Here is a 57,671-nt window from a genome sequence, read left to right on the forward strand (position 1 = left end):
TGCGGAAATCAAATGATGTGCCCGTAATGCTTTCGGTTTCACCGGTTGGCAGCAGATCGTCGCCAAGGGGCGTGTAGTGATCAGCATTCACTTGCAATTGGTGATCCCAAATTGGTCCGTTGCCCATCAAATTGTAATAATTGTGCTGCGCAAAATTGATCGGCGTAGGTCGATCAACCTTTGCGGTAATCTCATATGTCAGCCGTGCACCGTCGAGCGTGATCAGCATCGAAAACTCGACGTTTCCGGGAAAACCTTCCTCAAGATGTGGAGAGTGGTATGTCAGCTGAACGAAAGTTTCGCCCGAAGTTTCAACGGTCCAGTTGCGTTTGCTCAGCCCCTTGGTTCCGCCATGCAACATCATACCGGGGCCATTTTCGCTCAACGGATAGTGGGTACCGTCAAGTGTAAATCCAGGGCCTGAAATCCGGTTCGCCACGCGCCCGACAATGGTGCCCAAATAGTCAGGATTATCAAGATAATCATGTGGGTCGTCATAACCCAACACGACGTCCAATGGACCATTTTCGGTAGGGATCAACCAACTTTGAGTGGTGCCACCAAGCGATAGAATTGCAATTTCAGCTTGCTCGCTTTTCAAAACAATCCGCTCAAACGGTTTGCCGTCAATTTCGCCAATAGTTTCAATCACGACACTCATGCCTATATTCCCAAATCCTGAAATCCACCACGGCTCCAAAGCCACAATGGTGTGTGGACATCAATGGGCGCAAGTCCGGTTCCTGCAAGAACGTCTTGCCAAGCTTGAGCGGTGAGCATACCAACATCACTTCGTTTGATCTCCGCTGAGGTAAGCAACCCAAGCTTAGCGCTGGCTTGAATGACGTGGGTATCTGGCGCAACCGACAGGGCTTGCTTGTTGATCAACGGGATATCCGTGTATTGCAACAACACATAGAGCCAATAATTACAAATCTTGTTGCCTGCAAGATAAGGAAAATCTCGCTTGTTGGTTTGGATGTAGTCTCGGATATGCGCAATATCGTGGCCATGTTTCGTCAGGATTGTGCGCATATCTCCGTCGCCGTGTTTGCAAATCCCGCCGGAAACACGCTGCCAATTCTCTACGTGTTTGTTTGGTTGCAGCGCGACTTTGTACTTCAACAATGCAGCTCGTAAGTCTTCGGTCGAGGCCGCAAGCACATCGCTTGGGTCAAACACCCATCTGGTCGTTTGATCAGAAAAGGTCGCTGTACATGCTTCCCACAACCCATAAGAATTGCGTTGGTAATTCAGGCACATGCCGAGCGTAAAATAATGGATCAGTTCTTTGCCATCGAGCGGCAGGTTAGGATGCACGTCCTCAGGCATTTTTTCGCCACCCAAATCGCCAGCTTTGTGGCGTGCCAAAAGCCTTTCAACTTTGGCGAGTATTTGTTGGCGCTCAAGCCTATTCATCAAATTGCTCTAAATCTCAAAAACATTGCTGTGAATACAGATTCGCATTTGCTAGCATGCACGCTACGATTATGGCACTAAATTGATTGAAAAGAAGGTGCTTGAGCCAATAAAAATTCGCGATAGAAGCGCTTGATTCTCGCCCCTGCCATCGCAGATTATCCTAAGGAACGTGCATTGATGCAAAACCTGTTTGAGCAATTTGTCACGCTTTGGGTCGTCGTGGACCCGATCGGCACGATTCCAGTATTTGTGGCAGTTACTGCTGCATCAACGGGAGCAGACCGCAAGGTAATCGCCATAAAAGCGGCAATTGTTGCTTCTTGCGTGCTGCTCTTTTTCTTACTAATGGGGCAATTTTTGCTAGAAGCGCTCGGTATTAGTTTGGAAGCATTCCAAATTGCAGGCGGGTTAGTGCTTTTCTTGTTTGCGCTTTCGATGATATTCACAGACGCAAATCTCGTCCCCGTTAAGACAGGCGACATTGACGATAGTGATATGAATAGGCATTCGCCGGCAATCTTCCCTCTAGCGGTGCCGTCTCTTGCTTCTCCGGGTGCGATGTTGGCTATTGTGATGTTGACTGACAATCATCGGTTCAGTGTGGTTGATCAGGCCATGACTGCTGGAATCATGTTGGTGGTGATGCTTTCTGCTCTGGTTTGCATGCTTTTGGCATCGCAAATTCTAAAATTGATTGGCACGGGTGGAGCCGCGATTGTGAGCCGTGTGATGGGCATGATCTTGGCGGCCGTCGCTGTTGAAGCAATCATCAATGCCGTTACTATTCTGGTTTCTGCTTAAATTTATTGCATCGCTTACTAAGGGGAATGACATGGAACTGATTGTTGAATCGAGAAGCATTGCGCAAGAAATCCAATTGTCGGTGGCGCCAGTGTTTTTATTAACGGCGATTGCTGCCTTTCTAACTGTCCTTTCAAACCGCATGGCCCGCGCAACTGATCAAGCTCGTGAAATCATACTCAGCCCATCTAAAGGAGAGTTGGGTGAGTTGGAACTTGATATTGCAGCCCGCTTAAAACGAAAGTTGAAGCTCCTTCAATGGGGTGTAGCCTGTGTGGTGACTGCAGGGTTTTTGGTTTGCCTTGTTGTGATAAGCATCTTCATTGGTGATTATTTGGCGCCAGATCTTTCGATGTTGATTGCTGTGATGTTTATTGCCGCTATGCTTCTCATATCGGCAGGCTTCGCGTTTTTTCTGACTGAGATCGGTATCTCGAGTGCCAGCGGCGACTATGATTTCTGGGCCTAATACTGGCCCGAATATTTATTGTATTGGGAGACGGATATGAAAACCAGAGCAGCAGTGGCCTTTGAAGCGGGTAAGCCGCTTGAAGTGATTGAAGTCGATTTGGAAGGCCCGAAAGAGGGCGAAGTTCTCGTCGAAATCAAAGCCACGGGCATTTGCCACACGGACGAATTCACGCTTTCCGGCGCTGACCCCGAAGGCATCTTTCCCGCCATTTTGGGTCATGAGGGTGCGGGCATTGTTGTTGATGTGGGACCGGGCGTCACAACGCTTAAAAAGGGCGATCACGTCATACCGCTCTATACACCTGAGTGCCGCGAGTGCGATTATTGCACGTCGGGTAAAACCAACTTGTGTCAAAAAATTCGCACAACCCAGGGCCAAGGTTTAATGCCGGATGGCACGTCGCGTTTTTCGATTAAAGGCGAGCCAGCGTTTCACTATATGGGCACTTCGACATTTGCGAACTTTACTGTGGTGCCAGAAATTGCCTTAGCCAAAGTGCGCGAAGACGCACCGTTTGAAAGCATTTGCTACATCGGTTGTGGGGTGACGACCGGCATCGGCGCGGTGATAAATACCGCCAAAGTGCAACCCGGCGACAATGTGGTCGTGTTCGGCCTTGGCGGTATCGGCTTGAATGTTATTCAGGGCGCGCGGTTGGCTGGCGCTAATATGATTGTGGGTGTTGATCTCAACCCGGCCCGTAAAGCTTGGGGTGAGCGGTTTGGCATGACCCATTTCGTCAATCCAAACGAAGTTGAAGGCGATCTGGTGGCTTACATCGTCGATTTGACCAAAGGCGGCGCAGACTATTCATTTGAATGCATTGGCAACGTCAATGTGATGCGTCAAGCACTGGAATGCTGCCACAAGGGTTGGGGCACGTCGATTATTATCGGTGTGGCCGGTGCGGGCCAAGAAATCTCTACCCGGCCATTCCAATTGGTCACCGGGCGCAATTGGCGTGGCACGGCGTTTGGTGGCGCGAAAGGGCGTACGGACGTTCCGAAAATTGTTGATTGGTACATGGACGGCAAAATTGAAATTGATCCACTAATTACCCACACGATGGGTCTGGATAAAATCAATGACGGTTTTGATTTGATGCGCAAAGGCGAAAGCATTCGCGGCGTCGTGAAATTCTAAGGAGCCGATATGCAAACCGTTTCTGAAACCCGGTCGCATGGCGGCACACAAGGTGTTTATAAACACGCCTCAAGCACATGCAATTGTGAGATGACATTTGCCGTTTTTGTGCCCCCACAAGCCACCACAAAACCTTGCCCGGTTCTTTGGTACTTATCTGGCCTGACATGCGATCATTCAAACGTGATGGACAAGGGAGAATATCGCCAAATGGCGGCGCAAAAGGGCATCATTATCGTGTGCCCAGACACATCACCACGTGGTGAAGATGTGCCAGACGAGCCTGACAATTGGATGTTCGGCAGCGCAGCCGGTTTCTATTTGGATGCGACACAAGCGCCATTCGATAAAAACTACAATATGTACGCATATTTGGTAGATGAGTTGCCAGAATTGATTGGTAAGCATTTCAACGCCGACATGTCCCGTCAGTCGATCACGGGCCATTCAATGGGTGGTCATGGGGCACTAACAATTGCGTTGAAGAACCCAGAACGGTTCAAGAGCTGCTCGGCGTTCGCGCCTATTTGTCGGCCATCAGAAGCAAGTTGGTCCAAGCCTTCATTTGAGAAATATTTGGGAAGCGATCAAGCTACATGGCGCCAATATGATGCATGTGATCTGATTTCGAATGGAAAGCGTTTTTCGCCAATTTTGGTCGATCAAGGCGATGTTGATCAGTGGATGGAAGAAGGGTGCCGCCCTCAAGCGCTGGTGGATGCCGCAAAAGACACAGACATCAATCTCATCATGCGTATCCAAGCGGGGTACGACCATTATTATCCGTTTGTCTCAACCTTCATGCACGAACATATCGCGTGGCATGCTAGACATCTTGCATAGCAATAATGCCGTTGGAGGCTCAAGTGATCTATTCCAAGATATTCGTTACAGGGGCGACCGGACGAGTGGGCGGTGCGCTAGTTGCACATCTAACGGGTAAATGCAAAATCGTGGCTGCGAGCCAGCGGCAAAAAAAATCTACAAATAAAGTTGAATGGATACAGTTTTCGTTTGAGGATGAGGCAAGTTTTGCCCCGGCGTTGGCTGGGGTGGAAGCCATTTTCTTGATGCGACCGCCGCAGGTTACGAAACCAGAAGTCTTTCGTCCGTTTTTAGATGCTGCAAAAGCTCAAGACATAAAGCGCGTAATTGTGCTGTCGGTGTTGGGCGCAGCCAGCAACAGTTTTCTGCCGCATCACAAACTGGAAAAACTTACGCAGGAAATGGGTTTTGCCTGGACGATGATACGACCAAGCGACTTCATGCAAAATCTTGAGACGGTCCACTTTGAGAATATTCGCGAGCACGATGAAATATCTGTGCCGGCGGGTGCTGGGCGTTCATCATTCATTGATGTTGGGGACATTGCACGCTGCATTGAGGTGGCGCTAAACGATGACAAATACATTGGCGAAGGGATTGAACTTACAGGAGCAGAAGCACTCAGCTTTGATGATGTTGCAGTCAAGTTGAGCGCTGTGGCAGGTCGAAAAATTGCTTATCGCCCTGCAACTATTATCGGCTTTATTTGGCAAAAGATCGCGAGCGGATACCCAATCGGACTTGCCTTGGTAATGACCGCACTCTATACCGTGCAACGTTTTGGCAAGGCCGAGACGATCACCAGCGACGTGATAGAGCTGACGGGCCGTAGCCCGGCAACTTTGGATAGTTATTTAAGTCGCACAAGGCAACTTTGGACTAAATAATCTCGTCTTCGTCGAACATCGCTTCGGCTTCTGTTTCGACCTGGGTTTGCAAATGGCCGAGTGCAACTTCAGCCAATTCGTCGGAGCCTTTAATTTTAGCAATGTGGAACAAGCCGTCGCCTTCATTGACAACGGGCAGATTGGTACGCCCAATGATCAAGCCGGAATAGGTGGCTTTCACTTCCACTTCTTTCTCGCCAAACGGGTCCGAGATGATGCTCAAGACGGTGCCTTCTTGGACAATTTCGCCATTGCCTTTGAACGTGCGCATAACGCCACCCGCAGGTGCGCGTTCCCAATAGCTGGAAAATGACAAGAGTGGCTTCACTTTGGGCAGTTTTACAGCTTTTGCGCTGAGCATGCCAAGATGGCTCATCACCCGCAAAATGCCGGTCACACCCATTTTGGCGGCATGCTCGTCAAACCGCAAACCCTCACCAGCTTCGTAAAGCACCATCGGTGTTTCAAGGGCGTCTGCCACTTGTCGTAATGAACCATCACGAAGCGGGGACAGCAATGTAATCGGCGCACCAAATGCTTGTGCCAACTCCCTTGCCTTGTCCGATTTATGCGAAACGCGCGCTTGTGGCAAATTCGATCGATTCACAGCGGCGGAGTGCAAATCAATGCCGTAGTCGGATTTTTTGACGATCTCTTCAAGAAAGATATGCGCCAGCCGTGCGGCCAACGAGCCCTGCGCACTGCCGGGAAACGAACGGTTCAAGTCGCGCCTGTCCGGCAAGTATCGCGAATGGTTCATGAAACCGAACGAGTTCACGATTGGGATGGCGAGCAGAGTACCACGCAACCCAGACAGCTTTTTGCTGTTCAGCAAACGCCGCACAATTTCCACGCCAATAACTTCGTCGCCATGCACAGCTGCGGACACAAAAATTGTAGGGCCGGGTAGGCGGCCATGTACCACATGCGCGCTCATCGTGACGGGAGTGTGGTCTGACATTACACTGACCGGCAGGTCCACGGTTTTCCGTGTACCTGCCGCAATTTCGTGAGTCCCAAGGGTGAATGCGGGTCGGTTTGGCACTGGCCTTTGCCTTTCGTGCGAGCTTTTGCTGGCTTCGCGTTGAGTTCCAAAAATTAGATCATTTTGCCGGACAAACGAATGCCGGTTGCGTCTTTGATGTCGTCCACAGATTTGGTTGCATTGACTGTGTCGGTTAGCATTACGCCAACGCCCTGTGAACCTTCAAGCAATTTGATGACAAGCCGCGCGGCGCCTGCCATTTTAGTAAGCTCTTGGGGGAGGCCTGCCCGCACACGCTAATCATAGGTCCCGCACCCGATTGAAATCCATGATTTCAATGGGATGCTGTTTAAGTTGATTATGCAATAGTGCAAGTAAAATATGCGGAGATTTGCCCCAGGTTTTGGATCATGAGATATGCCAAAAGTGCAAGGCGTATGGTGGTCGCCGTTTCCAGCGACCACTATTGCTTATTTTACGCAGATACTTCTTCAAACATGCCCCGGAAAAAGCGCAAATATTCAGGCTCATAGCTAAATTTGAGCCCTTTGATTTTGTCGGCGCGTTCCATCACCCGGGATACGCTTTCAACCACCACATCCATATGCGCCTGTGTGTATACGCGGCGGGGGATGGTTAAGCGCACAAGTTCGAGTTTGGGCATAAATTCTTTGCCCGTTTCTTTGTCGCGCCCAGCGGAGACAGCGCCCCGTTCCATGACCCTAACACCCGCATCCACATAAAGTGCAGCGGCCAAAGCCTGCGCTGGGTACTGGTCTTGTGGAATATGCGGCAAGATTGCCCGCGCATCCAGGAACACCGCATGGCCACCAATTGGCCGCACAATCGGCACCCCGCGCTCGATCAATCGATTGCCCAGATATTCAACCTGACCAACCCGCGCCCGCATGTGCGCATCCTGCACGCTTTCAGTAATGCCGATGGCCAGCGCTTCCATGTCGCGGCCTGCCATGCCGCCATAGGTGTGCAGACCCTCATAAACCACCACAAGGTTGCAGGCTTCTTCATAAAGCTTTTCACTGTTCATTGCCAAAAAGCCACCGATATTGACCATCGCATCCTTTTTTGAGGACATGGTGGCCGCGTCGGTCAACGAACAGATTTCATAGACGATTTCGGCGACAGATTTCTCACGATACCCATCTTCGCGTTGTTGGATGAAATAGGCGTTTTCCGCCACGCGGGTCATGTCGTGCACGATCATAATGTCATGCTTGTCACACCATGCGCGCAGCTCTTTTAAGTTGGCGATGGAGATCGGTTGCCCACCCGCCATGTTCACCGCTGTGGCGATACACACATAGGGGATTTTGTCCGCGCCGACTTCGGCCACCAGCTTGTCGAGCTTACCCATATCCACATTGCCTTTGAATGGGTGGGTGGACGCTGGATCGTGCGCCTCATCAATAATCACATCAACAAATTTGCCGCCCGCCAGTTCTTGGTGCAAACGTGTAGTGGTAAAATACATATTACCCGGCAAATAATCGCCCGGCTTGATCATGATCTGCGACAGGATATTTTCCGCACCGCGCCCCTGGTGGGTGGGTACCGTATATTTGTACGAATAGTATTTCTTTACTGTGGCTTCCAGGTGATAAAAATTGGCGCTGCCCGCATAGGCCTCGTCGCCCATCATCATGCCCGCCCACTGGCGATCTGACATGGCACCGACGCCACTGTCGGTCAGCAAATCGATGTAAACATCTTCAGATTTCAGCAAAAACGTATTGTAACCCGCCTCAACGATGGCCTTTTCGCGGTCTTCCTTGGTTGTGACTTTCAAAAGCTCAACCATTTTGATTTTAAACGGCTCGGCCCAAACTTCGTTGGTAGATGTGTGATGTGTCATTATATGCTCCACGTATCAATTGTTAAATTGAACCCGTGGTGGTGGCTTTTGAGGGGATTTATGGATTCCACTTCACCTCAAGAGACAACCACGAGCTAACCCGTGGCATTTCATCCCTTGATCGCCTCTATCTTTATGGGCGAGAGCAAGTGGCCATTTGGTGATGATGAGTCAATAATTGATATTTGTCAATTCACATGGATTGGATGAGGCCGTTTGTCACGGGGGATAGTCGAGAAGCCCCATTTGATCCACCGCAAAGCGGCCATCGCCAAATGCGTTCATTCTTTAGTTCGCAGCGATAAAACCAAAGGGGCGCTATATGAAACGCAATATGGACCTTGTGCGCACGATTTTGATTGCGGTTGAGAACTCTGTGGATGACGAGCCGGGCAATATCCACTTGCCGCACAACGCGTACGATGATGTAACAATTTACCAGCATGTGCGGTTGATGCATGAGGGAAATCTGATTCATGCGATTGAAGGTCATGGGTTTGATAATTCGGCACCGTGGTATCCTCATTCGCTGACTTGGCACGGCCATGATTTTTTGGACGCCGTACGCGACGATGCGATTTGGGCGCGTGTGCGGTTACGCGAAAAGGAAAGTGGCCACACGCTGCCGCTTGAAGCGCTTTTCCGGTTGGCGCTGCACGAACTCGACACCAAATTGAAACTGCTGCCCGCAGTCTAGCTCGCGCTAGGGTTGGCTATTCTTTATGGATGAGCGCTAAATCCATCACGTTCGTACCCGTTGGCCCGGTTCGAAAAATTACCTTGCATGCCTGAAGATAAGCGCCAGAATTTGCAGCTTCCAATGCTGCCTGCGCGCCGGGCTGGGCAGTAAACGTTTTGCCATTAACAAGTGCTCCAGCGTTAATCGTTGGCCCGTCGGTGCCATCAGTTCCAGCGAAAAGCCCGGTGATGCCCGAATGTCCGGCTATTTCTTTAGCAAACATCAAACCAAGGCACTGGTTGCGTCCCCCCAATCCCGGATTTGGCGGCAGTTTTACGGTGCTCTCACCACCCCAAATATATAGGCCGTTTTGGCCTTCCAGCACCCGTTGTGCCAAGCGCGGGGCCAGTATTTCCACGTCGTCAAACAGGAGGTCAGCGTTTTCAATCACCTCAAGACCCATGTTTTTCGCAGCTTTGGCAATTTCATTGCGTGCGATTTCATTTGACGCGACCAGCTGGCATTCATATTCAAAATTGGGGGGTAAAGGACAAGCACCAATGCCGGAGCCGACAATTCCGATGTGATCGCCTTCAACATCTGAAATATACAGCACAGTCGCCCGTTTGCCGGGAAAATTCGCCAGCAACTTCCCGCCCTTAATCGCTGACATTTCCATACGGCGCTGGTTGATATCACCAATGGCAAGACCGCTGGTGAGCGCATTTTTGGTCATTGTCGATAGCTGGTCCAACGTGATGCCGTCGATTAGGACTTCTGCCAAAGCCGAAGCGCCACCGGACACCAAAAACAGCAATGTCGAGCTTTGAGGCCTAGATTTTACCCAATCAAGCGCCTTCTGCCCGGCGATCAATGATGATTGGTCTGGCTCAGGGTGTGCGGATTCGATGATTTCGACGTGAGGGTTAAACGTGACCCTGTCGGCATGGCCATGCTTTGTGATCAAAAGCGCTGTTTCAATTTCGGTATCTGTTTTGCGCAGGCCGTCAAACATAGAAACGGCGGCCTTGCCGATGGCCAGCACATGCACGGGCTTTAAAATGGGCCGCGCATTTATCGCTGCCGCAACGCAGTTCGCGCCAAGGACGGCCTGAATACCGACATTAAACAGCTGTTTGAGCATACAAATTTCCTTGCCTGTAGACCAGCCCGCTTAACTTGACTGTGCCAAAACTATACCCAAGATAGAGGCGTCGCAGTAGAGCGTTTTGGCGAGCAATGGCACCCAGTTTTCAAAAAATAGCTGCATTTTTGCTCCATCCATTCTATAACGCGCTCGAAATCGACCTTTTATGACAAGCAAGGCAGCAGTTTTGGACCCCAAAGCACGCACATTTTCCGTGGCACCTATGATGGATTGGACAGATAAGCATTGTCGGTTTTTCCACCGCCAATTGTCGCGCCATGCATTGTTGTTCACCGAAATGGTCACCAGTGCCGCGTTAATCCGGGGCGGTGCGGATTGGCTGTTGAACTACAATGATGATGTTGAGCATCCGATTGCGGCGCAGCTTGGGGGCTCTGACCCAACGGAATTGGCCGCCGCAACCGCGCTTTGCACGACGTTCAATTATGATGAAATTAACCTCAACATTGGTTGCCCGTCTGACCGTGTGCAGTCTGGCAAATTCGGCGCTTGCCTCATGGCAGAACCGGAATTGGTGGCCGATTGCGTGCGGGCCATGCGCGACGCGACGGACAAGCCAGTCACAGTAAAATGCCGCATTGGTATTGACGATCAAGACAGTGAAACAGACTTGCGGATATTTGTGGATCACATGCTCGGCGCCAAAGTTGATGCGCTTTATGTGCATGCGCGCAAAGCTTGGTTGAAGGGACTATCGCCGAAAGAAAATCGCGAAGTGCCGCCGCTGGATTATGATCGCGTTTATCGACTGAAAAATCACGTGGGTGATCTGCCCTTGATGATCAATGGGGGCATTGAAACGCTTGAAGCATGTCATCAGCATTTACAACATGTGGATGGCGTGATGCTTGGGCGCGCCGCCTACTACAATCCAGGGCTATTGCGCGGCGTTGATGCGCTGTTTTACGGCGATGACGTGCCGGGGATTTCACTTGAATCACTTTGTGAAGTGATGATGAATTATGCTGAAATTCAAATGACTAACGGGGCAAGATTGAATCAGATTGTGCGCCACATGTTGGGCCTCGGGTTTGGCAAGCCGGGTGCGCGCCGATACCGTCAGTTGTTGACGGTTGAAGCGGTCAAACCCGGCGCGAGTCCGGCTTTGATTTCTCAAGCGTTTGATATTCTGATCGAAGGTCTGGCGCTTGCAAAAGCCAGCTAGTCGCGCAATTCAAGTGCGTCTTTGGTGACAGTGTAGGACGTTAACGTCTGCAAAAAACTCATGCCTAAAAGGCTGGTATCCAACCGACCAGCTTGAGCAACAAACGCATCTATGTTGCGCCGTTCAATATTGCCAACTTGAATTCGCTCAATTTTGACAAAAGCGGCTTTTGCTTCGCCATTTGCAGTGCTCACGGGTACGTTGTAGCGCAGCTTTTCAAGATCGATACCTGCACGCTTGGCGTCGTCAACGGTCAACACAACGGATGTTGCACCTGTGTCAAAGACAAACTTCACCGTGCCACCATTCACATCACCCGCCACCAAAAATGATCCGCCCATAGATCGACGAAACCGCACTGTGTCACCGTCTGCACTTACATATGCTGAGCCGGGGTTAAACTCGGACAAAAAGCGCGTGCCATATTGTTCCAGCTCAGTGCGAAAACTATATCCAACAAATGCGAGGCCAAAAATGCCGACCCATAAGATCGCACCTGAGAACATTTCTTTGAACCGCATACGTCGACCAAAACTGCCGCCAGCAACCAGCACCAAAACCGCGACCAGCATCACCAATTGACCGAATTGGTGCTGCTCAAGTCCAATCAGCGCACCAACATCGGCGGATACCAAAAATGCAAGTGCCACTGACACAATCAGGGCCATTCCGATAAAGAGCATCATAATCTCCTTGGTGGCGCGCACCGCGCAGTTATTGCCCCATACCAAACATAAACGAAGACAATATGGCGATTTCAAGTAGCAATTGCGCCGCCCCTATTGTGTCGCCCGTCTGGCCACCAATTAGTTTGACCAATAATTGCCGCCACAAAACCAGTGCGATTGTAGCAACTGCTATTGCAACTAGCCAGCGACCGAGCCCACCCAGTGGCACCATCAACATGAATGATGCAATAACGGCAAACCCAATGCCAATGTAGCATGAATTTGTTGATAGTTTACCCGCATTTGCGGATATTCCATCCGCGCGAGCGGGCGGCAATTGGTGCGCAATCCACGTCGCACCTGATCGCGAAAGTACCGTCGCACCAAGCCAAATTGCTGCGGCTGCAACGGGTGCAGCTGCAACAAGCGCGCCAAGACTAAAGGCGCGAAGCGCGAAAGGAATAACAATGCCAAGCGTGCCATAAGTCCCGTGGCGGCTGTCATGCATGATCTCAAGCCGGCGTTCGATTGTTTGCCCACCAAATAGGCCATCCATGGCATCGGCAAACGCATCTTCAGCCATGGCACCCGTAACGATTGCGGACAGTCCCAGTGCGGTCGCGGCTGCAAAAAATGGCGGCGCACCCAAAACAACAAGTAGTACCAGTGCGAATGCCGGGCCTGCGCCAATGATCAAACTTGGAATTGCCAGCGGGCGTACCATGGCAGCAAAATCAAATCTCTCATGGCCATTTTCGCCGGTCGGAAGCCGCGAATAAAACCGCAGGCCCATCAAAATAGCGCCAACCAAATAGGTCTTGGCCTGGTCTTGTGGCGCATCGCCGCGATTGTCATTTCGGGGGGCAGGCGCTGACACTTTACCGCTTTTGGTCAATTGCAATTCCTCAACAGTGGGGTAAGAAGAGCTACCCCAGAAACTATTATAAGAGTCGATAGCATGTCCGAACCAACAGTAAAAAGTCCTTTTGCCGATTTTGAAGAATTGTTGGCATTGTTGCCAATGGGCAGCGAGCAAGCAGTTGATGAAGTACGCGCCCGCGATGCACAGCTGACAAAACCAGCAGGATCACTCGGCGAATTGGAAAAAATGGTTGAGCATCTTGCCCGTTGGCAGGAAAACGGCCAGCCGACACTCAAAAACCCAATGGTTGCTATATTTGCCGGTAATCACGGCGTAACCAAGCAAGGTGTATCAGCATTTCCGCCCGAAGTGACCGTTCAAATGGTCGCAAATTTTACCAATGGCGGCGCGGCAATTTCGCAAATGTGCGCATTGCACGAATTGAATTTACGCGTGTTCGAATTGGCGCTTGAATTGCCAACAGGTGATTTTACCCAAGAAGCGGCAATGGACGACAAAACCTGTGCCGCGACTTTGGCCTACGGGATGGAGGCAATTGCGGGCAAACCCGATCTGCTGTGCATCGGCGAAATGGGGATCGGAAACACAACATCGGCAGCGGCGATCTATGCAACGCTGTTTGGCGGCACAGGTGAAGACTGGGTGGGGCGTGGCACAGGCGTTGATGACGAAGGGATGGCGCGCAAAGCATCTGCTGTTGATCGCGGATTGGAATTGCACAAAGACCACCTCAAAACCCCATTTGATGCGCTTGCGCGATTAGGTGGACGGGAAATTGCAGCCATGGTTGGTGCAATCATCGCGGCACGGCACAACAAGGTTCCGGTGATTGTTGATGGATTTGTGGCCACTGCGGCAGCGGCTGTGGTGTACGCGGCTAACCCGATGGCGCTTGATCATTGCATTTTTGCGCACCAATCAGCTGAAGCTGCGCACACAGAAGTGCTCGCCAAAATGGGCAAGAAACCATTGTTCGATTTGGGCATGCGGTTGGGCGAGGGTTCCGGCGCAGCAATTGCCGCTTCAATTGTTAAAACCGCCCTGCATGTGCACCAAAATATGGCGACATTTGAAGAAGCCGCTGTTGCCGGAAAATCGGCAAGCTAGGGATTAGCTGTGTTTTTTGTAGATCTCTAACTTGGGCCTTTTAACCACGGGAGCCATTGCGTTCAGAACCCGCGATTTCGGGAAACTGGCGATGGCTTCCGTGCCGAATCGTAATTTTGAGAACAGGTCAAATCGCCCCTGATGCAGTTCCATGATTTTTTGCACAATTGGCAAGCCAAGTCCTGCACCTTGCTCAGCGGTTTTTGCAGCCAATGAGCCTTGACCAAACGAGGACAGAACGGTTGCGATTTCACTTTCGGGAATGCCCGGGCCATTGTCACGCACAGACATAATTTGTGTGCCGTCTTCACCTTCACCGATCTTGAAAATGATCCGGCCACTCTCAGGCGTGAACTTTATTGCGTTTGACAATAAGTTGAGGCAGACCTGCCTGATCGCCCGTTCGTCGCCCCAAAGCCGCGATAAATTATCGTCGAATTCCGCCACCAGTTCAACGCTCTTGGCGCGGGCACGGATTTCAAGCATCCGACGGCAATCTTCGCCAATATCTACAAGTGATATTGCTTCTTCGTTCAAATCATATTTGCCAGCTTCAATGCGCGAAAGGTCAAGCAATTCGTTGATCAAGTTGAGCAGGTGTTCGCCAGACGCGTGAATGTCGACAGCATAGTCTTTGTATTGCGGGTTTTCCATTGGCCCCAATAATTCGGACTTCATGACCTCAGAAAACCCAATAATGGCATTGAGCGGTGTGCGCAATTCATGGCTCATAGTGGCCAAAAACCGCGATTTTGCGATATTTGCCTGTTCGGCCTCTCTGCGTGCTTCGTCTGACATTAATTTTGCTTCTTCAAGCTCGTAAATCAGCGAATCTTTTTCAGCGCGATGCTCAATGCTCTTTAACGCAGAGCTGTGCAGTGTGCGCGATAAGTAATTGAAAAACACGCCGCCGCCTATGGCCAAAACAGCCAGCGCATAACTTAGTATGCCACCGGAAAAAACCAGTGTCGCACTCACGGCAAAGACCGCAGGTAGTGAGTTTGCTAATGTCGCAGAAGGAATAGCCCGACTTGAAATTGCATTTGCCGCGATGCCCACCATCAATATCGCCCATTGAATAACCAAAACGTCTTGGCCCAGTTTCATCGACGGAAATATAGCCAGGCTTGCCCATGCCAAGCCATATATCGCTTCAACAATGATGAACGTTGTCGCGTGCCGGCGCGCTTCAAATTCGCTTCTTTCTGCCCCAAGGAATTGGCGGCAGGTCAGCACAACAGCAAAGTGGGTCAGAACAACAGAACTTGCCCAAATACCAATTGCAATAGGTTGGACCCACACGAGTGCCAGCACAGACAGTACAATTATCAGAATAGGCATGCCCCATGCGCCAGATTTGCGCGTGTTTGCATATTCATTTAGCAATTCGAAATCGTATGACGCTTTTGTGCCAGAGCTGGAGGTCAGTTTTTGCCGCGCATCACTAACGGTTCGCTGACGCGAACGCGTCGCGCCCGAACGGGCTAATACCGCCTGATCCTGCAGTGGTGATGTGGACATGATACGCAATACTCACAATTGTCCGGCGCTGCGCGCAATTCTCTGTTATCTAAAAAAGACTAACTAATGATGGTTAATCTCAAGTTACGGACACTTTGAGTTGCAAAGATTTTATAGAATTATTCGCCTTTTTGCACAGCTTTTGCTGGCGCTGGCGTTTGGTGCTGCCCTGATCTGGATGGTCATATATGCAAACCAAGCACCTATGACCGAGCTGAAAGGCCTCGTGCGGGTTGTTGATGGCGATAGTCTTGAGATGAAAAGTGAAAAAATCAGGATTGTTGGCATCGACGCGCCAGAATTTGATCAATCTTGCGGCAATGTGAAAAATCAATGGCCTTGCGGACAGCAATCCAAAAGCGCACTTGCCAAACTCATTGACAATAAAACGGTTCGGTGTGCGGTCCAGGGCTTCGACAAATACCGCAGGTCGTTGGCGATTTGTTATGTCGAGGGCAAAGATATCGGCAAATGGATGGTGACAAATGGCTGGGCCGTTAGTTTTGGTGATTATGGGTTTGACGAGGCAATTGCGCGGCGTAATCGGCTTGGTGTCTGGCAAGGCGAATTTGAATTGCCCAAGGATTGGCGACGCAATTCAGGTGCAAATACTGATATCGAAAATCCGATCTCTTGGTTATGGCGAAACCTTGGGTTTTAAAATGACATTCTATCGAGTTTCGAAATCGTTGCGATGATTTTCGAATTGAGTTATGTTTTTTGCCGATAATAGCAATTTTTCCTACATGAGGTGCCGTCGTGCTCGATAAAATTGATCGCAAAATTTTGACTTTGCTGCAACAAAACTCGACAACACCGGTGGCCGAGATCGGTAAAAAGGTTGGGCTATCGACCACACCTTGCTGGCGGCGCATTCAAAAAATGGAGGAAGACGGCGTCATCAAGCGACGGGTCGCCATCTTGGACCCGGCCAAAGTGAATGCGGGGGTCACCGTGTTCGTTTCTGTTCGCACCAACCAACATCACGAAAAATGGCTGAAAGATTTCGCGGCTGTGGTGGAAGCACATGACGAGGTTGTTGAGTTCTATCGCATGAGCGGTGATGTGGATTATGTTCTGCGCGTGGTTGTACCCGACATTGCACACTATGATAGATTCTATCAAAAGTTGATCGCTGAAATGTCCATGAGCGACGTGAGTTCGTCATTTGCCATGGAGCAAATCAAATATACCACGGCGTTGCCCTTGCAATTCATCGTTGACAAGGACGACTAGGCCATTAGCCGCCGGTAACCGACATGTGCCGGCGGACATTGCGCTGCGGTTTTTTGCGGTCAATTTCAAAGTCATGACCCTTCGGCTTGATGTCTATTGCGTGGTCCAAAAGCCCATCTATTGCTTCGATACCGCCTTCACGCAGCGGATCACGTAAACTGACCTTATCGTCTTGACCCAGGCACAAATACAAATCGCCAGTTGCGGTCAGTCGAACGCGGTTACAGCCTTCACAAAAATTGTGGGTGAGGGGGGTAATTAGGCCCAGCCTGCCGCCGGTCTCCCCAACTCGTAAATAACGCGCGGGCCCGCCAGTTTTAAGTGGATCCTCAGTTAAAGTGAATTGTTTTGCAAGACGTTCTTGAACTTGGTTAAGCGGCAAATATTGGTCTGCACGTTCAATGTCTACCGCACCCATCGGCATGGTTTCAATAAGGGTTAAGTCCATGCCTTTTTGATGTGCCCATTCCATCATAGGCACAATTTCGTGGTCATTCTCACCGCGTATGGCCACCATGTTGATTTTAACACGCAGGCCCGCCTCCAGCGCTGCATCAATGCCATCCAAGACTTGGCTTAACTTGCCCCAACGTGTGATGGCAGCGAATTTTGCGGGGTCGCGGGTGTCCAATGAAACATTGATCCGCTTTACCCCATGCTGAAACAGCGCCGGTGCATGGCGGCGCAGTTGACTGCCATTGGTTGTGAGCGTCAACTCTTCTAAACCACTTTGTAAACGGTCACCTAGTCGTTCCACAAGCGTCATAATATCGCGCCGCACCAATGGCTCACCGCCTGTCAGTCTGAGTTTTTTGACACCTCGGTCGATGAATACGGACGCAATCTGCTCAATCTCTTCCAAACTGAGAACCTGGCTTTTTGGCAGGAAGCTCATATTTTCGGACATGCAATAGGTGCAGCGGAAGTCGCAGCGATCTGTCACTGAGATGCGCAGATACTCAACATGTCGACCAAAGCGGTCAATCAGCGGGCGTATGGGTGAATTGGTTTTGCTCATGCTTATCAATTTAGGTAGCACATCGCCAAATGGCAATCAGCGCAACAAAAAAGGCCGCCCACTTTTTGCCAGGCAGCCTTCAATTCTTAGTGAACTGCGATCATTCTATCGGCGAACGATCACCTTTGCACCAACTTTTGCCCGTTCGTAGAGATCGATAATATCACTATTTACCAAACGGATGCAGCCTGATGACACGGCCTGGCCAATGGTCCAAGGTTCCGAGGTGCCGTGCAATCGATAAAGTGTGCTGCCAATATAAAGTGCGCGTGCGCCCAATGGGTTTTTCGGACCACCTGGCATATATGCCGGAAGACCTGGAACACGCTTGCGCATTGCAGGAGGCGGGGTCCAACCCGGCCACTCAGCCTTGCGGCTAATGCGGTTTGTGCCGGACCATTGGAAGCCCTCGCGACCAACGCCAACGCCATATCGGATGGCGCGGCCGTTGCCCAAAACAAAATAGAGGCGTCGCTCGGACGTCTCAACAACGATTGTGCCTTTGCCCAGTTTCGTTTCGTATGCGACTTCTTGACGTTTGACTTTTGAGCCACCACGAGAGTTTGTCTTTACGTCGTCGGTGTCGTACCATTCTTTTTTAATGGGGTCATATACACGTTTTGCCTGCGCCGTCGTCGTCACAAGGGTCAACAAAACTGCCGACAACAAAAACGCCACCCCAATCCTAAATGCTTTCATGTCTTAATCCTCAACCTTCAGTGCCCAACGCACGAACCTCACCAATATTATCCATGCCACAATTGATATATTATGGTTAATACATCGTTTGCGCAAATTTTGTTGGTGCACTTTATTGCCCGAATCCGATTAAAATCGTTGTTTTGCGGCACTTGTGGCTGCTAAGTGGCTGAAAAAATCCGCAGGTTAGACAAATAAGGGTTGGGCAAATGAGTGATGAACTAAAAAAGTTGGCCGCAAAGGCCGCCATGCAGGAAGTGCGCTCGGGTATGCGCATCGGCTTGGGTACGGGTTCAACCGCAAAACATTTTGTGGATTTTTTGGGTGCCGAAGTGGCCAATGGTTTTGAGTGCATTTGTGTGCCGACCTCCGAAGTAACGGCCGCTCAAGCCCGCTCACTGAATATTCCGCTTACGACTTTGGATGAAATCGACACGCTAGACGTCACCGTTGACGGCGCCGACGAGATCGACGGCAATAGATATTTGATTAAAGGGGGCGGTGGCGCGCTTCTGCGCGAGAAAATAGTTGCCGCGGCTTCAAAAAAAATGATCGTGATCGCGGATACCAGCAAAATGGTTGACAGCTTGGGTGCATTTCCGTTGCCGATTGAAGTAAATAAGTTTGGCCTCGGGGCAACGACCAACCTAGTCAAAAAAATAATGGCCACGTTCGGCGCACAAGGTGGCTTGGTCCTGCGCAAAAGAATGGGCGGTGAAACATTTGTGACCGACGGTGGACATTTTATTATGGATGCATCTTTTGGCCGCATTTCGGATGCAAAAGCACTATCAAACGCATTGCTGGACGTTCCGGGCGTGGTCCAACATGGCCTATTCTTGGATATTTGTTCAGCGGCCTATTTGGCAAGCCCCGATGGGGTCGTTGCTATAGGCGATACGGTTTAAGAGGGAATAAACCAATGGCAATTTTGAAATACATTTCGACATGGACGATTGCGGCAAGCGCGGCGGTTCTGCTTTCTTTTGGCGCACAGGCGCAAGAAATTGGGCCTGAACATCTGGCGCTCGCCAAAAAGTATGTTGCCATGACAGACACTGGCTACCTCTATGAGCGGGTGATTGTGGACACGTCCAAAACAGCAATGCAGTTTTTGGTTCAGCAAAATCCGGAAATCGCAGCATCGATAGCCACAGCGGCAAAAGACGTAGCGATCAGCTATTTTGACGGCGACAACGAACTGCACGACAGTTTTGCCCGCATCTACGCTGTACGGTTCTCTGTTGAAGAACTCAGTGAAATTGTTGCTTTCTATGAAACACCGGTGGGTCAAAAAGTGCTGGCAAATAACCAAGCCATCGGCAAAAACATCGAATCTGCAGCAAGCATTTGGAAGTCCAATTTGGAAACCGAAATTGCGATTAAATTGCGCACCCTCTTGAAAGAGCGTGGTTTCGATTTCTAACAGCAACGGCACATTCCCGAATTCGTGAAGCCCCGCATCTTGTGTGCGGGGTTTTTTTATGTTCAACCGAACGCGAATATTTGTTGAACTGGAGAAACCCCATGTCCTCTCATTACGATCTTGTTGTCATTGGCGCTGGTTCTGGCGGCGTTCGTGCGGCGCGTATGGCGTCGACTTACGGTGCTAAAGTCGCGATCATAGAAGAGTATAGATTGGGCGGAACATGTGTAATTCGAGGTTGTGTGCCGAAAAAACTGTTCGTGCTGGCAAGTCGATTCCCAGAACAGTTTGACGTGGCACAAAGCTTTGGCTGGTCGTTTGGCGAGCCAAAATTCGATTGGGCAACATTGTTGGCCAACAAGAATAAAGAGATCGACCGGCTTGAAAACATATATGGCAACATACTAGACGGCGCGAAGGTCGAGACCATCCGCGACCGCGGCGTTGTCACGGGTCCAAACAGCGTAAGACTTGCCAAAGCCCAACAGGAATTGACCGCAGACCGAATTCTTGTCGCAACCGGTGGACGCCCGTTTGTGCCAAATATTCCAGGCGCTGAAATGGGCATCACATCTAACGAAGCTTTCCACCTTGAAAAATTACCTAAGCGGATTTTGGTCAATGGCGGCGGCTATATTGCGGTGGAGTTTGCCGGAATTTTTGCGGGCTTGGGTGTTGAAACAACTTTGCTTTATCGTGGCGATCAAATTTTGCGCGGCTTTGACGCTGACGTGCGCGAAATTGTTGCTGAGCAGATGAAAGCGCGCGGCGTAGAGATTAAGTTGAATAGCGAGATCACCCGCATGGACCGTTGCGCATCGGGCAACATTGATGTGAGTTTTTCGACCGATGAGGTTGTGGATTTCGGCGAGGTCATGTTTGCAACGGGCCGCGTGCCAAATATTGAAGGGCTCGGGTTGGAAAAAGCTGACGTTAATCTCAATGCAGGTCGGGCAATTCATGTGGATGCCTATTCACAAACCAGTTGCCCTTCAGTTTACGCTGTCGGTGATATCACAAATAGGGTCGCGCTAACACCGGTTGCTATTCGCGAAGGCGCGGCGTTTGCAGAAACGGTTTATAACAATAACCCAACCGCTGTTGATCATTCGATTATCCCAACAGCTGTGTTCTCTGAACCTGAAATTGGCACAGTCGGATTGACCGAGCATGATGCAGGATCATCACATGCAAAAATTAACGTCTACATCTCCACATTCCGCCCCATGCAAAATACGCTAACCGCGCGACCAGAAAAAATGATGTTCAAATTGATCACCGATGGTGAGACAGACAAAGTTCTTGGCGTGCATATTGTTGGTCCAACATCGGGCGAGATGATCCAGATGGTTGGCATTGCGGTGTCAATGGGCGCAACAAAGGCCGACTTTGACCGGACCATTGCCGTGCATCCAACTGCTGCTGAAGAACTTGTGACCCTGAAATCACCAACATATCAACTGGAAAACGGCATACGGTTGGCTTAGGGTCTGAACTCAATTGAGTTCAGACCATAGCTGCGCGCTTTCTTGAGTGGCACAGATCGCCAATGTTGCAGCTTTCGACTAGGCGATACCAACGATTGTTTTGAGGATGAACCCGACTGCATAGGCAAGGCCCGCAGCTGATATGCCAATTGCAAAAGTCTCAAGTGCGCTCACGTACCAACTTGCTGTTGACCAAAGTGATTTTGCCGCGCCAATGGCCAAGAATACCGCCCCGGTCATAATTGCTGCAAGGGCTGCACTGGCAGGTAATCCAAACAGATAGGGGATCAGTGGCACCGCACCACACACAACAAAGGCCCAAAACGTTGCGATGGAGGCTTTGGCTGGCGACCGTTGTACAGCGGAGATGCCATATTCCTCGGCGAGCATCACCTCTAGCCACATGTCTTGGTTGCTCGTGACTAAATGTACGATCTCATCTAGTTCAGCTCCTTCGTAGCCTTTGGCCAAGAATATCTGGCGCACTTCTTCTCGTTCACCGTCCGGATGTTCAGTGATATGTCGGATTTCAGCAGCTCGAACGCGCTTATAATCGTCGATTTCTGCTTTCGTGCCAGAATAGTTGGACGCCGCCATGGAAAACCCGTCGGCCAGCAAGTTCGCAACGCCTAAGATCAGAACAATGCCCGCAGACAATTCTGCACCAACAACGCCCGCAACAATGGCAAAAGTTGTTACCGCCCCATCAATGCCACCATAAATCCAATCTCTTAGGTATGAGATACTGGGTCCATTTCTCAACCGCGCCTTGATGGCCTCGTGAGAGTGTTTGTGATCAAGGTTACGCATCAAAACTCCAATGCTACAAAAAACTGCTCTTTGTCCGACAATAGCATGATGATTCTTCATCAGAATGAGGTGGATGGTCGCTTTTAGTATAATACTGGACCAGTTTCCACATTCATTGCTGGTTTGCGGGGCAAAAGTTTGCTAAATCCTCTGAGTTCATTCATCGAAAAAATGTGAAAGCGAGTAGAACAATGAGTAACTGGACACCTGATAGCTGGAGATCGAAAGACGTCCGCCAGGTTCCGGCTTATCCAGATAAGGCGGAACTGGCAGCTGTTGAAGAGCGCCTTTCATCATTTCCGCCTCTCGTATTTGCAGGCGAAACCCGCGGACTAAAAGAGCAATTGGCAGACGTGGCGCACGGCAAAGCGTTTTTGCTGCAGGGCGGCGATTGCGCTGAAAGCTTTGCCGAACATCACGCAGACCACATCCGAGATTTCTTCCGTGTATTTTTGCAAATGGCCGTGGTGCTGACCTCTGGCGGCTCTAAGCCTGTCGTCAAAGTCGGGCGTGTTGCGGGGCAGTTCGCTAAGCCGCGTTCATCCGACAATGAAACTATTGATGGTGTGACATTGCCCAGCTATCGCGGTGACATCATTAATGGGATCGACTTTGACGAAGCTTCTCGCGTGCCGGATCCAAATCGCATGACGATGGCCTATCGCCAATCCGCAGCGACATTGAACCTCATTCGTGCTTTTGCCTCTGGTGGTTATGCCAATCTTGAGCGCACCCATGAGTGGACGATGGAGTTCATCAAAGACACCGCCTCCTATAATCAATATGAAGCGGTGGCGAAAAAGATTGACGACGCGATCGACTTTATGCGCGCGCTCGGCATCAATGCGGATAACACGCAGCAATTGCGGGAAACAAAGTTCTACACCAGCCACGAGGCATTGCTACTTGGCTACGAGCAGGCGTTCACACGTCGCGATTCGATCACGAATGATTGGTACGCCACATCCGGCCATATGCTTTGGATTGGTGACCGTACGCGCGACATTGATGAGGCCCATGTTGAGTACTTTTCCGGCATCAAAAACCCAATTGGAATGAAATGTGGTCCGACGCTAAAAAGCGATGATCTTAAACGTTTGATGGACAAGTTGAATCCGGAAAACGAAGCCGGACGTCTGACATTGATCACCCGTTTTGGGGCCGAAAAAATCAATGATGAGCTGCCGCGTTTGGTTGAACTGGTCAAGAGCGAAGGCCGCACAGTAGTTTGGTCGTGTGATCCAATGCACGGCAATACCGTTAAAGCCTCTACTGGCTTTAAAACACGTCCATTTGACTATGTGTTGTCAGAATTGAAGAGCTTCTTTGAAGTTCACCGTCAGCTTGGCACATACGCTGGTGGCGTACATGTCGAGATGACCGGAGCAGACGTGACAGAGTGCGTTGGTGGGTCTTCAGCAGTAACTGAAGCTGACCTTGAAAGCCGCTACCACACGCATTGTGACCCGCGCCTAAACGCTTCTCAGGCGCTTGAATTGGCGTTCTTAGTGGCAGAAGAGATGCGTGACCAGCGCCCTGTGCGCCCACGCAATTTAGCTGCGATTTAAACGCTTCAAAATAAAGCACAATCGATACGAACACCGCTCCAGAAATGGGGCGGTGTTTTTTGTTGTGTTATCAGTTTGTTAAGGGAGTTTTAGCGCCCCCTTAACCTTAATCAATCATAAATAGCCAAGAGTGATTTGAATTACGCAATTGGAGTTGGCCATGCGGCATCTGGGTTTGGGATTATTGGTGAGTGTGGCAGCAATGGGCAGCGCAAGCGTTGCATTGGCCGCGGAATATATTCCTCCACCTGAAATGCGCGGAACTTATAATAGCTGGGATGAGCCAACTGAGCCGCTGATGGATTTTGAGGCTGGTGTTCGTTACTGGTACTCTGTGGGCGCACAGGATGTTGGATTATTCGGTTATGATTTCACTGCGAATGATACTGCACATGTTGCTGAAGCGTTCTTGCGATTGAACGACCGGGCGACAAATTCCTACCTGAAAGCATATGGCGGTTATTCAGGACTAATTTCTGGGACGTACAGCAATACAGCAACACCCAGTAGCGGAACCATAATCGATGGCCGCGTTGCCTATGCCGTTGCAGACTTTGGTTATCAACCACTGACTTGGGAAGATGGGGATAACCGCGCAGCCTTTGGCGGTATTGTTGGTTACCAATATTGGAACGACGCACCCGATATGGGACGAGGGAACTATGCAGCAATCAATTCTGCAAGTGACGTCTCGTGGAATCCAGCGAATGGAGAAGCGACTTATGGTGGTGATAGCAGCATCAATAGTTTAAACATCAATGCCCTTCGGTTAGGTGTTTCCGGCGATGTCGACTTTGGTGCTCTGAATTTGTCGGCTGAGGTGGCTGCAATTCCATATGCAATGATCAGCGGAACTAGCGCTGCAGCGCTCTACCCCACGACTGACTTTGGTACGTATGTCCGCACACAATCCGGACCAACCAGTTTCGAAGGTAGCGGTTTTGGTGCAACGGGAGAGTTGATGCTTGGCACCAAGCTGGACAACTGGAATTTCCGTATTGGTGGACGCGCATGGTATTTGAATGGCAGAGGCGAGGCTCGATACGAAGTCGCGACGATAACAGACGGCATCGACACGGATGCTGATACTATATTTGACCAAGATGGTACGGTTTCGTTGCAGGATTATGTTAGCGATATTGATGCATTCTCCATGTGGCGGTACGGTATTCTCGCCGAGATCTCAGTGGATTTCTAAGCCGAAATATTTCAAATGATTCTAAAACGCGCCTCATTTTTGGGTGCGTTTTTTTGTGTCGTTGCGAACGCCTTGCGCATCAGCACTTGAATCGCTACACCTAGCCCAGTTTTTGACCAGTTCTGGACGTTCTTCGTGACCGATAAATTGCGCATTGCGCTCGCTCAGCTTAATCCAACCGTTGGCGCGCTTTCAAAAAACCTTGAAAAAGGCAAAAAGGCGTTGGCCGACGCCATCGTCGCGAACGCTGATATAATTCTTTATCCGGAATTGTTTGTCACCGGATACTTCCCCGAAGATTTGCTGTTTAAACCGAAATTTGTCGCCGATGCGATGGAAACGGCTTGTGAACTGGCGGAGATGACCAAAGACGAACATATTGCCGCGCTTATCCCGTGTGTTTGGCGCGACAGCGATAAACTTTATAATGCGGTGCTGCTGGCACAGGACGGTAAAATTGTTGATTGGCGCGCCAAACATGTGTTGCCGAACGACGATGTTTTCTACGAAAAACGGTACTTTGAGGCAGGCCCTTTGCCCGGCCCATTCAATATTCACAATGTGCGCATCGGCGTCCCTATTTGTGAAGACATTTGGTGGCCCGACGTTTGCGAATGTTTGGTGGAAACCGGCGCTGAAATGCTGCTTTGCCCCAACGGTTCTCCCTATTGGCGCAACAAGCAAGATGTGCGCGTGAATGAAGTCGTGCAACGGGTTGTGGAAACCGAATTGCCGCTCCTTTATCTCAATCAAGTCGGCGGCCAGGACGAGTTGGTTTTTGATGGCGCGTCATTTGGGCTGAATGCAGATAGATCACTCGCATTCCAAGCCAAAAGTTTCGAAGAGCAAATAGTTTTCAGCGATTGGGTGCGGCGCGGCGAGCAATGGGTTTGCGATGAGCCTCACATCACTAATTTGGTGTCGGCAGATGAAGCGCCGTGGCGCGCCTGTGTTTTGAGCTTGCGCGATTATATTCACAAAAACCACTTCAAATCTGTCGTGCTGGGCCTTTCGGGCGGCATCGATAGTGCAATCGTTGCCGCAATGGCGGTCGATGCGCTGGGACCAGAAAATGTGCACTGCATCATGTTGCCCTACAGATATACGTCAAAGGACAGTCTTAACGACGCAAAAGATTGCGCCCAACGATTGGGCGTGCGCTATGATATTGTATCGATTGGCGATGCCGTGGAAGCGGCGAACGAGGCGCTAGCGCCCGTGTTTACAGGACTTAAGCCGGGTTTGGCAGAAGAAAACCTGCAATCGCGGATGCGTGGCACTTACTTGATGGGCGTTTCAAACAAGCTTGGATCAATGCTGATTACGACAGGCAACAAATCCGAAATGGCTGTTGGCTATGCAACGATTTATGGCGACATGAATGGTGGCTTCAACCCGATCAAAGATCTCTATAAAATGCAGGTCTATCATTTGGCAGAATGGCGCAACAACAATGTGCCCCAGGATTGCCTTGGGCCAAAAGGCGAAGTCATCCCACCCTCGATCATTTCCAAAGCACCGAGCGCTGAGTTGCGCGAAGATCAAAAAGATCAAGACAGCTTGCCGCCATACCCAATGCTCGATGGCATATTGCAGCGCTTGGTTGAAGGCGAGGAATCGATTGAAGAAATAATTGCTGAAGGATTTGACGCAGAAATTGTCGCCAAAATCCAAAAATTGCTTTATATCGCAGAGTACAAACGACGCCAATCAGCGCCAGGACCAAAACTAACTGCAAAGGCATTTGGGTTTGGCCGTAAATATCCAATCACCAACGGTTATCGAGACCAAGGGAACTAAATCCAAAGGGATTACATCAATGACCACAGTCGTGCGCTTTGCGCCTTCACCCACTGGCTATATTCACCTGGGCAATGCCCGACCTGCTTTGATGAATTGGATGTTTGCGCTCAAAACTGGTGGTCAATTCATCTTACGTTTTGATGACACTGATTTGGAACGTTCCAAACAGGAATATGCCGACGCAATTGAGTTGGATTTGGCATGGCTTGGCATTAAACCGCACCGGCTTGAGCGCCAATCTGAACGCAAAGCCTCGCATGATGCTGCGCGCGACAAGCTGATCGCTGCGGGTCGCCTATATGCTTGTTACGAAACAGCCGACGAACTTAATCGCCGCCGCGCGCGGGCGCGCGCAATGGGCAAACCACCGATCTACGATCGTGCGGCCTTGGACCTCACCGATGAAGACAAAGCCAAGTTGGAAACCGAGGGTCGCAGACCCCATTGGCGTTTCAAACTTGAAGGTAAAGAAGTTGTTTTTGAAGACGTGGTACGTGGCGCGCAAAAAGTGAACACCGACACGATGTCGGACCCGGTTTTGATCCGTGAAGATGGCAGCTATCTTTATACTCTGCCTTCAGTTGTGGATGACATCGAAATGGGTGTAACCCACATCATTCGTGGCGAAGATCACGTCACTAATACTGGCGCACAAATCGAACTGTTTGAAACGTTGGGGGCCGTAGCGCCAACGTTTGGCCACCACAACTTGTTGACCGATGCAACAGGCGAGGGGTTTTCAAAACGCAAAGGCTCATTGTCGCTCACCAACCTGCGTGAAGAAGGTTATGAAGCGCTTGCGGTTGCGTTGATCGCCATTCTTACGGGCACCAGCCAACCCGTCGCACCACATGCATCGCTTGAAGTGCTTGCACAAACGTTTGATGTTTCAATGGTTTCGCGCAGTTCAGCGCGGTTTGACCCAGCAGAACTGGATGCGTTCAATGCACGTATGGTGCATCATCTAAGCTATGACGACGTCAAAGATCGCCTTGCGGCGCTTGGGCTGGAAGACGCCGAAGCACTTTGGAATGCGGTGCACGAAAACCTCGCCAAATTTGGCGAGATCATTCAATGGGGTGAGTTGGTTAAAGGCCCTGTCGATTCAATTGTCGCGGACGAAGACCGTGAGTTCATTGACGCAGCGCGACAAAACTTGCCGGCGGAGCCTTGGAACGAGACGACTTGGGGCGAGTGGACCAACCAGCTGAAAGCTCAAACTGGACGCAAAGGCAAAGGCTTGTTTATGCCGCTCCGTTTGGCTTTAACCGGGCAGTCGCACGGTCCCGAGCTTACGACCCTGCTGCCGTTGCTGGGACGTAAGGCGTGTCAGGACCGACTATCCTAACCGACTTGTCGCCAACGGTGACTAAGCGCAAATCAGCATTCGCTTCACTATTAAGCACAACTGCAATTTGGCTTTCGCCCTCACGTCTGGGGCGAGGGCGCGGTAGCGGCACATAACTTGCGGCGACCACTTCAATTTCTTGCACCTGGCGTGGATCGCGGCGCGGCAATGGGAAACTGATGTCGCCAAACGAAATCACCGCCTGTGAATAGTCGCCACTTTCTCCAGCTTCAATAACGCCGTACACTTCGGTTTGTTTGGCGTTGCAAGTGGCGTCAAATTCGCGCCTATATTTAAAAGCATTTGGGCTGTCTGCGTAGCGCCGACCATTAATGTCGACCATATCCTCAGGCGATCCGCCACTATTGTCATAATAGTATAGGGAGAGATCAGTCGTAGTCGCCTGCGCTTGGCAGATGCCAGCATCATTGTTGATGTTGTCTCTGGCCGTGGAAAAACTCACCGGCCAATAATAGCCGTCGCAAGATCGAACGCAGACCGTGCGATAGGTGGTGACAGAAAAATCATAGATATCATCATCATTGATCCGGTCATCCCCGCCGCCAAATAACCGCTCAAACAAGGTTTTGCGTTCTGGGGTCGCATCAATCCGGGTTACAGAACCACTGGAGCTAGAGCTACAGCCAAACCTTGCATATTGTTGCAGTGCGGCTTCGCGTGCCGCTGCCACTTGGCTGCCTTTTTTGACTTTTGAAACCGCGTTTGTGTAATCGCTTCTTTCACGCTTTATTTTTCGTGCGACTGCACGGCAATTTCTATCCAGGCGCCCACCAGCGTTTACAACTTTTTGGCAGCCGCCACGCACAAATTCGCTCTCCCATTTTTTGATAGAGCTCAGGGCATTTTTTGCAGCTTGGTCATTTTCACGCCCATCGCGAAAATCTGAGTTGCGTTCATATGATCGGATTTGGCGTTGTAACGCCTTACAACTGTCGGCCTGCGCAAACGCAGCTCCGCCGATGCCAAAGCTAATAAACAAGGCAACAATAATCGCCGAAATGCGCTGCACGAATCTACTCACCAAATTTAGAACCATTTTCGAATAATACATCAATCTGCCGATTTGATGGCAATGATTTAATGTACTTGGCACAAGCTTCTCAAAACCGTATTAAATTTGACTCAATAATTCCATATCGAGAAGAAATTATGAAGCTAGCAACTTTGCGCAATGGCGCACCTGACGGTCAACTGGCAGTTGTCTCAAAAGATTTGAAACGTTTTACTCAAGCGAGCGCTATTGCGCCAACATTGCAATCTGCCTTGGACCAGTGGGACGCGGTGTTACCAAAGCTGCAAACGCTCAGCGCTCAACTCAATTCTGGCGACATCGCAGGCAAGCCTTTTGATGCCTCAATGGCCATGGCGCCGTTGCCGCGTGCGTTCCAATGGATCGATGCAAGCGCCTATATGAGCCATTTGGAGCGTGTGCGGTCGGCATCTGGGTCCAAAGACGAGGAATTGCAAGCAGAACGCCCGATCATGTATCAAGGTGGGTCCGATACGCTGTTGGCAGCGCACGATGATGTGGTGGTGCCAAGCGATGATCTGGCGGTGGATTTTGAAGCAGAAATGGCTGTTATTCTTGGGCCGGTTGCGATGGGCTCGGGCATTGAGCATACCCAAGACGCGGTGCGACTCATCACCATCTGCAACGATGTATCGCTGCGCCGTTTGGTGGCGGATGATCTGCAAGGCGGCTTTGGATTCTTCCATGCAAAACCCTCATCAAGCTTTGGCCCGGTTGTTGCTACGCCAGATGAATTTGGCGAGGCATGGGACGGCAAAAGACTAGGGGGAAAGCTTCAGTCGCGTGTGAATGGCGTTATGCTTGGCCAGCCGCGCACAGAAGTGGACATGTTGTTTAACTATCCGCAATTGATTGCTGAGGCTGCACGCACCAGAAGTCTTGGCGCTGGCACCATTTTGGGATCAGGAACCGTTGCCAATACGCACGATGAAGTGCTGCCAATTGGCACCGATGGGATTGGGTTTTCATGCATTGTGGAAGCGCGAACCGCCGAGAAACAAAAAACTGGAAAAGCAGTTACCCAGTTCCTTAGAGCTGGCGACGAGGTTGCCATTCAATTTGTGGCCGTTGATGGCAGTACCCCTTTAGGCGAAATCAAACAAACCATTCAGATCGCTGACTAATCGATTTTTCTTGCAATTAGTGACAAACGCAACTAATTTATCCATATAGTTACAGATGAAACTAATTTGGAGGCAACAATGAAGATCGAACAAATCCACCACGTCGCCTATCGCTGCAAAGACGCCAAAGAAACGGTTGAGTGGTACACAAAAATGCTCAACATGGACTTTGTGTTGGCAATTGCCGAGGATCACGTGCCGTCCACCCATGAGCCTGACCCCTATATGCATCTGTTTCTTGATGCTGGAAATGGCAACGTTCTGGCATTTTTTGAATTGCCGACTAAGCCGGAAATGGGCCGCGATGAAAACACACCAGTTTGGGTGCAACATATTGCATTTAAAGTGAAAGATCGCGACACGCTGATTGAATTCAAAGAACATCTGGAGGCCAATGGTGTCGACGTGCTGGGTGTCACCGACCACTCGATTTTCCATTCCATCTATTTCTTCGACCCGAACGGTCACCGCGTTGAATTGGCTTGCCCTGATCCCAAAGAAGCAGAGCTCTTAAAACGGCTGGATAGTGTAAAGTGGGAAATGCTCGAAGAATGGTCAAAGACCAAACGCGCGCCAAAACACGCCGATTGGTTGCATGCCAAAGAACTCGAAAACGTTTAGCAGTCGCGACCACTGTACGAATTTACTAAAAATAAGTGAGCGGGCAACGCCCGCTCAACCATACTCTGTGCTTGATGAATTACCAACTTCGCTGCCGTCGTGAACTTGAAAACGTCGCCGTGCGCGGCGTTTTTTTGATTCCAGCTTGATTTTTCTCAACGCCCATTGCAAAGTGCGCGCATCATGATGAACCAGAACGCAATCTGCATTATCGGCTGCATTATTATTCGCTAATTCACAATTGGCGGCGTGGTTCTTTCTTTGACAAATTCAGACAGATTTGACCTCGCTGCCCACAGGGCAAACACCTTTATGGTTGGGGCAAATGACACAAATTCAACTCTACAACACACTGACACGCACCAAAGAAAAATTTGCTCCAATCGATGCGGACAATGTGCGCATGTATGTGTGTGGACCCACCGTTTATGATTATGCCCATATCGGCAATGCGCGGCCTGTGATCGTATTTGATGTGCTTTATCGCTTGCTGCGCCATGTTTATGGCACCGAGCATGTGGTCTATGTGCGCAACATCACCGACGTTGATGACAAGATCAACGCGCGCGCTGTCAAAGAACATCCAAAAATGGAGCTCAACGCCGCGATCCGCGAAGTGACCGAGCGAACTGCGTCTCAATATCGCAAGGACATGCTTTCTCTGGGCAACCTTGACCCAACAATTGAACCGCGTGCCACCGACAATATTGCCGAAATGATCGTGATGATCGAAACACTGATCGAAAAAGACCATGCCTATATTGCGGGCGGTGAGGTGCTATTCGACGTCAACTCAATGGCGGACTATGGCAAATTGTCGAACCGCAATTTGGATGAAATGTTGGCGGGCGCACGTGTGGAAGTCGAGGCCCACAAAAAAAGCCCCGGCGATTTTGTGTTGTGGAAATTATCAGACGAAAACCAGCCGGCGTGGAAAAGCCCTTGGGGGCGGGGACGCCCGGGGTGGCACATCGAGTGTTCCGCGATGTCTCAGCGCTATATCGGCAAGCATTTCGACATACATGGCGGCGGCATTGATTTAGTGTTCCCGCACCATGAAAATGAATTGGCTCAGTCACGCTGTGCCCATGGCACAAGCCATATGGCCAATGTGTGGATGCACAATGGTTTCTTGCAAATCGAAGGTGAAAAAATGTCCAAGAGCTTGGGCAATTTTTACACTGTTGCTGACTTGCTGGAGACAAAGAAATTCGGAGCTAGAGCATGGCCGGGTGAAGTTTTGCGCCTCGCCATGTTGATGACAAACCATCGGGAACCGATCGATTTCACCAAAAAACGGCTTGAGGAAGCAGAGAAAAACCTCACTCGTTGGAAATCTGCGATGTTGAAGTTGGGTTTGAGCTTTTCAGAGAAAAACCGCGAAGAATATCAAGCGCTTGGGCCATGCTCAAAACTGCTCGCGCACTTGGCGAATGATTTGAATATGTCAGGTGTCGTCGCTGAATTACACCGCCATGCGGGCGGAGATAAAGAGCACAATGCGCGTCGGCTGTTCGGTTCTATGCAATTGCTCGGGATGGTGACATTTGACGGTATGCAGGCATTTGAGGAGGCACAAAATGCCGGACCCAGCCACGACAACTCCGATCAGATCGAGGTAAAAATTGCCGCTCGTCTGGCACATTTGAATTCGAAAGAGTGGGGTGAGGCGGACGCCATTCGGGACGAGCTAACAGCAATGGGTATTAAGCTCAAAGATGGCAAAGACGAAGTGGGCAACCGGGTGACCAATTGGGAAGTGGAATAATGAACGAGATAATCCATAGTGGCGGCTGCCAATGCGGTGCGATCCGGTTTCAGGCGCGCGGCGATGAGTTCTGGCCGTCAATTTGCCATTGCCGTATGTGCCAAAAACAAACGGGAAACTATTTTGGCGCGTTTGCGACCTTTAAAGACGACAAGGTGACGTGGACGCGCGGCGAAGTGAGCTACTTTGTTAGTTCCACCATCGCCAAACGCGGTTTTTGCAAAGATTGCGGAACGCCACTGACATACGAGTGGCACGGCGATGGTGTGTCGTTGGCCATCGGCGCGTTCGACAACCCCAATGAAGTTGCTCCGAACAAGCAGTTGGACGTGGCTGCGCGCATCAAGAGCTTTGATACTTTGCACGAGTTGCCAGTGGTCGATGAACCAGCTGATTTCAAAGAACAACAATTAAAGCTCAAAAACTTCCAACACCCCGATCACGACACTGAGAAATGGCCGGAAGAGTAAACATGACCAAAGAACGCCTTTTTCTGTTTGACACAACATTGCGCGACGGCGCGCAAACCGCTGGCATTGAATTCTCTGTTGAAGACAAGATTACGATTGCCAAATTGTTGGACAATATGGGCATTGATTATGTTGAGGGTGGCTATCCCGGTGCCAATATGGTCGATACCGAGTTCTTCTCGAAAAAACGGACCAAAAACGCCACCTTCACCGCATTCGGGATGACCAAGCGCACTGGGCGGTCCGTGGGCAATGACCCCGGTTTGCAGGGCTTATTGCAGAGTGAAGCTGAAGCGATTTGTTTCGTCGCTAAAGCCTGGGATCGGCAGATAAAGCTGGCGATGGGCATTAGTTTGGATGAAAACTTACAGTCTATCGATGCGTCTGTGCGCGCTTCGGTGAAAACCGGGCGCGAAACCATTGTGGATTGTGAGCATTTCTTTGACGGCTATAAATCAAACCCCGAATACGCTTTAAACTGCGCCAAGTCTGCATTTGATGCAGGCGCACGTTGGGTGGTGTTGTGCGACACGAACGGCGGCACGATGCCGAGTGAAATTCATGATATTGTGCTTGCCGTGAAAGATGTGGTGCCTGGTGCCAATTTGGGCATTCACGCGCATAATGATACCGAGCAAGCGGTTGCCAATACGCTCGCGGCTGTTCGCGCCGGCGTGCGACATGTGCAGGGCACCCTAAACGGGATTGGCGAACGCTGCGGCAACGCAAATCTGATCTCACTAATCCCGACTTTGATGCTCAAAGAGCCTTTTGCTTCGGCAATTGAAATCGGTATTTCGACTGATCAGCTTCAGGGCCTCACCAACGTTTCGCGCGGCTTCGACGAATTGCTCAACCGCGCACCGGCACGGCAATCGCCTTACGTTGGGGCATCGGCTTTTGCAACAAAAGCGGGTATTCACGCATCGGCCTTGCAAAAAGACCCGTCGTGCTACGAGCATATTGAACCTGAAATCGTTGGCAATCAACGCAATGTGATGGTGTCGCAACAAGCGGGGAAATCCAACCTTTTGACCGTGCTGGCCCGTTTTGGCATCCAAGTCGAGAAAAATGATCCTCGATTAGATGGACTATTGCACACGGTAAAAGAACGCGAAGCGCGCGGCTATTCTTATGATGGTGCAGACGCTTCATTTGCACTGCTCGCCCGCAAAACACTCGGGCAAGTGCCTGAATATTTTCGTGTCGAAAGTTTCCGCACTTCTGTTGAGCGGCGTTTTAATGCGCGCGGTGAAATGGTCACCATGTCCGAAGCGGTTGTGAAACTCGAAGTTGATGGCGAAATCTTGATGTCGGTTGCCGAAGGTAACGGTCCGGTCAACGCGCTTGATTTGGCGATGCGCAAGGATTTGGGCAAATATTCGGACCGAATTGATGATCTTGAATTGGTGGATTTTAAGGTGCGTATCCTAAACGGTGGCACGGGCGCGGTCACCCGTGTGCTGGTAGAATCAAGGGATAAGTCGGGCGAGAGATGGTTTACTGTAGGTGTTTCTGCAAACATCATTGATGCTTCGTTCGAGGCGCTGTATGAGTCTGTTACGTACAAGTTGCTAAAGACCGAACCAGAGAAAGGGTAGTCTGGTTCATCAAATGGTCGGAACGCGAAAATAATGGGAGGCAACCCTGGCTGAATCGACTTCAAATTCAAATCTGTTCGTTGCGCTAGGATTTGCAGCAGCAACCGCAGCCGTCGTTGTCGGAGTGGTTGCCGCTCCGGCAATCTCCACCTGTTCTCAGCAGTCTGATCAGCCATTCTTGAGCTGCGTTGTTAGCCAAGTACTTGGTAGGGACAATGATGGTGTGCAGGTCAGTAACGCAAATGATGCTGTAAATACTGAAGAAGAAGTTATAGCCGACGCAGCGCCGATTGCACCCGAACCGGCCATGCGCGAAGACGACCATATAGTGCCTGACTTCACGATCGCGCGGGCAACCGCAGATGGTCTGGTCGTCATTGTGGGTACCGCAGCTGTGGGTGATGTGGTTGTTGTAAAATCGAACGGCCAGATTTTGGGAAAAACCAAGTCCGGACCCAGTGGCGAGTGGGTGTTCGTTCCAGAAAACCCATTACCAACTGGTGGCGTCGAGATCACCGTTGAGGCGCAAGACGCACAGGGCACATTTAGACCCGCAGCCAAATCAGAACTCGTCTTGATTCATGAGGGTCGTGACAAAGAACCAATCGTTGTCGCATCTATTCCCGGCCAGGCCTCAGATATACTTCAAGGACTGGATCAACAGGTCGTTGAAGTGGCAGAAGCAGCCGAAGAGGCGGTTGAATCGACACCTGAAGTTGTTGAATCTGAACCAGAACAGCCCCCAGCAACCGATTCAAATGAAACGCAAATTCCCAATTCTGATACGCCAGAACCAGTGGCGACCGAGCCAGTAACGGATGTAGTGACAGAAGCGGAGGCCGCGCCGAAAATCGCTGATGCAGCCGACAGTGCCGATGCTGAGGTGACTGAGGTCGCAGACATTGCCGTTGAAGAAGTTGTAACTGAAGATGTTGTGCCAGCCGAAAATGCAACCTCAGCAGAGGCCAGTACTGCGGGTAGCGCAGCGCCCGCCACTCAAACAACTTCCGCTGAAGATCAGCAAAATGCGACCATTGAAGTCGCTGAAGTCGCTGCCGAAACACCAGCAAAAACTGAGCAGCCAGAACAAGCAAGTACAACAGCCAGCGAACCACCAAATGATGAAGCCATTTCATCTGTTGCTGACGTGGCGGTAAATGAAGCTGAAGCAGTGCCAACCGCGCAAGAGATCGCAACGGCGGAGGCGGCAAAAATTGCCATTGAAGCGATTGAAACATTCGTGCAGCCAACCATTGATGCAATCGAAATTGACGGCGTAATGAATTTCATCGCTGGCGCAGGGCCAGACGGCGCGATCATGCGCGTCTATGTTGACAACCAATATATTGCGGACGCAGTTGTTGTTGATGGTCGCTGGTTGATCGAGGCCGAAAGCGTGCTCACCAAAGCTTCACAGCGCGTGCGCGCCGACATGCTTGTTGCGGAAACGTCGCAGGTCACTGCGCGGACTGAAGTGAATTTCGTTGTTGAAGATTTTGTCGAAATTCCAATTGTCACTCCGGACGCGGAAACAGATATTGCCGTTGTTGCTGAGGTGGAAACACCCACTGCCGAACAACCAATTGTCGAGGAGCAGTTGGTTGTTGAAACCGCCCAGCCTGAAGTCGAATTGACCGAGGAACTTGTGGACGCTGAAACAAAAGAAGCAGCGGCCGTTACCGAGCTGGAACCCGCAACTGCTACAGTTGCAGCGAGCGAAGAAGCAACCGAGGTGGCACAAGTATCACCTGAGGCAGAAGTCGTAGAAGTTACAGAAGTCGCCAAAGTCACAGAAGTTACAGAAGTTACAGAAGTTACAGAAGTTACAGAAGTTACAGAAGTTACAGAAGTCGCCAAAGTCGACGAGGTCGTAGAAGCACCAGCAGAGGAACCCGTTGTCATTGTTCAAGAAACGATGGAGCCACAAGTCTTAGCTGAGCCGAAAGCACAGGTGACAGCTGATGCCGTTCTGCCCGAGCCTGTTGAACAAGCTGACGAAACGGCGCTGGAAGTTGCTAAAGTTGAAGAAATACAACCAGACTTAGTGCCAGCAAAAGAAAGCGCGAAAATTGACGACGCGCTTGCTGATCCGCAGGATGCAGCATCGAACGATACTGCCCAAGTGGTTGAAAATATGGTGGATGAAGCGGCTGTACCAGAGCAAACCACAATGGATGTGGTTGATGTTTCTCAAGAAATACCCACCATCACAGCGGTGGCAGTAGGCGAAGGCGATCAGCAGCGGTTTGTGTCCGGCAAAGCAATCATTCGCAAGGGCGACAATTTGTGGACCATCGCACGACGTGTCTATGGTAGCGGGGTTAAGTACACCACCATATACGAAGCCAATGCCAACAATATTTCAAACCCGAACCTGATTTTCCCCGGTCAAGTATTTGATTTGCCAGATCAAGAATAGAGCTTGAACTGCGGGCGGAATTGCTTTATCGTAATATTACGATGAAAGAAGTTTCGCCCGAAGATCTGCAACTTGCCAAAGCCATGCGCGCCCTTTCACACCCGGCGCGGCTGGCCATTTTGCGATATCTTTCTGACATTCGCACGCCGTGTTGTGGTGATGTTATGTCGTGCGTTGACCTTGCTCAATCCACCGTGTCGCAGCACCTTAAAGTGTTGCTGGAGGCCGGTTTGATTGAACGAAAAGGCCAAGGCACAAAAAATTGTTATAGCATTTGCGCCGAACGTTTTGGTGCTGTGCAATCTTTGTTTGACCGCACCGTGGCCCCCCTCACGGCAAAGTTAGTTCCACAAAAATCGGAGTAGTACATGGCCCTTGCGCCAACAGGTCGTCCTGTTACCCAAACACAAACCGTGAGCGCGGACGAAGGTTCAACATTCACAACCTTGAAAAACCTATGGCCCTATATGTGGCCCTCAGATCGCCCGGACTTGAAAGCCCGGGTGTTGCTCGCACTATTGGCGCTGCTAACAGCAATGGTCGCCTCAACATTTGCGCCGTTCTTTTACAGCAAAGTCATTGATTCATTAGAAATTGGCAGCGGTGTCGAACAAGCCAAATTTTTTGGTTTGACCTTGGCTGTAGCTTTTGTTGTTGCCTACGGTTTTGGGCAAATCGTTGAGAGCATGTTCATGCAATTGCGCGACGTTTTGTTTGCCTCGGTTGGCCAACATGCCGTGCGCCAACTCGCACGCCGAACATTTGTTCACCTGCATGCTTTGTCGCTTCGATACCATTTGCAGCGGCGCACGGGCGGCCTTTCGCGCGTTATTGAGAGGGGCACAAAGGGCATCGAAACGATTGTGCGTTTCACGATGCTCAACACAGCGCCGACATTGGTTCAGTTTGTTATTATTTCAACGATTTTTGTCTGGCGGTTTGGGCTGCCATATCTTGCAGTTTTAGTACTGACCGTTGTTGCCTACATCTATTTCACAGTGAAGGCGAGCAATTGGCGTATCGGCATTCGCCGCAAAATGAATGACAGTGACACCGAAGCCAACTCAAAAGCCATCGACAGTTTGCTGAACTTCGAAACCGTCAAATATTTCGGCAATGAAGAGATGGAAGCGCGCCGGTTCGATGAATCGATGGCCGTCTATGAGGGGGCCGCGATCCGGATGTGGACCTCGCTCGGTCTACTCAATTTTGGCCAAGCTGTCATTTTCTGGGTTGGTATGATTGTCATCTCAATCATGTCAGTAAATAGCGTGCTGGCGGGTCAAATCTCGGTTGGCGATTTCGTGTTGATCAACATGTATATGATGCAAATCTATCGACCGCTAAACTTCATTGGTTTTGTTTATCGTGAAATTCGCCAAGCGCTGACTGACATTGAAAATATGTTTTTGCTGCTCGATAAAGACGCTGAAATCAAAGACAAGCCCGATGCGAAACCTTTGGATATCTCAGGACCGGTTCTCAAATTTAACGACGTGAAATTTCACTACGATCCGGACCGCGAGATCTTAAAGGGCGTCAGTTTTGAAGTGCCAGCGGGCAAAACCATTGCTGTTGTTGGCCCGTCAGGTGCAGGCAAATCCACGATTTCTCGGCTCATTTATCGATTTTATGATGTCATTGAAGGCAATGTGGAAATTGGCGGGCTGGATGTGCGCGATGTTACACAAAAATCCCTACGTGCAGCCGTCGGCATGGTGCCACAGGATACAGTGCTGTTTAACGACACCATCGCCTACAACATTCGCTATGGACGCCCGGATGCAACCGACGAAGAAGTTCGCGAAGCGGCAAAGTTGGCGCAAATCGGTGACTTTATCGACAGCTTGCCACAGGGCTACGACACACCTGTTGGTGAACGCGGGTTGAAACTGTCTGGTGGTGAAAAGCAACGTGTGGCGATTGCGCGGACAATTTTGAAGAGCCCGCCAATCCTCATTCTTGACGAGGCAACATCAGCTCTTGATACTCAAACCGAACGTGAAATCCAATCGGCACTTGATCATGTGTCGCAAAACCGCACGACCTTAGTGATTGCCCACAGGCTTTCCACGGTGATCAATGCAGATGAGATCATTGTTTTGCGGGCAGGGGAAATAGCAGAGCGGGGCAACCACGAGGGCTTGTTGGCCCAGGATGGCCTGTACGCGCAAATGTGGAACCGGCAGCGTGAAGTGGATGAGGCAGGCGAGAAACTGCGCCTCGCCCGCGCAACCGACACAGAAGGCTTTTTGCTGAGCAGTGAAGATAAAGAGCCAGCAAAGTAGTGCTCGATCGACGTCGGCGCGGCATTTGCTGCGCCGATCATGCTTGCATGACCCTGTCTAAGCTTGGTTGAAAAACCTATCCAGCCACCGCTGCTGCAACCAACCCTAAAAGTTCCAACTGCATTCGCTTGCATCTCCCCAACATACTGACAAATCTGAGGCCCTGATGGCGTTCGGGAAGTTTGTGAATGGGACCGCGACCATTGTCTAAGTGGTGCTTTGCTGTGAGCTATTGACGGATAACTCACGGGCAATCAACAACGACTTTTCCTCGCAAATTTGCTGCCCCCCAAAACAAAGGGCGCAACAAATGCATGTTGCGCCCAATTGGAACTTTGAAATGCCGTGCTGTTTATTCAGCGGCGGCAGGTGTTGGCCGCGACACAACAGTCACCCCATCGCGTTCTTCCGATATCAAGTCGCCTGTCATATAGGCTTTTGCACTATTGGCGTCTGTTGGAATTTTGGCGGCAAGCGGTTGATCTTCAACCGATGGTGTTTCGCCTTCATCCCCAACTTGTACGGCATTACGTGTCGCCTTTGCCAGACGACGCGCACTGATCACGCGGAACGGATAGGTGATCATTTGCCACAGATGGATGAGTTGATCTTTCCAAATTGAGGGCGCAACCAACAGAACGGGCACCATAATCAATGTCAGAAGTGTCGAGAAGGTCAGACCTGAAATCACCGCAGTTGCCAACTGTATCCACCACGCGCCCGACGGATCACCGACAATGATTGATTGTCCGAAAAAGTCGAGCGTGATGCCCATCGCCATTGGGATGAGGCCAAACACGGTTGTGATCGTTGTGAGCAAAACCGGACGCAAGCGTTGCGACGCGGTCATAAGCGACGCACTAATCGGGTCAGCGCCTTCATGTCGGAAGCGGTTATAGGTATCAATCAACACGATTGAGTTGTTCACCACAATCCCGGCAAGCGACACAACGCCCACCCCAGTCATAATGGCAGAGAACGGCTGACCGGTGATCAACATGCCAAGCAAAACACCAGCCACAGACATAATGACCGTGGATAGGGTAATGGCAACCTGGTAGAAACTATTGAACTGGGTGAGCAAAATTAGGAACATCAAGAACATAGCAGCGCCACCAGCTTGCGCCATAAACGCATTGGTTTCGTTGGTCTGTTCGTCAGCGCCAGCATATTCAAACGCAACGCCAGCTGGCCAGGTTTGAGCGCTGATCCAGGTTTTGAGTTCTTCAACTTTAACAGCAGCCGTCGCCGGCGAACCGTCTTCGTTCTCGCCAGAAACGTTGGCTCGAACGCTCATTGTGTATTTTGAGTCCCGGCGAGAAATCGACGCAACTTTTGGTACAGCTTCACGGGTAATGAAATTCGAGACCGGCACCAAACCTGCGTTGGTAATGATCCGCAGCGAATCTAGCGCTTCAAAACTACGCTGGTCTTTTGGCAAGCGGACTTTAATGTCTAACTCATCAATTGCGTCGTCAGGACGATAAGTGCCGATAGAAACACCTGTGGTGACGAGCTGCACATATGGGCTGAGATCACGAACACCAATGCCATAAAGCGCTGCCATTTCACGATTGACGTTAATTTTCCAATCAATGCCGGGTAGGGGGCGACCGTCCTCAACTTCAATCATGTTGCCAAGATCGTTTTCAACAAAGTTGCGGATTTTCGCCACCGTTGGTGCCAAGTCGTCATATGACTGGGCGGTAACGCGCATGCTCAAATCTTTACCGGTTGGCGGGCCTTCTTCAGCCTCAAGCAGTTCAACGCCGACGCCTTTGATGTCTTTAATATTGTCGCGGATGTCCGCAAATATTTCCTCTGCGAAGCGACGATCAGAAAACGGCTCGAATTCAAGCTGCAAGTTACCCAACGTGTCAGGTGGCGGCGATGAAACAGCGCCAGTGCTGCCAAAATTCATCACAACTTCTCTGATGCCACTGACTTTGAGAACTTCTGTCTCAACTTCGATCAGCAAATCACGGATCTCGACAGGCGAATAGTTGCCCCGACCAGTTACAGCTACGGTTGCATATTCTGGTTCAATCGAAGGGAATGCTTCCATGCCAGTGCTGTTGGCACCGTAATACATGAAAATGCCAACAATCACGCCAATGCCGACGACCAGAACCATAATGGGACGACGAATAATTGCATTTAGAAAACGCACATATCCGCCGGTTAAGCCGGGCACCGCTTTGGGGTCGAAATTGTCACGACCAGAAAGCGCTTGAGCCGCAAGCTTTTCCTTCTCGCTGGCATTCTTGCGTGCAAGAAGACCACCAACTACAGGCAGAAAAACCATGGCGGTGATCAAAGAAGAGATCAAGGTGATGATCACCATTATTGGCAAATAGCTCATGAATTTGCCAATAATGCCGGGCCAAAGCAGCATCGGCAAAAAGGCAGCCAACGTTGTACCTGTTGAGGAAACGATGGGCCAGAACATCAGCTTTGCGGCACGAATAAACGCTTCGCGGCGCTCCATGCCTTCAGAGATCTTCCTGTCGGCATATTCCACGATAACAATCGCACCATCCACCAGCATGCCAACGGTCAAAACCAAGCCGAACATGATCATCATGTTTACGGTCATGCCGATCAATTGCAGGAACAAGAACGCCATCATGAATGATGTTGGAATGGCCAAGCCGATCATCAAAGCAGGCCGAATGCCAAGCATGGCAATGGTCACAATCATCACCAGCGCAACCGCTGTTAAAACAGCAGATTGCAACGATCCAAGCATATCTTGAGCAGGCTTTGCCTGATCAATCATCACAGCTGTTTTAATGGCAGAATTTCGATCTGACGCTGTTTCATCAACGAGCTTTCGAACATCGGCTGACATTTCAATAACGTTTGATCCAAGGCGCTTAAACACACCCAAAATGATAGCCGGTTGGCCGTTTACCCGTGTGAAAGTTTCAGCATCTTTGAACGTGCGTTGAATAGATGCCACATCGCCAAACGTGACGTTCGAACTGCCATCCGTTTTAAGCGGCAAATTATACACGTCTGACGCAGTTTCTATTAGACCAGGCACTTCAATGGCAAATTTGCCCTGTCCAGTATCTAGGGTTCCCGCTGGCACAACCAAGTTGTTGCGCGCGAGCGCGTCAAACAGCTGGTTGGTCGTCAAGTTGTATGATTCAAGTTTGATCATATCAACGACAATGTCCAACACCTCTTCACGTTGGCCAGACATATCAACGGTGCGGACCGCTGAAATACCTTCCAATTGATCCTGAAGCTTACGCGCGGTCTGTGACAATGCGCGTTCAGGCACATCACCATAAAGGGCAACTGTGACCGTTGGAAAATCGCTAATTGAGACCTCATTGACTGTCGGTTCATTTGCATCGTCAGGCAATTGCGACTTGGCGCGATCAACCTTTTCGCGCACCGCAGATATGGCTTCGTCTTTGTTGAAATTGATGTCGAATTCCAAAAACACTGATGCATGGCCAGTGGACGAGGTCGACGTCATTGCTTTCAACCCATCAAGGTTGCGCAGCTCATTCTCCATAGGACGTGCAAGCAAGCGCTCCGCATCTCCCGGCGACACGCCCGTTTGTGACACAGACACGTACAAATAGGGTATGTCGATCGCAGGCTGGCCCTCTTTAGGCAAATTGATGTAGGCGGAAACCCCCGCCAACAGCAGCACGATCATAATCGTGATGACGGATTTTGGCCGTCTTAGTATATTCTCCAGAGCATCAATCATGATGTTTTCTCGTCGCTTAGATTGTCAGCAACGACCTTTTGTCCTGCGATTACATATTCCTGCCCAAACGTGATGATGTCCACATTGTCGGGCAGGCCGGTCACCCAAATACCTTCCGTTGTATCGCGCAAAATTTGCACGGCATGGAAAGCAACGCTCTCGTTTGCCACCGCGCGCACACCAATTGTGCCCTCACTGTCCAACGTTAGTACCGATTGCGGCACAAAATGTGCCTTGGTTGTGCCCAGAACTGCAATCGCTTCTGCGGTCAGCCCAGCACGAATAGAATAATCTTTGTTCTCAATTTGCACCTCTACCGGGAATGCCCGTGTAGCAGGGTTTGAACTTGGTGAAACATAGCTCAATGTTCCAACAACTTCTTGCCCGGTGATCGTTTTGACGGTTACTGGCAAGCCTAGCGCTGCCGCATTTATGCGAGCCTCTGGAATGTCACCAGCGAACAAAATCGGGTCAAGTTGCACCAATGTCACGCAAACTGCCCCGGCGCTCAGCATATCGCCGGGTTCTGCAAGTGGGTCTTGCACAATCCCTGCGGCTTGCGAACGAATGATAGTGCGGTCAAGCTCTGCATTTGAACTGTCCAGCGCTGCACGCGCAGCTTCCAAAGCGGCCTCAAACTGGCGTCCGGAATTGGCAGGCGAAAGTCCCTTTTCGCGCAATGTTTTATTCGACGAATAGTCTAGCTCAGCTTTCGCCAATGACGCTTCAGCCTGAGCCAGTTGCGCTTTACGTGTGCCTTGATCAATTTCGCACAGCAAGTCACCAGCTTTTACACGATCACCCTTATCCACATGTCGCGATTTCAAAATACCGGTGGTTTCGGCTCTAATCGAAACCGTTGCACTGGCTTTTGTGTTGCCGCGTAGCGAAACGGTGAGGGGCAGGTCCTGAGCAACATATGTGCGTGTGCGCACGGACTGAAGTACCTCGGGCTCCACCGCAGGTTCTTCGACCGCAATTTCGGCAATATCGGTTTCGTCCTCAATTTTTGAAACGAGGCCGATCTGCTCTAAAGTTGCGCGGATACCACTGTCCTGGGGGAGCTCCAAGACGTCCAAAATGGCGCGTTCGCCATTTCCTTCACCTTGCCCACCTTGCACAAGGCTGCCGGATGCCATCCAGACCCCAATAATAACAATCAAAAGAAACGCCACGCCATATGACAGTAAAAAGCGCATGTATAAATTCCCTATTCGGCTGCCTTGGCAGCAGCATCTACACGCTGCGCCATGGCGATAATTTCACTCTTATGTTCAACGAGATAATCTCTGGCCTGACATAAACAAGTCAGCCCGTAATCTAAAACCCAGCGGTCTGCTTTAGCCTCCAGATCCGCTCCCATCTCCTTGATTGACGCAATTTCTTCGTCGACCTTTGAGATACGTTCTAAAATTCTTTTTTCAACCAGTTCACATGGTAATTCTTCTGCAAAACGCAAAAACAGCAAAAATTCAGAGCGGAAAACGTCATGATTGAGGTCTTCAAACAATGAATTTATGAACGTTTCGCGGCCAAGTGGGGTGATCGAGTAAACCCGTTTAGCAGGTTTGCCAGCTTGTGGTTGGACCCTGCTGGTGACCAGCTTATCCTCTTCCAATTTCGATAGAGCAGGATAGATCGATCCAAAGCTCGCCTCCAAGAAGTAGGAGAAATCCCCCTCTGTGGAACGTTTTCGGATTTCATAGCCAGTGGTTTCGCCCTGGGTGAGGATCGCGAGGCAGACAGTTCTTACATTCATATTTCATACTCGTCCGATATATATCGAACCAATATAGGAACATGGTCATTAAGAACAAGACTCTTTTGTCAGAATTTGACATTGGGGGTAACAAAATTGCGTGAACGGTTAATAAACCTGTTCATTATCACGCAAATTTCTTAACTAGCCGACAAGGCGCTGCATAATTTGTGCAGCTTTGTGTGCAATATTTAGATCTGCAGCCGCGACAAAATATGGGTTGAAAAAATCAACGTCAGACTTGCCATATGTGAGCGGTGTGCCGTCAATTTTGAGCACAACCCCGCCGGCGCGCAATAAGATCGCTTGCCCGGCAGCAATGTCCCACTCGCATGTTGGCGTGAAGCGCGGATAAAGCAGCGCATCCCCACGTGCCACCAAACATAGCTTGAGAGACGAACCAACGCTGATATCTTCCTCTATCTGTAATTCTTGGCACAAAGTGTCGAGCGCTGCATGACCGTGGGAACGGCTGGCGACAACTTTGCGCGGCCCGTCAGAACGTGTTTGCAGTCGCAAGAAAATGTCTGCCCCATCTGCGGCTTTGGTCACTGAAAACGCGCCTGCTTCGTCTGCGACAAATTCCAGATTGAGGGCAGGGGCAGTGACAACGCCAGCAATGGGCACGCCGTTCTCCACCAACGCAATATTGACGGTGAACTCGCCATTTTGTTTGATGAATTCTTTGGTGCCGTCCAACGGGTCGACCACAAAGAATTTGTTCCCAAGCTCTGGAATGCGCCCAGCCGCAACACTTTCTTCCCCCAAGACCGGGATGCCAGTGGAGGCAAGGTGTTCAAGAATAATGTCTTCAGCGTTCTGATCAGCTATGGTAACGGGAGAACCGTCACCTTTGCGTTCGATGCCCACACCATTTTTGTAGTGCTGCATAATCTCAGCGCCCGCCTTGCGTGCGGCGGTCAGCATGAGTTCGGTCAATGGGTTTATCACGGTGCTTTCCGTCCGGCTAACTGTCGATCTGAATGTCAAGACCAATATCGAGTGGCATTGCAGCCATGGTGATTTTGCTGGTTGAGATATATTCAACGCCGCTTTCAGCAATTTTGCGGACAGTCTGTAGGTCCACGCCGCCGGACGCTTCCAGCTTCGCCCGACCTTTGTTCAATTGCACGGCTTCGCGCAGCATTTTTGGTGACATATTATCCAAAAGAACAGCTGTCGCACCCGCATCCAGTGCTTCAGCAAACTGTTCAAGATTATCGACTTCGACTTCGATCGACATCAAATGCCCAGCAAAAGCCCGCGCGGCATTCACCGCTTGCGTCACCCCGCCTGCGACGGCAATGTGGTTGTCTTTGATCAATATGGCGTCATCCAGACCAAATCTGTGATTGGAGCCACCACCGCATTTTACCGCATATTTCTCAAAAGCACGAAGGCCCGGCGTTGTTTTGCGTGTACAGCAGATTTTTGTCCCTGTGCCCTCAACTTCATTGGCGAAAACCCTTGTATAGCTCGCAATTCCGCTCATGTGGCACATAAAATTAAGCGCCACGCGTTCGGCGGACATGATGTGGCGTGCATTGCCAGATATCCGCGCGATATTGTCGCCGCGGGCCACCAAATCGCCGTCTGACACAAGTGCTTCAAACTTTAAGCTGGGGTCAAGTTGCCGGAAAGCTTCGCGCGCAAGCTCAATGCCCGCAATGATACCTGGCTCGCGTACATTCATCACAGCAACCGCAACCGCTTCTTTAGACAATGTGGCCTGTGTCGTGACATCGCCAGCCATGCCCAAATCTTCAAGCAAAGCGTCACGCACGGCACGTTCAATAAGCGGCGCTGCGAGTTCCGCGGGATGCGCAGGTGAATTGATCAATTGGTCACCTCAAGTTTTAATTGCTGTTGCTTTAGGGCGAATTGCATCAAGCTGCAAGCCAAAGTCATAAACTCAACAAACAACAGGCGGAAAAACCGTCACTGGATCACCATATTTCCAAACAGGGTGTTTTGTCATGATGCCAGCAAACCGATCAGAGGCGAGAAAACCATCGAGCCAAACAATGACGTTTGTGAAATCTTGTTTCCAAAACCAATCTTTGTCGACAAAAGCAAACTGTCGCACAAAAGGCAGGACGCAAATGTCGGCAAGCGAGATTTTAGCACCAAAAAGAAAAGCATTGCCTTCAAGACGTTGATTGAGTTTACGCAGCGCAACAATTGCACCATCGCGCGCACCTTTTGCAAAATCGGGATCGGCATGAAACTGGTACTTATACTGGTCCAAGAGGGGCTTGAATTGCGCGTCAATGTCAGAAATCAGCCGGTGCATGACATCGACATTGCCACCTTCGGGCATCAACATATGCTCTGGATCGTGGATATTTAAAGCCCACAGGGCGATGTCTAAACTCTCGTCAATTACGTCGCCACTGACAATTTGCAGCACCGGCACAGTGCCTTTTGGCGAAATTGCCAGCATATGATCTGGCTTGTCGCGCAGGACGATTTCGCGCAACGCACAATTTACCTTGGCGGAGGCAATCGCCATTCTCGCGCGCATTGCGTACGGACATCTACGGAAACTATATAGGATTGGATAGTCGATCATCGTTGCCAAATATCAAATTTCTGGTCACAGTTCCAGTATTTAGATCACACAAACCCGTGTTCCCAAATAGCATCACTGGGAATCATCAAAAACAAAATTATTCCAACCAACGCATTTGCAATTCATCGCTGGATGTCGTTTAGTTTAACAATATTTTAGTATTTTTTGAAGTGTTCATATGACCAAAAACCTCGCCGTACGTAATAGGTCGATTGGTCGGGAAGAGTTAGCGTTCAAGCTTCTCCCCCAATCTGACCTGCCATTTAACCGTCCAAAGCGCTTCGAGCGGTTCTGGGGGAACCTAGGGCAGATCGAAAGCAGTTTTGACATCTCCAACTCAACAGTCTGGTCTTTCATGCAGTTTGAAGGCCGCGCGTCATACAACCCGCGCTTGCTGGATGATTTCCACAATTGGCATGACAATATAAGATCGCTGAAAGCTCAGATGCATGACGAATTCAAGTTTGTGGTGCTCGGATCAAGGCATGAAGACTTCTTTTGCCTTGGCGGCGATCTTGATTACTTCTCTAAGTGCATAGAAGGGCAAGATCGAGAGGGGCTATATGAATACGGTTTGTCGTGTGTGCAGATTCTGCATCGTAATTGGCAAGCAACCGAACTCGATTTGATCACAATCGCGATGGTGCAGGGTGATGCGCTTGGCGGTGGATTCGAATCCCTGTTGTCATTCGATATCATTTGCGCAGAAAAGGGGGTCAAGTTTGGGTTTCCCGAGCATTTGTTTGGGCTGTTTCCTGGGATGGGCGCACTGACTTTTCTGGGCCGAAAACTCGGGTTTGCCAAGGCCGAGCAAATAATTAGAACCGGCCGCTCGATAAGCGCAGAGGAACTTTTTGAGTTGGGTGTGATTCAAATTTTGGCTGAACCAGGCGAAGCGGGGAAGGCTATAAAGAAGTATATCGCCAGAACGCTAGCCCGTCACAAGCCTGCGTGCGGCTATCAGGCCGCTATCAAACGGGCGAACCCTATTCCTTTTGAAGAGTTGGATGATATTGTCCAATATTGGACCGACGCGGCGCTGCAAATTACGCCGCGCGAACTCAAGATCATGCGAAGGCTTGTCGCGGCACAATCAAATAAGCCGCTCACGAAGTGATCTAGCCAACTTCGCTAACTGCTGCTGGAGCGTTTTTTCTCAAAAGCGCCTCAGCGGCTGACGCATCCATCGGACGGCCAGTAAAATAGCCCTGAATGTGGGTCACACCAACGGATTTTAGAAAATCCATTTGCGCTTGTGTTTCCACGCACTCCGCAACAACCGAGATATTTAGTGCCTTCCCGATTTCTGCTACCGCTGTCGCAACCGCAGCGGAGCTTGGGTTCGTCTCCAAATCTCTTACAAAGCTGCCATCAATTTTTATCTTGTTGAACGAGAAGCGCTGCAATTGGCTGAGCGAGGTATATCCGGTGCCAAAGTCATCAAGGGAAACCTTCACACCCAGATCTTTGAGCTGCTGCAATTGTTTCAAGCTGTTTTCGATGTCGACGATGAAAGCAGTTTCTGTGATTTCGAGTTCCAGCAGATCGGCGGGAAAATTAAAACGCTTTAGTTGACGACGCAGGAAGTCAGCAAATCGCGAATCTTGGAATTGCACGGCAGAGAAGTTCACAGAAATCTGCGTGCGAACCGGCCAAGACGCAGCTGTCTTGATGGCTTCCTTTGTGACCCACCGGCCAATTGCCATGATTTGCCCTGTTTCTTCCGCCGCCGGGATAAATTTGGCCGGCATCATCTTGCCATTGGTCGGGTGCGTCCAACGCACAAGACACTCAAAACTTGCAATACTGTTATCGTCCGCTTTGATGATGGGTTGAAATGCCAGCCTGAATTGGTTCTTGTCCAAAGCCTGCTTGATGTCCAACTCCAACGCGCGCATTTGCTGCATACGTTGGTCCATCTGTGGCTCAAAATAAGCAAACTTGTTGCGACCTGCTTTTTTCGCTGCATAAAGTGCCATGTCGGCGCGCTTGAGCAAAAGATCAGCATCGTTGCCGTCTTTGGGCGCAATTACGATGCCAACCGACGCCCCAATTTGGATGAAATGTGAGTTGACATTAAACGGTTGGTGGAGCGCATCAACAATTTGTTGTGCCAAATCGCGGGGGGATCGTGCTTGGGGAGACAGCGTTTGGATAACGAGGAACTCATCGCCAGCCATCCGCGCCACATCACCCTCATCCAAACACACATCACAAATCCGGTCGGCAACCTGTTTTAAAAGCATATCGCCAATTGGATGCCCCAATGTGTCGTTTACACCCTTAAAGTGATCAAGGTCGATATAGTGAATAGCCATTTCAGAAGCCTCATCCATCTGATCAAGCTTTTTGATAAACAATTCATGCACTGAAACTCGGTTCATAAGGCCGGTCAATTGATCGACCCAAGCCAAGTTCCTTATCCGTGCCTCGGTTTTTTGTTTTTCTGTCACATCGGCAAATACAATGACAATATTGCCGTTTTCCATCGTGCGGGTCGAAGCAGAAACAAAGCGGCCATCATCAAGTTTTGCCGTTTCGCTCCACTCGCCACGATCATTGCTGCTGGTTTGATTCTTGATCTTGGAATGATCGTCTGGATGAAACGCTGAAATGATTTTATCCATCGGCGTTCCGTGCTGGAACAGGGTCCGTTCGGCGCCGATAATGTCGGCGACTTTTTCGTTCCAAACCACAAGATTACTGTCCTGATCGAACATGCATAAACCATGTGACATGTTGGTCAGCGCGGCATCAAATCTTTCGGCCTGCTGTTTAAAAGAGGTGGCCAATTCTGCATTGCGCTGTTTGTTCTCAAGCGCATCGATTATTGTTTTGCGCACCGCCAGCGTGATGTCTGTCATGCCAAACATAAATATCAGTAGGGCAGTACCAACAACTTGATAGAAAATGGTGTCTTGCAACACCAACGCAAGTCCCATCGGAATGGTGGCAAGATAGAGTTGACCAAGGGCTAACCATGGTCGACCCGCGTTGCGACCCGCAATGCTTGCGCCATATGCAGCGGCCGTCGTCGTCAACATGAGGTCAACGGGCGCGTTGTCGATCCGGGTGATGGCAAAAAATGTCACAAGCCCCAAACCAGCGCTGAACGCGGTGGCACCAATCGTGTATGCCCATTCCCAAACGCGAACATTTTCGACAGTTACGGGGTTGCCGCTCTTAAGATATACGATGCCAATCACTATCCGAGCAATGGCAGTCAAAACAACGAAATATCCCAGATTGACGACCACTTGATCATCTACATAGATCGCTAAGATTGTGGCAATAAATATTCCTGCCAAAGCCCCGGAAATTAAGGATGCAAACGGATGAAATAGCCCGTCAACAAGATGCGCTCGAATGACCGCGGAAAGTTGCTGCTCTGAACGAATTGTTGTTAAAAGACGGCCAAACATAACAAATACCTATCAAACAATGCACAGAAAATATATCGGTTAATTATATCAATGTAGTTAAAACCTTTATTAATTGTGACCTTACCAATATTTTTTACACCGAATTTTATCGTTTTTTGTCAGTGCGTTGGCAAAATTATAGGGGTAAATGCGGCATTTTCGTTCAGAACAGGCATTTTCTACTCATGTTTAGAATGACAATTGCGCAATTCGTTGGATTCAACTAACATCGACACCAACATGTAAACAAAATGCCCTTCGGCGCGCCCATTGACGGCAAGCGACGCAAGGCAACGGAGCAAAATGTGGTCGATAGTAATCGGCCCGTAGTTGGTGCGAAGAAGCAACGTTCGACGCCGCCCGAAGACCGTTCGAATTCGATATTGAACGGGTCAAGTGCGCCCAAGAACGCTGCAAATGCGCAGGCCACCAATAAAAAGCGGGCACGCAAAAAAGGTTTTCGGCATAGCCCCAACAATTCTGCGGTTAGCCAAAAACCGGCGCTATATGGTGCCCTTGATCTTGGCACAAACAATTGTCGCTTGCTGTTGGCAAGACCGACGGCTGTTGGATTTAAAGTTGTCGACGGCTTTTCCAGAATTGTAAGACTAGGCGAAGGACTTACTGGTTCTGGTCGCTTGTCTGAAGACGCAATGGATCGCACAATTGATGCGCTACGCGCCTGCAAAGCGAAAATCGAGAATCAAAATGTCACGAGATTCAGATTGATTGCAACAGAGGCCTGTCGTTCTGCGGAAAATGCGCCTAGCTTTCTAGCAAGGGTTGAACGTGAAGTTGGTTTTTCACTCGAAGTCGTGGATCGGCAAACCGAGGCGCAGCTTGCTGTGACGGGATGCGCTGACTTGGTGGAGCCCGGGGTTGCAGGCGCCATCGTTTTTGACATTGGTGGCGGTTCATCAGAGCTTGCTTGGCTGGATTTTAGAGGAGGACGGCCAAAAAGCCCTGGCAAGATGGCGTCGTCCATCCGCTCTTGGCAGTCCTTGCCCGTTGGTGTTGTGTCAATTGCTGAAAAATTTGATGGCGTAAATGTCACGCCAGAGAGCTTTGAGGAAATGGTGGCTTATGTCTTAAGTCACTTGAAGAAATTCCGGGGACGCGAGAAACTCAAGCGCACGATGGAAGAGCATCCGCTCCACCTTGTCGGCACGTCAGGCACGGTGACGACGTTGGCGGGTTTACACCTCGGGTTGGACCGTTATGATCGCTCAAAAGTCGACGGGTTGTGGATGCGTTCAGACCAGGTTGAAGACACGATGCGGGTCCTGATCAACATGGATTATGAACGGCGCAAGGCCAATGCATGCATTGGTCGTGATCGTGCAGACCTTGTTTTACCCGGTTGCGCAATATTTGAAGCAATTCGCCGAGAATGGCCGTGCGAGCGTATTCGTGTCGCCGATAGGGGCCTGCGCGAAGGCATATTGATTTCGCTTATGTCGCAAGACCGTGTTTGGTCCAAGCCAACCGGTGGACAACGTCGACGTCGGCCAAAACTTACACAGCACACCACCAATCAAGGGACGGCCTCATGAAAGAGAAAGTCAAAGTTAAAGGCACTAAACGGCTAGGCACCAAAGCTGGTGGGGTCAAAAAAGCCAAAATGAATGCGCGCGCGGAAAAACGCGATGCAAAGCAGCGCAAAACTGCCCGCCAAGAAGAAACAGGAGCCAAGTCTAGCCGTAAACCTGAAGCCCGTGGCATGAGCACGCGGGTTAAAACGGCAAAGGGCAGAACCACGTCCTCAACCAATTGGCTGAAACGCCAACTTAACGACCCCTATGTGCAAAAAGCAAAGCTTGAAGGCAGGCGTTCACGCGCTGCATATAAAATCATCGAACTGAATGAGAAAAACGACCTCATTCGTCCGGGTATGCGGGTCGTCGATCTTGGTTGCGCCCCCGGCGGTTGGTGCGAAGTTTGCACCGAAATATTGGGAATTGATCCGAATGACCCAAAAGTTGTCGGAATTGATTATCTCGAAATGGGGGCATTGCCGGGTGTGATATTTATCCAAAAAGACTTTAACGATGATGATGCGCCGGACGTGTTGATCAAAGCTCTCAAAGGCAAAAAAGTCGATCTTGTTTTGTCTGACATGGCAGCGCCAACCACAGGGCATCGCCCGACCGACCATATCCGCATTATGGCACTGGTTGAGCTTGCCGCTAACTTTGCCATTCAAATCCTCAACCCAGGCGGAACGTTCGTTGCAAAAGTGTTCCAAGGTGGCACCGAGCACGAGTTGCTCGCCCAACTTAAGAAGAACTTCAAATCAACATTCCACGCCAAGCCACCGGCATCGCGCCAAGACAGCGCAGAAACCTACCTGATTGCCAAAGGCTTTAAGGGATAGGTATTTTGGCGACGTGCCCAGACACGTCGTCACCCACCTGTTTGGACAAACCAAATAGGGGCAGCAGCGACACTACAGTGATCGCTGCAAGTATGAAGAATACGATCTGCATTTCCGCAACGCCAACTTCAACACCGCGCACGAACGCGAGCCCTTCGAGCAGCAACGCTGTTAAGGCCACGCCAAAAGCGAACGCCAATTGTATTGACACCGAGCTGAGGACAGTGGCTGAACTCGTGTGTTCATCAGTCGTCTGAGTGAACGTCAGTGTGTTCAGCGACGTGAAATACATGGAACGGAAAAAGCCCATGAATAGCAATATCGACATCATGATCCAGACCGGCGTTTGTGCGTTGAAGAAACCTTGAGCAATGGTCAGAACGGCCGAAACACAAACGCCCGCGATTAACAGCGTACGGAAACCAAACCTACCCAGTGCGGGCTTGAGGAAGAATTTCATCAAAATGGCGCCAGCCGCACCAATGAATGAAATCATGCCCGATTCAAACGGCGAGTAGCCAAAGCCTATTTGCAGCATTAACGGAAATAGGAATGGCACCCCACCAATGGCCACGCGAAAGACAAAGCCCGCATTGGTTGCTGTGCGGAAAATGGGTTCGTCAAAAACCTTGAGATCAAGAACAGGGTTCTGGACACGTCTGGCGTGGAAAATATACAAGAGCCCGCAGATAAGCCCTGCAACGGCAACTGACACGCCAAATATGGGGGGAAGCGCTGGCAAGCTGATCACCGACAGGCCAAATATCAATCCGGAAAAGCAACTGCCCGTCAGCAAAAATCCGATCCAGTCGAGCTTGCGTTTTTCGCGGTGACCCGTGCCACTCAGGTATTTACTTGCCAGCAAAATGCCGATGATTCCAATCGGGATATTGATATAGAATATCCATTGCCACGAGAAATAGGTGGTCAGAAATCCGCCAATTGGTGGACCGGCTAGGGGACCGAATAGGGCTGGGACAGTCAGCCACGCCCACGCATTGATCAGGTCTTTTTTGGGTGTATTGCGAATGAGGATGAGCCGCGAGAGCGGCGTCATCATCGACCCACCTACACCCTGTAGAAAACGCGCCAACACAAATGTGAAAAGCGAGTCAGCAAATGCGCAAGCGATTGAGCCAAGCATAAACACCACAATTGCGCTGCGAAAAACATTCCGCGCGCCATATCTGTCCGCCATCCAACCGCTAATCGGGATAAAGATCGCCAGCGCCACAAGATAGGCTGCTAGTGCAAGTTTTAAGGAAATTGGCTCCGATCCGATGTCTGCCGCAATGGCAGGCAGAGAGGTGGATATCACCGTGGAATCCATCATTTCCATGAAAAGTGCCACCGCCAATATAAGCGGTGTGATACGGTTGGACATAATACCCTAAAGACTCAGTGGTTGGACCAACACTGTGCCATGACGTGTTTTGCGATGCAATTGTCATACAACTTTTGTGGAATAGAGCTCTATGCAAAAGGTTGATGCCATGTTAATGACCCTCGCCAACCAGTAGAATGGTGGCGACGCTCTCCACCAGTCTCACGTATACCCCAAATTCGTGTCCTTAGACGGAGGCTTACGCCCGTGGCAAAAATCATTTCTACAGCAACCGGTGATACCGCATTAACGTTCGACGACGTTTTGTTGCAGCCAGCTCAATCCAGTGTAATGCCTGCCGATGTTGACCTCAAAACCAGAGTCACAAAGGACATTGAGCTAAACTTGCCAATTCTATCGTCTGCCATGGATACTGTTACCGAAAACAAAATGGCAATTGCATTGGCACAAGCCGGCGGCATGGGCGTTATTCACCGCAATCTAACGCCCGAGCAACAAGCCGAGCAAGTAAAGCAGGTAAAACATTTTGAGAGCGGCATGGTGGTAAACCCGATTACCATTGGCCCCAAAGCGACATTGGCCGACGCTTTGAGCATCATGGAAAGCCGCAATATTTCTGGCGTACCCGTGGTCGAAAATGGTAATACTGGCGGCCGGATCGCTGGCAAACTCATTGGCATTCTGACCAACCGCGACGTTCGGTTTGCACAGAATCCAAAGCAGCCAGTCGCCGAACTCATGACCAAAGAAAACCTGATTACGGTGCGTGATGGTGCCACGCAGGACGAAGCCAAACATCTGCTCCACGCCAACCGGATCGAGAAACTGCTGGTTGTCGATGAGGCGTACAATTGCGTGGGTTTGATCACCGTAAAAGACATCGAAAAAGCCCAGCTTCACCCAAATGCGATCAAAGATAGCAAGGGTCGGTTGCGCTGTGCCGCGGCCTCGACAGTTGGCGATAAGGGCTACGAACGCTGCTTGCAATTGATTGATGCCGAAGTTGATCTGCTGGTGATCGACACGGCCCACGGTCACAATGTTGAAGTGGCGAAAATTGTAACACGCCTCAAAAAAGAAAATTCTCGCGTACGCATCGTCGCGGGCAATGTGGCCACCGCAGCTGCAACGCGCGCGTTGATTGACGCAGGCGCTGATGCAGTGAAAGTTGGCATTGGTCCAGGCTCAATTTGTACCACGCGGATTATTGCAGGTGTGGGTGTGCCCCAGCTCGCAGCGGTTATGGCGTGCGCAGAAGAAGCGGCAAAATCTGGCATTCCAATCATCGCTGATGGCGGAATCAAATTCTCAGGCGATTTGGCTAAGGCGTTGGCTGGTGGTGCAAATTGCGCCATGGTCGGTTCGCTTTTGGCGGGCACAGACGAAAGCCCGGGCGAAGTTTACCTCTATCAGGGTCGGTCCTATAAGTCGTACCGTGGCATGGGGTCAGTTGGCGCGATGGCGCGCGGATCAGCTGACCGCTATTTCCAACAAGATGTCACCGACTCGATGAAATTGGTGCCAGAAGGCATTGAGGGGCAAGTGCCGTATAAGGGGCCAGCGGGTGCGGTATTACACCAATTGGCTGGCGGCTTGCGTGCATCAATGGGGTACACGGGTGCGGCCAATTTGATCGACTTCGCGGCCAATGCGGAGTTCGTGAAGATTTCTGGCGCAGCTTTGAGCGAAAGCCATGTGCATGATGTTTCAATTACGCGCGAAAGCCCAAACTATCGCGGCGGTCGATAGGTAAAATGGTATTTGTCGAAAAACTTTTGCTGATTGCGGTGTTCGCGCAGGTCTTTTTGATGTTCGCTGTGCTGATCATACTTGGCAGCCGTCGCCTGCCGCTGGTTTTTAACGAGAAAATCAAGATTGCAGACGTCGCGCTGGATGGTGAAGCTTGGCCGCTACCAGCAAAACTGGCGTCGAACAATTTTTCCAACCAGTTCCAATTGCCGATGTTATTTTTTGCGCTTGCTGGTGTTGCGTTATCAATTCAACAAGTCAGCTTGTGGTTGGCAATTCTTGCCGTGCTATTTGTGATCAGCCGCTATATACATACCGCAATCCACATCACAGGTAACCGCGTTCATCGCCGTTTTCTTGTGTATGTTATCGGCATGGCCATTCTTGCCCTGATGTGGCTGGGCTTTGCTGTTCAAACTCTAATTTTGTGAGGCGCAGATGCGTTTACCCGGTCGGCTGAATGCCGCTATTGAAGTTCTGGCTGATATTGAAAAACGCAAACGCCCCGTTGGCGATGCGCTCAAAGACTGGGGCCTGTCGCACCGCTTCGCAGGCTCTGGCGATCGTGCCGCTATTGGCAATATCGTTTATGATGCTTTGCGTAAAAAACTGTCGCACGCTCACGTGGCCCGGTCACAAAGTTCACGCAGTTTGGCCTTCACCACATTGGTGCGCGATTGGGGCGAAAACCCAGAAGAGTTGAACGCCAGTTTTGCCGACGATAAATTTGCGCCAGAGGTTTTGTCCGAAAAAGAGATTGAAACGATCACGCGCGAAAACGCGTTATTTGACGCGCCTGAACATGTGCAAGCCGATGTGCCCGAATGGACGCAGCACTCGTTTGAAAGTAACTTTGCAGAAGAGTGGATTAAAGAGGGCGCTGCGCTTGCTGAACGCCCACCATTGGATATGCGGGTCAATAGTCTTAAGACGACACGTGAGAAGGTCTTAAAAGCCCTTAGCCACACCAATGCACAGCCGACTAGCATTGCAACAAATGGTATTCGGATCGAAGCTGGCAAGCGAGATTCGCGCACCCCGAACGTGCAAGCCGAAGAAACGTTCAAAAAGGGTCGTTTTGAAATTCAGGACGAGGGCAGCCAAATTGTCTCTGAACTGATCTATGCGCGACCCGGCGAAAAAGTTCTCGACCTTTGCGCCGGAGCAGGCGGCAAATCGCTTGCCG

General features: G+C 50.4%; 51 protein-coding genes and 1 pseudogene (1 of these 52 running past the window's edge). 31 read left to right on the plus strand and 21 right to left on the minus strand.

Annotated features, from left to right (window positions below):
* Positions 1–661 (minus strand): annotated as a pseudogene (locus ACJAZW_RS04975) (galactose mutarotase); the annotation flags it as partial.
* A gap of 2 nt (positions 662–663) precedes the next feature.
* Positions 664–1,419 (minus strand): hypothetical protein, encoded by a 756-nt coding sequence (locus ACJAZW_RS04980; RefSeq protein WP_415155772.1) that lies wholly within the window; start codon positions 1,417–1,419, stop codon positions 664–666.
* Positions 1,420–1,551: 132 nt separating this feature from the next.
* On the opposite strand from ACJAZW_RS04980, the gene ACJAZW_RS04985 reads away from it, so the two are divergent.
* Genes ACJAZW_RS04985 through ACJAZW_RS05005 form a run of 5 tightly spaced genes read left to right on the plus strand, consistent with a single transcriptional unit; the run spans position 1,552 to position 5,550 of the window.
* Positions 1,552–2,223, plus strand: a complete 672-nt coding sequence (locus ACJAZW_RS04985) for a MarC family protein (protein WP_415155773.1) — start codon at positions 1,552–1,554, stop codon at positions 2,221–2,223.
* Positions 2,224–2,254: 31 nt separating this feature from the next.
* Entirely contained in the window at positions 2,255–2,692 is a 438-nt protein-coding gene (locus tag ACJAZW_RS04990; RefSeq protein ID WP_415155774.1) for a DUF2721 domain-containing protein, read from the plus strand.
* Between the two features lie 36 nt (positions 2,693–2,728).
* Positions 2,729–3,838, plus strand: coding sequence for an S-(hydroxymethyl)glutathione dehydrogenase/class III alcohol dehydrogenase (locus tag ACJAZW_RS04995; protein ID WP_415155775.1), 1,110 nt, complete (start codon positions 2,729–2,731; stop codon positions 3,836–3,838).
* A gap of 9 nt (positions 3,839–3,847) precedes the next feature.
* Positions 3,848–4,681 carry an S-formylglutathione hydrolase gene (gene fghA / locus ACJAZW_RS05000; RefSeq protein WP_415155776.1) on the plus strand — a complete coding sequence of 278 codons (834 nt, stop codon included), beginning with the start codon at positions 3,848–3,850 and terminating at the stop codon, positions 4,679–4,681.
* Positions 4,682–4,704: 23 nt separating this feature from the next.
* Positions 4,705–5,550 carry an NmrA family NAD(P)-binding protein gene (locus ACJAZW_RS05005; protein ID WP_415155777.1) on the plus strand — a complete coding sequence of 282 codons (846 nt, stop codon included), beginning with the start codon at positions 4,705–4,707 and terminating at the stop codon, positions 5,548–5,550.
* On the opposite strand, the gene ACJAZW_RS05010 is transcribed toward ACJAZW_RS05005, so the two are convergent.
* The 3 genes from ACJAZW_RS05010 to ACJAZW_RS05020 all read right to left on the minus strand — a co-directional run bounded on the left by ACJAZW_RS05010 (position 5,543) and on the right by ACJAZW_RS05020 (position 8,408).
* Positions 5,543–6,511 carry a succinylglutamate desuccinylase/aspartoacylase family protein gene (locus ACJAZW_RS05010; RefSeq protein ID WP_415155778.1) on the minus strand — a complete coding sequence of 323 codons (969 nt, stop codon included), beginning with the start codon at positions 6,509–6,511 and terminating at the stop codon, positions 5,543–5,545. The two genes, ACJAZW_RS05005 and ACJAZW_RS05010, sit on opposite strands and share 8 nt — an antisense overlap.
* A 137-nt stretch (positions 6,512–6,648) precedes the next feature.
* Positions 6,649–6,795 (minus strand): hypothetical protein, encoded by a 147-nt coding sequence (locus ACJAZW_RS05015; protein WP_415155779.1) that lies wholly within the window; start codon positions 6,793–6,795, stop codon positions 6,649–6,651.
* A gap of 215 nt (positions 6,796–7,010) precedes the next feature.
* Positions 7,011–8,408, minus strand: coding sequence for a tyrosine phenol-lyase (locus ACJAZW_RS05020; RefSeq protein ID WP_415155780.1), 1,398 nt, complete (start codon positions 8,406–8,408; stop codon positions 7,011–7,013).
* A 322-nt stretch (positions 8,409–8,730) separates the two neighbouring features.
* Between ACJAZW_RS05020 and ACJAZW_RS05025 the strand changes: the two genes are divergently transcribed.
* On the plus strand, positions 8,731–9,105 hold the full coding sequence (locus ACJAZW_RS05025; protein ID WP_415155781.1) for a DUF2513 domain-containing protein: 375 nt from the start codon (positions 8,731–8,733) through the stop codon (positions 9,103–9,105).
* A gap of 16 nt (positions 9,106–9,121) precedes the next feature.
* Here ACJAZW_RS05025 and ACJAZW_RS05030 read toward each other — a convergent pair whose 3' ends face one another.
* Positions 9,122–10,231, minus strand: coding sequence for a DUF4147 domain-containing protein (locus tag ACJAZW_RS05030; RefSeq protein ID WP_415155782.1), 1,110 nt, complete (start codon positions 10,229–10,231; stop codon positions 9,122–9,124).
* Between the two features lie 169 nt (positions 10,232–10,400).
* Between ACJAZW_RS05030 and dusA the strand changes: the two genes are divergently transcribed.
* Positions 10,401–11,420 carry a tRNA dihydrouridine(20/20a) synthase DusA gene (dusA, locus tag ACJAZW_RS05035; protein ID WP_415155783.1) on the plus strand — a complete coding sequence of 340 codons (1,020 nt, stop codon included), beginning with the start codon at positions 10,401–10,403 and terminating at the stop codon, positions 11,418–11,420.
* Here dusA and ACJAZW_RS05040 read toward each other — a convergent pair.
* Together ACJAZW_RS05040 and ACJAZW_RS05045 are read right to left on the minus strand one after the other, a co-directional pair.
* Positions 11,417–12,106, minus strand: coding sequence for a TIGR02281 family clan AA aspartic protease (locus ACJAZW_RS05040; protein ID WP_415155784.1), 690 nt, complete (start codon positions 12,104–12,106; stop codon positions 11,417–11,419). The genes dusA and ACJAZW_RS05040 overlap by 4 nt on opposite strands.
* 28 nt (positions 12,107–12,134) lie before the next feature.
* Complete coding sequence (locus ACJAZW_RS05045; RefSeq protein ID WP_415155785.1) at positions 12,135–12,983, minus strand: adenosylcobinamide-GDP ribazoletransferase; 849 nt, start codon at positions 12,981–12,983, stop codon at positions 12,135–12,137.
* A gap of 63 nt (positions 12,984–13,046) precedes the next feature.
* Here ACJAZW_RS05045 and cobT point away from each other — a divergent pair, with 63 nt between their 5' ends.
* On the plus strand, positions 13,047–14,078 hold the full coding sequence (cobT, locus tag ACJAZW_RS05050) for a nicotinate-nucleotide--dimethylbenzimidazole phosphoribosyltransferase (RefSeq protein WP_415155786.1): 1,032 nt from the start codon (positions 13,047–13,049) through the stop codon (positions 14,076–14,078).
* 3 nt (positions 14,079–14,081) lie between these two features.
* Here cobT and ACJAZW_RS05055 read toward each other — a convergent pair whose 3' ends face one another.
* A complete protein-coding gene (locus tag ACJAZW_RS05055; RefSeq protein ID WP_415155787.1) occupies positions 14,082–15,599 on the minus strand; it encodes a sensor histidine kinase in 1,518 nt (505 codons plus the stop codon).
* Positions 15,600–15,699: 100 nt separating this feature from the next.
* Between ACJAZW_RS05055 and ACJAZW_RS05060 the strand changes: the two genes are divergently transcribed.
* Positions 15,700–16,260 carry a thermonuclease family protein gene (locus tag ACJAZW_RS05060; RefSeq protein ID WP_415155788.1) on the plus strand — a complete coding sequence of 187 codons (561 nt, stop codon included), beginning with the start codon at positions 15,700–15,702 and terminating at the stop codon, positions 16,258–16,260.
* A gap of 98 nt (positions 16,261–16,358) precedes the next feature.
* Complete coding sequence (locus ACJAZW_RS05065; RefSeq protein WP_415155789.1) at positions 16,359–16,835, plus strand: Lrp/AsnC family transcriptional regulator; 477 nt, start codon at positions 16,359–16,361, stop codon at positions 16,833–16,835.
* Positions 16,836–16,839: 4 nt separating this feature from the next.
* On the opposite strand, the gene moaA is transcribed toward ACJAZW_RS05065, so the two are convergent.
* On the minus strand, positions 16,840–17,853 hold the full coding sequence (gene moaA, locus ACJAZW_RS05070) for a GTP 3',8-cyclase MoaA (protein ID WP_415155790.1): 1,014 nt from the start codon (positions 17,851–17,853) through the stop codon (positions 16,840–16,842).
* A gap of 105 nt (positions 17,854–17,958) precedes the next feature.
* Positions 17,959–18,552, minus strand: coding sequence for a L,D-transpeptidase (locus ACJAZW_RS05075; RefSeq protein WP_415155791.1), 594 nt, complete (start codon positions 18,550–18,552; stop codon positions 17,959–17,961).
* A 209-nt stretch (positions 18,553–18,761) separates the two neighbouring features.
* Between ACJAZW_RS05075 and rpiA the strand changes: the two genes are divergently transcribed.
* The 3 genes from rpiA to gor all read left to right on the plus strand — a co-directional run bounded on the left by rpiA (position 18,762) and on the right by gor (position 21,465).
* A complete protein-coding gene (rpiA, locus tag ACJAZW_RS05080) occupies positions 18,762–19,460 on the plus strand; it encodes a ribose-5-phosphate isomerase RpiA (RefSeq protein ID WP_415155792.1) in 699 nt (232 codons plus the stop codon).
* Positions 19,461–19,474: 14 nt separating this feature from the next.
* The gene (locus ACJAZW_RS05085; RefSeq protein WP_415155793.1) at positions 19,475–19,978 is read left to right on the plus strand and encodes a DUF2059 domain-containing protein; all 504 of its coding nucleotides are present in this window, start codon (positions 19,475–19,477) and stop codon (positions 19,976–19,978) included.
* 101 nt (positions 19,979–20,079) lie between these two features.
* Positions 20,080–21,465 carry a glutathione-disulfide reductase gene (gene gor, locus ACJAZW_RS05090; protein WP_415155794.1) on the plus strand — a complete coding sequence of 462 codons (1,386 nt, stop codon included), beginning with the start codon at positions 20,080–20,082 and terminating at the stop codon, positions 21,463–21,465.
* A gap of 78 nt (positions 21,466–21,543) precedes the next feature.
* Here gor and ACJAZW_RS05095 read toward each other — a convergent pair whose 3' ends face one another.
* Positions 21,544–22,275 (minus strand): VIT1/CCC1 transporter family protein, encoded by a 732-nt coding sequence (locus tag ACJAZW_RS05095; RefSeq protein ID WP_415155795.1) that lies wholly within the window; start codon positions 22,273–22,275, stop codon positions 21,544–21,546.
* A 191-nt stretch (positions 22,276–22,466) separates the two neighbouring features.
* Here ACJAZW_RS05095 and ACJAZW_RS05100 point away from each other — a divergent pair, with 191 nt between their 5' ends.
* From ACJAZW_RS05100 to gltX, 4 genes are all read left to right on the plus strand, one after another.
* The gene (locus ACJAZW_RS05100; RefSeq protein ID WP_415155796.1) at positions 22,467–23,843 is read left to right on the plus strand and encodes a class II 3-deoxy-7-phosphoheptulonate synthase; all 1,377 of its coding nucleotides are present in this window, start codon (positions 22,467–22,469) and stop codon (positions 23,841–23,843) included.
* A gap of 160 nt (positions 23,844–24,003) precedes the next feature.
* Positions 24,004–25,041 carry a hypothetical protein gene (locus tag ACJAZW_RS05105; RefSeq protein ID WP_415155797.1) on the plus strand — a complete coding sequence of 346 codons (1,038 nt, stop codon included), beginning with the start codon at positions 24,004–24,006 and terminating at the stop codon, positions 25,039–25,041.
* Positions 25,042–25,176: 135 nt separating this feature from the next.
* The gene (locus ACJAZW_RS05110; protein WP_415155798.1) at positions 25,177–26,841 is read left to right on the plus strand and encodes an NAD+ synthase; all 1,665 of its coding nucleotides are present in this window, start codon (positions 25,177–25,179) and stop codon (positions 26,839–26,841) included.
* A 19-nt stretch (positions 26,842–26,860) separates the two neighbouring features.
* Positions 26,861–28,192, plus strand: a complete 1,332-nt coding sequence (gene gltX / locus ACJAZW_RS05115) for a glutamate--tRNA ligase (protein ID WP_415155799.1) — start codon at positions 26,861–26,863, stop codon at positions 28,190–28,192.
* On the opposite strand, the gene ACJAZW_RS05120 is transcribed toward gltX, so the two are convergent.
* Positions 28,137–29,234: a DUF2865 domain-containing protein gene (locus ACJAZW_RS05120; RefSeq protein WP_415155800.1), complete on the minus strand. Its 1,098-nt coding sequence runs from the start codon at positions 29,232–29,234 to the stop codon at positions 28,137–28,139. The genes gltX and ACJAZW_RS05120 overlap by 56 nt on opposite strands.
* Positions 29,235–29,362: 128 nt before the next feature.
* On the opposite strand from ACJAZW_RS05120, the gene ACJAZW_RS05125 reads away from it, so the two are divergent.
* The 8 genes from ACJAZW_RS05125 (at position 29,363) to ACJAZW_RS05160 (ending at position 39,534) form a co-directional block, all read left to right on the plus strand.
* Positions 29,363–30,367, plus strand: a complete 1,005-nt coding sequence (locus ACJAZW_RS05125) for a fumarylacetoacetate hydrolase family protein (RefSeq protein WP_415155801.1) — start codon at positions 29,363–29,365, stop codon at positions 30,365–30,367.
* 78 nt (positions 30,368–30,445) lie between these two features.
* Complete coding sequence (locus ACJAZW_RS05130; RefSeq protein WP_415155802.1) at positions 30,446–30,988, plus strand: VOC family protein; 543 nt, start codon at positions 30,446–30,448, stop codon at positions 30,986–30,988.
* A gap of 325 nt (positions 30,989–31,313) precedes the next feature.
* On the plus strand, positions 31,314–32,756 hold the full coding sequence (gene cysS / locus ACJAZW_RS05135; protein WP_415155803.1) for a cysteine--tRNA ligase: 1,443 nt from the start codon (positions 31,314–31,316) through the stop codon (positions 32,754–32,756).
* Positions 32,756–33,226: a GFA family protein gene (locus ACJAZW_RS05140; protein WP_415155804.1), complete on the plus strand. Its 471-nt coding sequence runs from the start codon at positions 32,756–32,758 to the stop codon at positions 33,224–33,226. The genes cysS and ACJAZW_RS05140 overlap by 1 nt, the downstream gene beginning before the upstream one ends.
* 2 nt (positions 33,227–33,228) lie before the next feature.
* Positions 33,229–34,827, plus strand: a complete 1,599-nt coding sequence (gene cimA / locus ACJAZW_RS05145) for a citramalate synthase (RefSeq protein ID WP_415155805.1) — start codon at positions 33,229–33,231, stop codon at positions 34,825–34,827.
* A gap of 178 nt (positions 34,828–35,005) precedes the next feature.
* Entirely contained in the window at positions 35,006–37,246 is a 2,241-nt protein-coding gene (locus ACJAZW_RS05150) for a LysM peptidoglycan-binding domain-containing protein (RefSeq protein WP_415155806.1), read from the plus strand.
* 41 nt (positions 37,247–37,287) lie between these two features.
* Positions 37,288–37,611 (plus strand): ArsR/SmtB family transcription factor, encoded by a 324-nt coding sequence (locus ACJAZW_RS05155; RefSeq protein ID WP_415155807.1) that lies wholly within the window; start codon positions 37,288–37,290, stop codon positions 37,609–37,611.
* A gap of 3 nt (positions 37,612–37,614) precedes the next feature.
* A complete protein-coding gene (locus tag ACJAZW_RS05160; RefSeq protein WP_415155808.1) occupies positions 37,615–39,534 on the plus strand; it encodes an ABCB family ABC transporter ATP-binding protein/permease in 1,920 nt (639 codons plus the stop codon).
* A 352-nt stretch (positions 39,535–39,886) separates the two neighbouring features.
* Here ACJAZW_RS05160 and ACJAZW_RS05165 read toward each other — a convergent pair whose 3' ends face one another.
* The 6 genes from ACJAZW_RS05165 to ACJAZW_RS05190 all read right to left on the minus strand — a co-directional run bounded on the left by ACJAZW_RS05165 (position 39,887) and on the right by ACJAZW_RS05190 (position 47,595).
* Positions 39,887–43,264 carry an efflux RND transporter permease subunit gene (locus ACJAZW_RS05165; RefSeq protein WP_415155809.1) on the minus strand — a complete coding sequence of 1,126 codons (3,378 nt, stop codon included), beginning with the start codon at positions 43,262–43,264 and terminating at the stop codon, positions 39,887–39,889.
* Positions 43,261–44,463, minus strand: coding sequence for an efflux RND transporter periplasmic adaptor subunit (locus tag ACJAZW_RS05170; protein WP_415155810.1), 1,203 nt, complete (start codon positions 44,461–44,463; stop codon positions 43,261–43,263). Before ACJAZW_RS05170 ends, ACJAZW_RS05165 begins: the two co-directional genes overlap by 4 nt.
* An 11-nt stretch (positions 44,464–44,474) precedes the next feature.
* Positions 44,475–45,023 (minus strand): helix-turn-helix transcriptional regulator, encoded by a 549-nt coding sequence (locus ACJAZW_RS05175; RefSeq protein WP_415155811.1) that lies wholly within the window; start codon positions 45,021–45,023, stop codon positions 44,475–44,477.
* 144 nt (positions 45,024–45,167) lie between these two features.
* Positions 45,168–45,974, minus strand: a complete 807-nt coding sequence (gene cysQ, locus ACJAZW_RS05180) for a 3'(2'),5'-bisphosphate nucleotidase CysQ (RefSeq protein WP_415155812.1) — start codon at positions 45,972–45,974, stop codon at positions 45,168–45,170.
* 16 nt (positions 45,975–45,990) lie between these two features.
* A complete protein-coding gene (gene nadC / locus ACJAZW_RS05185) occupies positions 45,991–46,863 on the minus strand; it encodes a carboxylating nicotinate-nucleotide diphosphorylase (protein ID WP_415155813.1) in 873 nt (290 codons plus the stop codon).
* Positions 46,864–46,935: 72 nt separating this feature from the next.
* Entirely contained in the window at positions 46,936–47,595 is a 660-nt protein-coding gene (locus ACJAZW_RS05190) for a glutathione S-transferase N-terminal domain-containing protein (RefSeq protein WP_415155814.1), read from the minus strand.
* 178 nt (positions 47,596–47,773) lie between these two features.
* Between ACJAZW_RS05190 and ACJAZW_RS05195 the strand changes: the two genes are divergently transcribed.
* Complete coding sequence (locus ACJAZW_RS05195; RefSeq protein WP_415155815.1) at positions 47,774–48,712, plus strand: crotonase/enoyl-CoA hydratase family protein; 939 nt, start codon at positions 47,774–47,776, stop codon at positions 48,710–48,712.
* A 1-nt stretch (position 48,713) separates the two neighbouring features.
* On the opposite strand, the gene ACJAZW_RS05200 is transcribed toward ACJAZW_RS05195, so the two are convergent.
* The gene (locus ACJAZW_RS05200; RefSeq protein WP_415155816.1) at positions 48,714–51,017 is read right to left on the minus strand and encodes a putative bifunctional diguanylate cyclase/phosphodiesterase; all 2,304 of its coding nucleotides are present in this window, start codon (positions 51,015–51,017) and stop codon (positions 48,714–48,716) included.
* A 305-nt stretch (positions 51,018–51,322) separates the two neighbouring features.
* Between ACJAZW_RS05200 and ACJAZW_RS05205 the strand changes: the two genes are divergently transcribed.
* A complete protein-coding gene (locus ACJAZW_RS05205; protein WP_415155817.1) occupies positions 51,323–52,570 on the plus strand; it encodes a Ppx/GppA phosphatase family protein in 1,248 nt (415 codons plus the stop codon).
* A 167-nt stretch (positions 52,571–52,737) separates the two neighbouring features.
* On the plus strand, positions 52,738–53,391 hold the full coding sequence (locus ACJAZW_RS05210) for an RlmE family RNA methyltransferase (protein ID WP_415155822.1): 654 nt from the start codon (positions 52,738–52,740) through the stop codon (positions 53,389–53,391).
* Here ACJAZW_RS05210 and ACJAZW_RS05215 read toward each other — a convergent pair.
* Positions 53,381–54,775 (minus strand): DHA2 family efflux MFS transporter permease subunit, encoded by a 1,395-nt coding sequence (locus tag ACJAZW_RS05215; protein WP_415155818.1) that lies wholly within the window; start codon positions 54,773–54,775, stop codon positions 53,381–53,383. The genes ACJAZW_RS05210 and ACJAZW_RS05215 overlap by 11 nt on opposite strands.
* A gap of 207 nt (positions 54,776–54,982) precedes the next feature.
* On the opposite strand from ACJAZW_RS05215, the gene guaB reads away from it, so the two are divergent.
* The 3 genes in view from guaB to ACJAZW_RS05230 are tightly spaced (at most 7 nt apart) and all read left to right on the plus strand, a layout consistent with a single transcriptional unit that may run on beyond the window.
* On the plus strand, positions 54,983–56,485 hold the full coding sequence (guaB, locus tag ACJAZW_RS05220) for an IMP dehydrogenase (RefSeq protein ID WP_415155819.1): 1,503 nt from the start codon (positions 54,983–54,985) through the stop codon (positions 56,483–56,485).
* 5 nt (positions 56,486–56,490) lie between these two features.
* Positions 56,491–56,916 (plus strand): MAPEG family protein, encoded by a 426-nt coding sequence (locus ACJAZW_RS05225; RefSeq protein ID WP_415155820.1) that lies wholly within the window; start codon positions 56,491–56,493, stop codon positions 56,914–56,916.
* A gap of 7 nt (positions 56,917–56,923) precedes the next feature.
* A protein-coding gene (locus tag ACJAZW_RS05230) for an RsmB/NOP family class I SAM-dependent RNA methyltransferase (protein ID WP_415155821.1) crosses the window boundary here: on the plus strand, positions 56,924–57,671 show its 5' portion. The gene runs 551 nt beyond the window's last position; the window shows 748 of its 1,299 coding nt (coding positions 1–748); the start codon lies at positions 56,924–56,926; its stop codon lies off the right edge, out of view.

This window comes from Maritalea sp., assembly GCF_047634455.1.
GTDB lineage: Bacteria > Pseudomonadota > Alphaproteobacteria > Rhizobiales > Devosiaceae > Maritalea.

What these genes read in the sequence shown, in the direction of transcription:
- ACJAZW_RS04980 (WP_415155772.1), bottom strand. Translation starts at nt 1,419, where the DNA reads ATGAATAGGCTTGAGCGCCAACAAATACTCGCCAAAGTTGAAAGGCTT.
- ACJAZW_RS04990 (WP_415155774.1), top strand. Translation starts at nt 2,255, where the DNA reads ATGGAACTGATTGTTGAATCGAGAAGCATTGCGCAAGAAATCCAATTG.
- ACJAZW_RS04995 (WP_415155775.1), top strand. Translation starts at nt 2,729, where the DNA reads ATGAAAACCAGAGCAGCAGTGGCCTTTGAAGCGGGTAAGCCGCTTGAA.
- fghA (WP_415155776.1), top strand. Translation starts at nt 3,848, where the DNA reads ATGCAAACCGTTTCTGAAACCCGGTCGCATGGCGGCACACAAGGTGTT.
- ACJAZW_RS05010 (WP_415155778.1), bottom strand. Translation starts at nt 6,511, where the DNA reads ATGTCAGACCACACTCCCGTCACGATGAGCGCGCATGTGGTACATGGC.
- ACJAZW_RS05015 (WP_415155779.1), bottom strand. Translation starts at nt 6,795, where the DNA reads ATGGCAGGCGCCGCGCGGCTTGTCATCAAATTGCTTGAAGGTTCACAG.
- ACJAZW_RS05020 (WP_415155780.1), bottom strand. Translation starts at nt 8,408, where the DNA reads ATGACACATCACACATCTACCAACGAAGTTTGGGCCGAGCCGTTTAAA.
- ACJAZW_RS05025 (WP_415155781.1), top strand. Translation starts at nt 8,731, where the DNA reads ATGAAACGCAATATGGACCTTGTGCGCACGATTTTGATTGCGGTTGAG.
- ACJAZW_RS05030 (WP_415155782.1), bottom strand. Translation starts at nt 10,231, where the DNA reads ATGCTCAAACAGCTGTTTAATGTCGGTATTCAGGCCGTCCTTGGCGCG.
- dusA (WP_415155783.1), top strand. Translation starts at nt 10,401, where the DNA reads ATGACAAGCAAGGCAGCAGTTTTGGACCCCAAAGCACGCACATTTTCC.
- ACJAZW_RS05040 (WP_415155784.1), bottom strand. Translation starts at nt 12,106, where the DNA reads ATGATGCTCTTTATCGGAATGGCCCTGATTGTGTCAGTGGCACTTGCA.
- cobT (WP_415155786.1), top strand. Translation starts at nt 13,047, where the DNA reads ATGTCCGAACCAACAGTAAAAAGTCCTTTTGCCGATTTTGAAGAATTG.
- ACJAZW_RS05055 (WP_415155787.1), bottom strand. Translation starts at nt 15,599, where the DNA reads ATGTCCACATCACCACTGCAGGATCAGGCGGTATTAGCCCGTTCGGGC.
- moaA (WP_415155790.1), bottom strand. Translation starts at nt 17,853, where the DNA reads ATGAGCAAAACCAATTCACCCATACGCCCGCTGATTGACCGCTTTGGT.
- ACJAZW_RS05075 (WP_415155791.1), bottom strand. Translation starts at nt 18,552, where the DNA reads ATGAAAGCATTTAGGATTGGGGTGGCGTTTTTGTTGTCGGCAGTTTTG.
- rpiA (WP_415155792.1), top strand. Translation starts at nt 18,762, where the DNA reads ATGAGTGATGAACTAAAAAAGTTGGCCGCAAAGGCCGCCATGCAGGAA.
- ACJAZW_RS05085 (WP_415155793.1), top strand. Translation starts at nt 19,475, where the DNA reads ATGGCAATTTTGAAATACATTTCGACATGGACGATTGCGGCAAGCGCG.
- gor (WP_415155794.1), top strand. Translation starts at nt 20,080, where the DNA reads ATGTCCTCTCATTACGATCTTGTTGTCATTGGCGCTGGTTCTGGCGGC.
- ACJAZW_RS05095 (WP_415155795.1), bottom strand. Translation starts at nt 22,275, where the DNA reads ATGCGTAACCTTGATCACAAACACTCTCACGAGGCCATCAAGGCGCGG.
- ACJAZW_RS05100 (WP_415155796.1), top strand. Translation starts at nt 22,467, where the DNA reads ATGAGTAACTGGACACCTGATAGCTGGAGATCGAAAGACGTCCGCCAG.
- ACJAZW_RS05105 (WP_415155797.1), top strand. Translation starts at nt 24,004, where the DNA reads ATGCGGCATCTGGGTTTGGGATTATTGGTGAGTGTGGCAGCAATGGGC.
- gltX (WP_415155799.1), top strand. Translation starts at nt 26,861, where the DNA reads ATGACCACAGTCGTGCGCTTTGCGCCTTCACCCACTGGCTATATTCAC.
- ACJAZW_RS05125 (WP_415155801.1), top strand. Translation starts at nt 29,363, where the DNA reads ATGAAGCTAGCAACTTTGCGCAATGGCGCACCTGACGGTCAACTGGCA.
- ACJAZW_RS05130 (WP_415155802.1), top strand. Translation starts at nt 30,446, where the DNA reads ATGAAGATCGAACAAATCCACCACGTCGCCTATCGCTGCAAAGACGCC.
- cysS (WP_415155803.1), top strand. Translation starts at nt 31,314, where the DNA reads ATGACACAAATTCAACTCTACAACACACTGACACGCACCAAAGAAAAA.
- ACJAZW_RS05140 (WP_415155804.1), top strand. Translation starts at nt 32,756, where the DNA reads ATGAACGAGATAATCCATAGTGGCGGCTGCCAATGCGGTGCGATCCGG.
- cimA (WP_415155805.1), top strand. Translation starts at nt 33,229, where the DNA reads ATGACCAAAGAACGCCTTTTTCTGTTTGACACAACATTGCGCGACGGC.
- ACJAZW_RS05155 (WP_415155807.1), top strand. Translation starts at nt 37,288, where the DNA reads ATGAAAGAAGTTTCGCCCGAAGATCTGCAACTTGCCAAAGCCATGCGC.
- ACJAZW_RS05160 (WP_415155808.1), top strand. Translation starts at nt 37,615, where the DNA reads ATGGCCCTTGCGCCAACAGGTCGTCCTGTTACCCAAACACAAACCGTG.
- ACJAZW_RS05165 (WP_415155809.1), bottom strand. Translation starts at nt 43,264, where the DNA reads ATGATTGATGCTCTGGAGAATATACTAAGACGGCCAAAATCCGTCATC.
- ACJAZW_RS05170 (WP_415155810.1), bottom strand. Translation starts at nt 44,463, where the DNA reads ATGCGCTTTTTACTGTCATATGGCGTGGCGTTTCTTTTGATTGTTATT.
- ACJAZW_RS05175 (WP_415155811.1), bottom strand. Translation starts at nt 45,023, where the DNA reads ATGAATGTAAGAACTGTCTGCCTCGCGATCCTCACCCAGGGCGAAACC.
- ACJAZW_RS05190 (WP_415155814.1), bottom strand. Translation starts at nt 47,595, where the DNA reads ATGATCGACTATCCAATCCTATATAGTTTCCGTAGATGTCCGTACGCA.
- ACJAZW_RS05195 (WP_415155815.1), top strand. Translation starts at nt 47,774, where the DNA reads ATGACCAAAAACCTCGCCGTACGTAATAGGTCGATTGGTCGGGAAGAG.
- ACJAZW_RS05200 (WP_415155816.1), bottom strand. Translation starts at nt 51,017, where the DNA reads ATGTTTGGCCGTCTTTTAACAACAATTCGTTCAGAGCAGCAACTTTCC.
- ACJAZW_RS05210 (WP_415155822.1), top strand. Translation starts at nt 52,738, where the DNA reads ATGAGCACGCGGGTTAAAACGGCAAAGGGCAGAACCACGTCCTCAACC.
- ACJAZW_RS05215 (WP_415155818.1), bottom strand. Translation starts at nt 54,775, where the DNA reads ATGTCCAACCGTATCACACCGCTTATATTGGCGGTGGCACTTTTCATG.
- ACJAZW_RS05225 (WP_415155820.1), top strand. Translation starts at nt 56,491, where the DNA reads ATGGTATTTGTCGAAAAACTTTTGCTGATTGCGGTGTTCGCGCAGGTC.